Source organism: Streptomyces sp. NPDC005070 (assembly GCF_053600395.1).
In genome coordinates, this window is record NZ_JBSFZS010000044.1 from 1 (window position 1) to 56,271 (window position 56,271).

50 protein-coding genes (1 of these 50 only partly in view) are annotated in these 56,271 nt (G+C 71.2%); 17 read left to right on the forward strand and 33 right to left on the reverse strand.

Going from position 1 to position 56,271, the window contains the following annotated elements; translation table 11 throughout:
- A partial coding sequence (locus ACWEBX_RS17160; protein ID WP_451885664.1) for an HNH endonuclease occupies window positions 1–501 on the forward strand: 501 nt, incomplete at its 5' end.
- Here ACWEBX_RS17160 and ACWEBX_RS17165 read toward each other — a convergent pair.
- From ACWEBX_RS17165 to ACWEBX_RS17200, 8 genes are all read right to left on the reverse strand, one after another.
- The gene (locus ACWEBX_RS17165) at window positions 498–965 is read right to left on the reverse strand and encodes a hypothetical protein (RefSeq protein WP_451885665.1); all 468 of its coding nucleotides are present in this window, start codon (window positions 963–965) and stop codon (window positions 498–500) included. The two genes, ACWEBX_RS17160 and ACWEBX_RS17165, sit on opposite strands and share 4 nt — an antisense overlap.
- Before the next feature lie 203 nt (window positions 966–1,168).
- Window positions 1,169–3,286, reverse strand: a complete 2,118-nt coding sequence (locus ACWEBX_RS17170) for an FtsK/SpoIIIE domain-containing protein (protein ID WP_451885666.1) — start codon at window positions 3,284–3,286, stop codon at window positions 1,169–1,171.
- Window positions 3,287–3,369: 83 nt separating this feature from the next.
- The gene (locus ACWEBX_RS17175) at window positions 3,370–3,687 is read right to left on the reverse strand and encodes a hypothetical protein (protein WP_451885667.1); all 318 of its coding nucleotides are present in this window, start codon (window positions 3,685–3,687) and stop codon (window positions 3,370–3,372) included.
- A gap of 2 nt (window positions 3,688–3,689) precedes the next feature.
- Window positions 3,690–3,920 (reverse strand): hypothetical protein, encoded by a 231-nt coding sequence (locus ACWEBX_RS17180; protein ID WP_451885668.1) that lies wholly within the window; start codon window positions 3,918–3,920, stop codon window positions 3,690–3,692.
- 29 nt (window positions 3,921–3,949) lie between these two features.
- Complete coding sequence (locus tag ACWEBX_RS17185; RefSeq protein WP_451885710.1) at window positions 3,950–4,288, reverse strand: RRQRL motif-containing zinc-binding protein; 339 nt, start codon at window positions 4,286–4,288, stop codon at window positions 3,950–3,952.
- On the reverse strand, window positions 4,288–5,142 hold the full coding sequence (locus tag ACWEBX_RS17190) for a protein spdB (protein WP_451885669.1): 855 nt from the start codon (window positions 5,140–5,142) through the stop codon (window positions 4,288–4,290). Before ACWEBX_RS17190 ends, ACWEBX_RS17185 begins: the two co-directional genes overlap by 1 nt.
- A complete protein-coding gene (locus ACWEBX_RS17195) occupies window positions 5,142–5,408 on the reverse strand; it encodes a DUF6284 family protein (protein WP_451885670.1) in 267 nt (88 codons plus the stop codon). The genes ACWEBX_RS17190 and ACWEBX_RS17195 overlap by 1 nt, the downstream gene beginning before the upstream one ends.
- Window positions 5,409–5,867: 459 nt before the next feature.
- Window positions 5,868–6,584 carry a GntR family transcriptional regulator gene (locus ACWEBX_RS17200; protein ID WP_451885671.1) on the reverse strand — a complete coding sequence of 239 codons (717 nt, stop codon included), beginning with the start codon at window positions 6,582–6,584 and terminating at the stop codon, window positions 5,868–5,870.
- 56 nt (window positions 6,585–6,640) lie between these two features.
- Between ACWEBX_RS17200 and ACWEBX_RS17205 the strand changes: the two genes are divergently transcribed.
- Window positions 6,641–7,462: a class I SAM-dependent methyltransferase gene (locus ACWEBX_RS17205; protein WP_451885672.1), complete on the forward strand. Its 822-nt coding sequence runs from the start codon at window positions 6,641–6,643 to the stop codon at window positions 7,460–7,462.
- A 164-nt stretch (window positions 7,463–7,626) separates the two neighbouring features.
- Here the strand turns inward: ACWEBX_RS17205 and ACWEBX_RS17210 are convergent, their stop codons facing one another.
- Window positions 7,627–9,123 (reverse strand): PIN domain-containing protein, encoded by a 1,497-nt coding sequence (locus ACWEBX_RS17210; RefSeq protein ID WP_451885673.1) that lies wholly within the window; start codon window positions 9,121–9,123, stop codon window positions 7,627–7,629.
- Between the two features lie 514 nt (window positions 9,124–9,637).
- On the opposite strand from ACWEBX_RS17210, the gene ACWEBX_RS17215 reads away from it, so the two are divergent.
- Complete coding sequence (locus ACWEBX_RS17215; protein WP_451885674.1) at window positions 9,638–10,006, forward strand: DUF6009 family protein; 369 nt, start codon at window positions 9,638–9,640, stop codon at window positions 10,004–10,006.
- Window positions 10,007–10,837: 831 nt separating this feature from the next.
- On the opposite strand, the gene ACWEBX_RS17220 is transcribed toward ACWEBX_RS17215, so the two are convergent.
- On the reverse strand, window positions 10,838–11,764 hold the full coding sequence (locus tag ACWEBX_RS17220; protein WP_451885675.1) for a hypothetical protein: 927 nt from the start codon (window positions 11,762–11,764) through the stop codon (window positions 10,838–10,840).
- 1,259 nt (window positions 11,765–13,023) lie between these two features.
- Window positions 13,024–14,613, reverse strand: a complete 1,590-nt coding sequence (locus tag ACWEBX_RS17225) for a hypothetical protein (RefSeq protein WP_451885676.1) — start codon at window positions 14,611–14,613, stop codon at window positions 13,024–13,026.
- A 196-nt stretch (window positions 14,614–14,809) separates the two neighbouring features.
- On the opposite strand from ACWEBX_RS17225, the gene ACWEBX_RS17230 reads away from it, so the two are divergent.
- The gene (locus tag ACWEBX_RS17230) at window positions 14,810–17,932 is read left to right on the forward strand and encodes an AfsR/SARP family transcriptional regulator (protein ID WP_451885677.1); all 3,123 of its coding nucleotides are present in this window, start codon (window positions 14,810–14,812) and stop codon (window positions 17,930–17,932) included.
- Between the two features lie 105 nt (window positions 17,933–18,037).
- Here the strand turns inward: ACWEBX_RS17230 and ACWEBX_RS17235 are convergent, their stop codons facing one another.
- The 3 genes from ACWEBX_RS17235 to ACWEBX_RS17245 form a co-directional block, all read right to left on the reverse strand.
- Entirely contained in the window at window positions 18,038–19,225 is a 1,188-nt protein-coding gene (locus ACWEBX_RS17235) for a hypothetical protein (protein ID WP_451885678.1), read from the reverse strand.
- Window positions 19,226–19,227: 2 nt separating this feature from the next.
- Entirely contained in the window at window positions 19,228–19,422 is a 195-nt protein-coding gene (locus ACWEBX_RS17240; protein ID WP_451885679.1) for a hypothetical protein, read from the reverse strand.
- 157 nt (window positions 19,423–19,579) lie between these two features.
- Window positions 19,580–21,292: a hypothetical protein gene (locus ACWEBX_RS17245; RefSeq protein WP_451885680.1), complete on the reverse strand. Its 1,713-nt coding sequence runs from the start codon at window positions 21,290–21,292 to the stop codon at window positions 19,580–19,582.
- 294 nt (window positions 21,293–21,586) lie between these two features.
- Here ACWEBX_RS17245 and ACWEBX_RS17250 point away from each other — a divergent pair, with 294 nt between their 5' ends.
- Window positions 21,587–22,030: a DUF4913 domain-containing protein gene (locus ACWEBX_RS17250; protein WP_451885681.1), complete on the forward strand. Its 444-nt coding sequence runs from the start codon at window positions 21,587–21,589 to the stop codon at window positions 22,028–22,030.
- A 184-nt stretch (window positions 22,031–22,214) separates the two neighbouring features.
- Here ACWEBX_RS17250 and ACWEBX_RS17255 read toward each other — a convergent pair whose 3' ends face one another.
- A complete protein-coding gene (locus ACWEBX_RS17255) occupies window positions 22,215–23,258 on the reverse strand; it encodes an NlpC/P60 family protein (RefSeq protein ID WP_451885682.1) in 1,044 nt (347 codons plus the stop codon).
- A gap of 161 nt (window positions 23,259–23,419) precedes the next feature.
- On the opposite strand from ACWEBX_RS17255, the gene ACWEBX_RS17260 reads away from it, so the two are divergent.
- Together ACWEBX_RS17260 and ACWEBX_RS17265 are read left to right on the forward strand one after the other, a co-directional pair.
- The gene (locus ACWEBX_RS17260; protein ID WP_355763326.1) at window positions 23,420–23,812 is read left to right on the forward strand and encodes a hypothetical protein; all 393 of its coding nucleotides are present in this window, start codon (window positions 23,420–23,422) and stop codon (window positions 23,810–23,812) included.
- On the forward strand, window positions 23,809–25,098 hold the full coding sequence (locus ACWEBX_RS17265; protein ID WP_451885683.1) for a DUF418 domain-containing protein: 1,290 nt from the start codon (window positions 23,809–23,811) through the stop codon (window positions 25,096–25,098). Before ACWEBX_RS17260 ends, ACWEBX_RS17265 begins: the two co-directional genes overlap by 4 nt.
- On the opposite strand, the gene ACWEBX_RS17270 is transcribed toward ACWEBX_RS17265, so the two are convergent.
- The 8 genes from ACWEBX_RS17270 to ACWEBX_RS17305 all read right to left on the reverse strand — a co-directional run bounded on the left by ACWEBX_RS17270 (window position 25,016) and on the right by ACWEBX_RS17305 (window position 33,723).
- Window positions 25,016–26,812: a type IV secretory system conjugative DNA transfer family protein gene (locus tag ACWEBX_RS17270; RefSeq protein WP_451885684.1), complete on the reverse strand. Its 1,797-nt coding sequence runs from the start codon at window positions 26,810–26,812 to the stop codon at window positions 25,016–25,018. The two genes, ACWEBX_RS17265 and ACWEBX_RS17270, sit on opposite strands and share 83 nt — an antisense overlap.
- Window positions 26,809–28,590 carry an ATP/GTP-binding protein gene (locus ACWEBX_RS17275; RefSeq protein ID WP_451885685.1) on the reverse strand — a complete coding sequence of 594 codons (1,782 nt, stop codon included), beginning with the start codon at window positions 28,588–28,590 and terminating at the stop codon, window positions 26,809–26,811. The genes ACWEBX_RS17270 and ACWEBX_RS17275 overlap by 4 nt, the downstream gene beginning before the upstream one ends.
- Complete coding sequence (locus tag ACWEBX_RS17280) at window positions 28,587–30,080, reverse strand: SCO6880 family protein (RefSeq protein ID WP_451885686.1); 1,494 nt, start codon at window positions 30,078–30,080, stop codon at window positions 28,587–28,589. Before ACWEBX_RS17280 ends, ACWEBX_RS17275 begins: the two co-directional genes overlap by 4 nt.
- Before the next feature lie 147 nt (window positions 30,081–30,227).
- Window positions 30,228–31,451: a hypothetical protein gene (locus ACWEBX_RS17285; RefSeq protein ID WP_451885687.1), complete on the reverse strand. Its 1,224-nt coding sequence runs from the start codon at window positions 31,449–31,451 to the stop codon at window positions 30,228–30,230.
- A 1-nt stretch (window position 31,452) separates the two neighbouring features.
- A complete protein-coding gene (locus tag ACWEBX_RS17290) occupies window positions 31,453–32,202 on the reverse strand; it encodes a hypothetical protein (RefSeq protein ID WP_451885688.1) in 750 nt (249 codons plus the stop codon).
- 18 nt (window positions 32,203–32,220) lie between these two features.
- A complete protein-coding gene (locus ACWEBX_RS17295) occupies window positions 32,221–32,508 on the reverse strand; it encodes a hypothetical protein (protein ID WP_355763305.1) in 288 nt (95 codons plus the stop codon).
- Between the two features lie 79 nt (window positions 32,509–32,587).
- Window positions 32,588–32,887: a hypothetical protein gene (locus ACWEBX_RS17300; protein ID WP_355763302.1), complete on the reverse strand. Its 300-nt coding sequence runs from the start codon at window positions 32,885–32,887 to the stop codon at window positions 32,588–32,590.
- Window positions 32,884–33,723 carry a hypothetical protein gene (locus tag ACWEBX_RS17305; RefSeq protein WP_451885689.1) on the reverse strand — a complete coding sequence of 280 codons (840 nt, stop codon included), beginning with the start codon at window positions 33,721–33,723 and terminating at the stop codon, window positions 32,884–32,886. Before ACWEBX_RS17305 ends, ACWEBX_RS17300 begins: the two co-directional genes overlap by 4 nt.
- 171 nt (window positions 33,724–33,894) lie before the next feature.
- On the opposite strand from ACWEBX_RS17305, the gene ACWEBX_RS17310 reads away from it, so the two are divergent.
- From ACWEBX_RS17310 to ACWEBX_RS17320, 3 genes are all read left to right on the forward strand, one after another.
- Entirely contained in the window at window positions 33,895–34,722 is an 828-nt protein-coding gene (locus ACWEBX_RS17310) for a lytic transglycosylase domain-containing protein (protein ID WP_451885690.1), read from the forward strand.
- A 17-nt stretch (window positions 34,723–34,739) separates the two neighbouring features.
- A complete protein-coding gene (locus ACWEBX_RS17315) occupies window positions 34,740–35,663 on the forward strand; it encodes a hypothetical protein (protein ID WP_451885691.1) in 924 nt (307 codons plus the stop codon).
- A gap of 184 nt (window positions 35,664–35,847) precedes the next feature.
- The gene (locus ACWEBX_RS17320) at window positions 35,848–36,570 is read left to right on the forward strand and encodes a sigma-70 family RNA polymerase sigma factor (protein WP_451885692.1); all 723 of its coding nucleotides are present in this window, start codon (window positions 35,848–35,850) and stop codon (window positions 36,568–36,570) included.
- A gap of 121 nt (window positions 36,571–36,691) precedes the next feature.
- Here ACWEBX_RS17320 and ACWEBX_RS17325 read toward each other — a convergent pair whose 3' ends face one another.
- Window positions 36,692–39,658: an AfsR/SARP family transcriptional regulator gene (locus tag ACWEBX_RS17325; RefSeq protein WP_451885693.1), complete on the reverse strand. Its 2,967-nt coding sequence runs from the start codon at window positions 39,656–39,658 to the stop codon at window positions 36,692–36,694.
- A gap of 177 nt (window positions 39,659–39,835) precedes the next feature.
- Here ACWEBX_RS17325 and ACWEBX_RS17330 point away from each other — a divergent pair, with 177 nt between their 5' ends.
- Window positions 39,836–40,489, forward strand: a complete 654-nt coding sequence (locus ACWEBX_RS17330) for a rhomboid-like protein (protein WP_451885711.1) — start codon at window positions 39,836–39,838, stop codon at window positions 40,487–40,489.
- Window positions 40,490–40,498: 9 nt separating this feature from the next.
- Window positions 40,499–41,905, forward strand: coding sequence for an NAD(P)/FAD-dependent oxidoreductase (locus ACWEBX_RS17335; protein WP_451885694.1), 1,407 nt, complete (start codon window positions 40,499–40,501; stop codon window positions 41,903–41,905).
- A gap of 10 nt (window positions 41,906–41,915) precedes the next feature.
- Here the strand turns inward: ACWEBX_RS17335 and ACWEBX_RS17340 are convergent, their stop codons facing one another.
- The 3 genes from ACWEBX_RS17340 to ACWEBX_RS17350 form a co-directional block, all read right to left on the reverse strand.
- Window positions 41,916–43,415 carry an MFS transporter gene (locus ACWEBX_RS17340; RefSeq protein ID WP_451885695.1) on the reverse strand — a complete coding sequence of 500 codons (1,500 nt, stop codon included), beginning with the start codon at window positions 43,413–43,415 and terminating at the stop codon, window positions 41,916–41,918.
- An 80-nt stretch (window positions 43,416–43,495) separates the two neighbouring features.
- Window positions 43,496–44,476, reverse strand: coding sequence for a zinc-binding dehydrogenase (locus ACWEBX_RS17345; RefSeq protein WP_451885696.1), 981 nt, complete (start codon window positions 44,474–44,476; stop codon window positions 43,496–43,498).
- Window positions 44,477–44,654: 178 nt separating this feature from the next.
- A complete protein-coding gene (locus ACWEBX_RS17350) occupies window positions 44,655–45,821 on the reverse strand; it encodes an NAD(P)-binding protein (protein ID WP_451885697.1) in 1,167 nt (388 codons plus the stop codon).
- Between the two features lie 192 nt (window positions 45,822–46,013).
- Between ACWEBX_RS17350 and ACWEBX_RS17355 the strand changes: the two genes are divergently transcribed.
- Entirely contained in the window at window positions 46,014–46,721 is a 708-nt protein-coding gene (locus ACWEBX_RS17355) for a pentapeptide repeat-containing protein (RefSeq protein ID WP_451885698.1), read from the forward strand.
- A gap of 20 nt (window positions 46,722–46,741) precedes the next feature.
- On the opposite strand, the gene ACWEBX_RS17360 is transcribed toward ACWEBX_RS17355, so the two are convergent.
- From ACWEBX_RS17360 to ACWEBX_RS17370, 3 genes are all read right to left on the reverse strand, one after another.
- Window positions 46,742–47,239, reverse strand: a complete 498-nt coding sequence (locus ACWEBX_RS17360) for a DUF4913 domain-containing protein (RefSeq protein WP_451885699.1) — start codon at window positions 47,237–47,239, stop codon at window positions 46,742–46,744.
- A 123-nt stretch (window positions 47,240–47,362) separates the two neighbouring features.
- Window positions 47,363–48,304 carry a hypothetical protein gene (locus ACWEBX_RS17365; protein WP_451885700.1) on the reverse strand — a complete coding sequence of 314 codons (942 nt, stop codon included), beginning with the start codon at window positions 48,302–48,304 and terminating at the stop codon, window positions 47,363–47,365.
- Window positions 48,305–48,397: 93 nt separating this feature from the next.
- Complete coding sequence (locus ACWEBX_RS17370; protein ID WP_451885701.1) at window positions 48,398–48,898, reverse strand: hypothetical protein; 501 nt, start codon at window positions 48,896–48,898, stop codon at window positions 48,398–48,400.
- A gap of 306 nt (window positions 48,899–49,204) precedes the next feature.
- Between ACWEBX_RS17370 and ACWEBX_RS17375 the strand changes: the two genes are divergently transcribed.
- Window positions 49,205–50,614 (forward strand): M1 family metallopeptidase, encoded by a 1,410-nt coding sequence (locus tag ACWEBX_RS17375; RefSeq protein WP_451885702.1) that lies wholly within the window; start codon window positions 49,205–49,207, stop codon window positions 50,612–50,614.
- Between the two features lie 71 nt (window positions 50,615–50,685).
- Here the strand turns inward: ACWEBX_RS17375 and ACWEBX_RS17380 are convergent, their stop codons facing one another.
- Window positions 50,686–51,261: a TerD family protein gene (locus ACWEBX_RS17380; protein WP_266399397.1), complete on the reverse strand. Its 576-nt coding sequence runs from the start codon at window positions 51,259–51,261 to the stop codon at window positions 50,686–50,688.
- Window positions 51,262–51,475: 214 nt separating this feature from the next.
- Here ACWEBX_RS17380 and arfB point away from each other — a divergent pair, with 214 nt between their 5' ends.
- Window positions 51,476–51,904: an alternative ribosome rescue aminoacyl-tRNA hydrolase ArfB gene (gene arfB, locus ACWEBX_RS17385; protein ID WP_451885703.1), complete on the forward strand. Its 429-nt coding sequence runs from the start codon at window positions 51,476–51,478 to the stop codon at window positions 51,902–51,904.
- Between the two features lie 90 nt (window positions 51,905–51,994).
- On the opposite strand, the gene ACWEBX_RS17390 is transcribed toward arfB, so the two are convergent.
- Window positions 51,995–52,477, reverse strand: coding sequence for a flavin reductase family protein (locus ACWEBX_RS17390; protein ID WP_339135563.1), 483 nt, complete (start codon window positions 52,475–52,477; stop codon window positions 51,995–51,997).
- Between the two features lie 509 nt (window positions 52,478–52,986).
- Between ACWEBX_RS17390 and cdgB the strand changes: the two genes are divergently transcribed.
- Complete coding sequence (gene cdgB, locus ACWEBX_RS17395) at window positions 52,987–54,726, forward strand: diguanylate cyclase CdgB (RefSeq protein WP_451885704.1); 1,740 nt, start codon at window positions 52,987–52,989, stop codon at window positions 54,724–54,726.
- A gap of 117 nt (window positions 54,727–54,843) precedes the next feature.
- Window positions 54,844–55,815, forward strand: a complete 972-nt coding sequence (locus tag ACWEBX_RS17400) for a carbohydrate-binding protein (protein ID WP_451885705.1) — start codon at window positions 54,844–54,846, stop codon at window positions 55,813–55,815.
- Window positions 55,816–55,955: 140 nt separating this feature from the next.
- Here ACWEBX_RS17400 and ACWEBX_RS17405 read toward each other — a convergent pair whose 3' ends face one another.
- Window positions 55,956–56,271, reverse strand: the end of a protein-coding gene (locus ACWEBX_RS17405; RefSeq protein ID WP_451885706.1) for a 1-phosphofructokinase family hexose kinase. Its footprint extends 614 nt past the window's final position; the window shows 316 of its 930 coding nt (coding positions 615–930); its start codon lies off the right edge, out of view; it ends in the stop codon at window positions 55,956–55,958.

Genomic DNA, 56,271 nt, shown 5'->3' on the forward strand with positions numbered 1-56,271 from the left:
CTGAGCATGCGGCCGTTCCGGTGGGAGAAGCTGCGCGATGCACTCTTCGAGATCGCGGGCGAGGAACTGCCCATAGAGCTCGAAGACGAAGACCATGCCCCGATTCCCGGGGGCCACAACGTCGCCACGGTGCGCGTCCGGGTGGGACAGAGCGCGTTCCGAAGCCGCCTCCTGCGCGAACAGGGCGAGCATTGCGCGATGACCGGAGCGGCCCCCGAAGCCGTCCTGGAAGCAGCCCACCTCTACAGCTACGCCGAGTCCGGCGAGCACCACGACTACGGCGGCCTGCTGCTGAGGCGGGACATCCACCGGCTGTTCGACCTGGGCCAGATCGCGGTGAATCCCGCATCCGGCCTGATCGACATAGCCCCGGGCCTGCGCGGATTCCCGCTCTACGGCCAGTTGCACGGCCAGGGCCTGGCCGTGCCGCTGAGGCCGGAGCACCGCATCTGGCTGGAGGCCCACTGGCTCAGCAAGCGCACCGCCAGCCAGCAGGGCTAGCTGTAGAAGCGGTTGCGCTTGATCACGGCCCTGCGGATGTGGACCGTGGTCCCGCCCTTGGAGCCGCCGGCTGCGCCGAAGACCTGCACAGCGATCCAGCCGCCGAAGATGACGGCGGCGAGGGTGATCAGTTGGGTGATGAGCGCGGTGAGTGCGGCGATGAACGTTGCGAGCAGCAGCAGGCCGCCGCACACCGCGAGGAACCCGACGCCTCCCAGCGCGACGTTCACCGCCGTGCGGGAGACGGGCGGCTTGGCCGCGAGGTGTTCGGGCTGGACGGGGTTGATGGCGTAGCCGGTGACGACCCGTCCGTCGGGCAGGACCACGCTCGCCACCGCCGGAACGGCGCCCGGCTGGACGGGCACGAGCAGGGCCGGCGTCGCGACGACGGGCGCCATCGGCGGGGGCTGGTGGACTTCCACGGCGGTCACGGGGCGGTGGTGGGTGTTGTGTTCGGGGTACATGCGGAATCCCTTCCGGTGCACAGCGGGGGAGGCTGAGGCACCCCCTTGGGGGTGACCTGTGGAGGGGGGTTCGGCAGTTGACCTGGGGTGCCTCCCCGCCTCCCTGAAACAGTGTTTTCCCTGATCAAGATGAGGGAAGCGGCTCGGGGAGGGGGTTGGGGAGTACTCCCCGCCTCCCCAAGCCGGGAGGGCCTGCCTCCCCGCTATCGGGAGGCGGAAGCGGAACCGTCCGCGTCGCGGTTGGCGAGAGCGCGCAGGACGTGATCGCGGTGGACGACCATGACCCCGTGCGACTTCTTCGGCTCCACGCCGTGCGCTTCCAGCAGGGCCTTGAGGCGGTCGTTGGTCCACTGGTCGCCGTAGGTGTCCGGCGCCAGGGTGTGCAGGTGCTTGAGGACCTCGTTGGTCCGCAGGCGCGGGGCGTCACCGATCGCGGTGGCGACGTCGGCGAGAGCGTCCCGCTCCTCGCCCTGGTCGACGGCGCGCAGGGTGGTCATGCCGTCGCGCAGGGCCTTGGCCCGTGCGGCAATCTCGACGGCGGGTTCGTCGTCGATGAAGTGGGTTCGGACCGTGATGGATGACTGTCCCGCCGGCATCTTGATGCCGTCCGTGGCGACCACGAGGGTTCCCTTGTCGAGCCCTTGGCGGAGCATGTGGGGGGCGGCGCCGTCCTCGACTGCCTTGTCGCCGAGGGCCATGCGGGCCTGGGATTCGGTGCCCAGTACGAGGGAGGCGCGGGTGTGGGCTCCCTCGCGGACCAGCTTGGGCAGGTTCTGGTCGGTCGGGTCCTGGGTGCCCTGCCACATCAGCACGTCGACCGCGCGGCCCTGGTTGTGAATCTTGCGCACGGCCATGAAGTAGCGGGAGGTGGCCTTGGAGCCGCCGTAGGGGCGCTTGTCGTCGCCGACGACCGGGCACATGAACGCCAACTGCGCCTCATCGACCGTCACGATCAGCGGCTCGAACACGGTGCCCGGGTCGCGGCGCTGCTCCTCGATCCGCCGGTTCATCTCCTCGACCGCGTCTTCGACCATCTCGGTCGCCCGGATGACGTGGTCGTCGGAGGGGCCCTCGATCAGCACTTCGGCGATGCCCTCGAACATGGCCCAGTCCCCGATGCCCTTGAGATCGGCGATCCAGAACCGGCAGGTCCGGTCCTGGGCAAGCCACAGAGCGAGCGAGCGCAGGCTTGCCGTCTTGCCCTGGTTCGAGCGGCCGGTGATCAGGAGGTGGCGCTGGTAGAGGCTCAGTTCCGCCAGGTCACCGCGCAGATCCTGACCCCACGGCGCCTTGCCGGTCTTGTAGTTCGCGGTGATGGTCGGGTCGGTGACCAGCGGGGACGGGCCGATCGGCTCGTCCAGCGCCCCGGAGTCCGCGATCCACAGGCGGACCGTGCGGGCCGCCTCGGGGATGACGATGAACACCTCGTGCTCGTGCCGGGTCAGGTTCTCCGCGAGCTTCCGGCGTCGGGTCTGCACCTCGTTCGTCGCCACCCCGGACGGGAGGGTGACGTCGACTTCCACGCCGCATCCGGCGATCCGGATCGGGCCGAGCATCGACGCGCCGGCGTCGCCCATGTCCTTGATCGCGTTGCGCAGTGCGGGGATGCCGAGGTCGCGCAGGGCCTTGACCACGATCGACGGGGTGATCGGTTCGCCCTCGTTCGATCGGACGCTGTCGGGCAGGGCCCAGGCGGGTGCGGCCTGCTGCTTGCTGCCCACAGCCCATAAGGCGAGCAGGGCCAGGAACGGGCCGATGGCGAGCGCCGGGCCCCAGACCACCTGAACGATGGTGATGATCAGGTTGATGAACTCGATCGTGGCCATCAGCGGGGTGACGACCTGCGTGACGTCCTTCGTCGCGACGGCCATCACGACCCCGAGCGCGACCAGCGAACCGACACCCATGCCCGCAGTGACCGCGACGCCCTTGGCCGCGTCGAGCGGGGAATGGAGCAGGTCCATCCGGCGGCGGTGACGGGCCTCGCGGAAGTGCTGCCCCCGCTCCTCCCACTCCGTGGCCATCTCATGGTTCCCCGCGGCTTCGGCCGCGCGGAACATCCGCTCGTAGCGGGAGGCAGTCCGCCCGTCCCACGTCCGCTTCGCCGCGATACGGGCGCCGCCGGCGACGTAGAGGGTGTGCCGGGCGACGGCTCGGGCGGTCGTCCTGGTCGTCTCGTGCGTGACCGCCGTGCGGATGGCACGGCCGGAGCGGACCCACAGCGGGACCGGTGCGGCGGGGGCCGGATCGGGGACCACGGTCAACGTGGTCACGTTGGTGGGGGTGGTGTTTTTGTGCAGGTGAACGACGTTGTCACTCATGGTTGGTGGCGCTCCTGACTGCCCCGAGTCCGGGGTGAGAGGGAAGGGGAGAAAGTGCAGTGCAGGCAGGCGGGCGGTGCGGGTCACCACCAGCCGGAGGACTTTTTCGCGGCCTTGGCGCGGGCGGCCTCGGTGACGACGCGCTGACGCTCGATCTGCAACGCGGTCGTCTCCGCGATCAGCCGCGTCTCCGCCGACGTCGAGACGGACTCGATCCGGTTGTCGGCGCGTCCGGTGCTCTTGCCGCGCATGACCCGGTAGGAGCCGCCGGCGAGCGCGGCGAGCATCTGGCGCCGCTCGGAACCGGTGAGCGGCCACAGCTCGCCGCGCCGGACGGCTTCGAGCTTGCGGTTCGTCTCGCGGATCGCCCGGTCCAGGCGACGGGTGTCGGGCTTGCCCATGGTCAGACCGCCTTTCCGGCGCGCGGGGCGAGGATCAGGTGAATGTCGGCGGGCTGGACCGTCGAGCCCTGGGCGCGCAGCCATGCGGCGACTTCGCGGGTGACGCGGCCGGAGCAGAAGGTGATCGGGGCCGTGACGGTTCCGTGGGCGAACGCGCGGCCCTCGCCCGGCATGGTCACGTGCGCGTGCCAGGCGTATTCGATGCTGCTCGGAGCAGCGTTGATGCTGGTCACAGCGGAACTCCAAGATGTGGTGGGAGGGTTCAGGCGGCGCGCTGGGCTTCCGGGTAGGAGCAGGGCACGCAGGTCCCGAGCGAGGCCGGGATGACGTAGCCCGCATCGCGGCGGCAGGACGGGCAGGTGCGGCGGGCGGTGTTGGCCTTGGCCAGCGCCGCCCACTTCGCGGCCGTCATCGGCCGCACCGGCCGGGCGAGGTCGACCCGGTAGAGGTAGGCGACCAGCGGGCCCCGACGGCGGCGCGGCCGTTCGAGCTGCGCTGCCACGGCTTGTCCGCCAGGCCGCAGGCCGCGGGCGCGGAGTTGGCGGCGGGTGGCGTAGCCGTCCGGGGCCAGGCGCCACCGGAACACCGGCAGCGCTGACATCACGCCACGCGCTTCCACGCCGCCCGCAGCCGGACTTCGGACGCGGAGTGGCCGGCCGCCCGGAAGCGGGTCGCCATCTCCCGGTAGGACAGGGCGGGAACGCGGCTCGTGCGGATGTCCTCAACGGCCGCGTCAAGTTCCGTGTCGGTCAGCGCGGGCCCTGATTCGAGCGCGGTCAGGGGCTCGCTCGGTCCCCATACGGGGAGATCCCAGTGGGGTGCGACGTCGGGCGTGACGCGGTGCGTCACGCTGGTCAGTGCCCTGTTCGTGTCGTCGCCGGTCCGGGCCGCTTCGAGCGTTGACCATGCGTCGGAGAGGCGTTTGGCGGTGCTGGCCTGGACGCGGGCGACGCGGGCTCCGGCCTGTGTCACGGCTGTCAGCCGGGTTTCCTCGGTGCTGGCTTCGGCCCGCAGTCGGGCGCGGGCCACGGCTGCTTCGTCGCGGGCTTCCTGCTGGATTCCGGTGATGGCATTCAGCGCGGCCGGGGTGAGCGCGGTCCGCTCCCACAGCCCGTGGACCAGCCACAGTGCCTTCGCCGCGAGCGGCAGCCACGCCACCGCTAACCAGGCGCCCGTGTCCGCTTCCGCCGTGAGGGCGTGGGCGATCAGGACGCCGGTGGCGAGCAGACCGAACGACCAGCCCACGGCGGTTACGGCGGAGGAGTGGTCGCCCTGTGCGGCGAGGCGCCGTTCGTAGGCGAGGGTGGCGAGCCATCCCCCGTCGATGCCCAGACCGACCACCAGCGCGACCGGCCATGGCATCGCTGAACCCAGCCACATCACGACAACGGCCAGGGTGAGGACCAAGGAGACCGCCGTCACGGCGACGGCGGGCAGCGCGGTTGGGCGGGCCATCACGCCACCCCCGCCGGGATCGTGCCGGCGGTGCGGTTGGTCAGCTTGGCCCGCTCGGCGAGCACCCGGGCCAGCGCCCGGCGCACCCGGCGGGTGTCGACCTCGTTGGGGACGTGGTCCATGGCGGTGATCTGCGCGTCGATCAGGTCGACGTCCGCGAGGATCACGGGCATCTCCAGCTCGATCGCGTCCAGCTCCGCGCCCGTCGGCTCCATGAAGTCGGCGAACGCGGTATCAGCTTCCTGAACAGTGACGATGGGGTTCATTGGGTCGTGTTCCTCTCACACAGGAACGGCCCGAACAGCGGCCCCGGTGTTCGAGCACCGGGGCCGCGCGCCGTTGAAGTCGGTAGATCCGGCTCCCCTCGACGCTGCTCGTACGAGACGAGCAGCGGAGGCAACCGGCCGCAGCGATGGGCCGCGAGGGTTGATGCGCGGAACAGCCGCGCGGCCGTCTTTTCGACTCGGGGAGACGGGGCCCGCTTATGCAGTTCTCAAGCAACTACCAGCGCGGGGCCCCTAGTTGTGGCGAGCCATCCCGATCCGGAACCGCTCCTCGCCGGGGAGGAGCGGTGTCGCATCAACAGACTGGACCGGTGGACCGGTCCAGTCAAGCGTTGAAAATGGAGTTGCTTGGCGCTGGACAGAATTAGTGCAGGTCAGGTGGTGTGACGAGGCGTCAAAAAAGCTGGACCGGCGGACCGGTCCAGCGTGGTTTGGGGGTGCCTACATGGCGTAGGTGTCCACCTGCTCGAAGAGCGAGGAGGGGGTAACGCCCTCCTCGCAGACCAACGGACGACCTTCCTCGTCGTGCGCCGTGTGGAGGAGCACGGCGACCGGGGTGGCCGTCGCTACGTCCAAGCGCTCTGCCTCCGTGTCCGTAGCGAGGCGCACGGTGGTGATGTCCACTCCTTCGACCGGGAACCGTCCGGTCTGCCGACGGACGTAGCGTGTCGTGCCCTCGGCGATGGGGGCAGTGTCGGCGAGGCGAGGCGCCGCCTCCGCGATCTCCGGAGGGAACCACGCCTCCACGCAACTGTTCGGGGTTCCGTCCGGGAGCTGGAGGACGCGGATGCGTCGGAGTGCCAGCACACCGGGAGCGATCCCGAGTGCGACGGCGACGCGGGCGGGAGGCTCCGCCCAGTCGGGCGTACCGACGCGCAAGAACGGCATCCCACCCAAGATGCGCGCCGACCCAGCTCGGCGGGCGCCGGCGGCGCGAGCCACGGGCGTCTCCGTGACGACGAAACCGGTGCCTTGCTTGGCCACCACTACGCCGTCGTTGCGGAGCACGTCCACGGCCTTGATGGCGGTGGCTCGTGACACGTCCCACTGTTCGGCCAGGTCGCGGCCGGAGGGGATGGTGGCACCAGGGGCGAACTCACCAGCGGCGATGCGGGTGCGTAGAGACTCGGCGATCTCTTCGTACTTCAGGACGGCCATGGCTTCCTCTACTCCGCATGCTGGACTGGTCCACCGGTACACACGATACTGCGACCATGTCGAATCTCGAATTGGCACCCTCTGTGATGCGGTTCTACGGCGAGACAGTGAACGAGGACAGCCGCCTGCGTAGCTCGGCAGACGGACGCATGGAGTTGGTCAGAACTCAAGAGCTTCTCCGACGCTTCTTGCCCCCCGCACCGGCGCGCGTACTCGACGTGGGAGGGGGAACCGGGGTTCACGCTGAATGGCTTGTGAAGGACGGCTACGACGTCACGCTCGTGGACCCGGTGCCCCGTCATGTCGAGAGCGCGTCGGCCGTGTGCTCGGCGATCGTGGGAGATGCTCGCGATCTGCGTGAGCCGGACGACAGTTTCGACGTCGTGCAGCTACTCGGGCCGCTGTACCACCTGCCCGACCCCGATGATCGGCGTACAGCGCTGGCGGAAGCCGGCCGAGTGGTGAAGCCGGGCGGATTGGTTGTGGCGGCTGCAATCAATCGTTACGCGTCGCTCTTTGAGCACGTCACATACGCCCACCTGCACACCGAACGGATTCGTGAGTCCGTCTCCAAGATCCTTGAGACGTCCGTCTACGACGGTGTCCGAGGGTTCACCCTGTCCTACTTCCACCGCGCTGAAGAGCTTGAGGCGGAGTTGGCGGCATCCGGGTTGACGGAAGTGCAGGTCTTCGGGATCGAGGGACCCGCATGGTCGCTCGTTAAAGCGGCCGAGCAACAGCCGGGTGAGGGGCCGACGGACGAGCTGATTGCCTCGGCAATGGAGGCGGCACGCATGGCAGAGCCCTACCCGGAACTCCTTGCGGCCAGTTCGCACCTGCTGGCCGTGGGCAAAGCTCCGGCCGACAGCAGCGGCTGAGATACGGGCTGTCGACCTGAACTGCCCCGCGTCCACCAGCCGCTCGCCCTCCGGTCAGGCTCGAACCCAGACCAGGCAGGTAACCGACCAAACTGCGCTCAAGGCCGTGTCCCATGTGGTGAGGCGGACGAGTTTATTTGCGGGGGTTGTGTTGAAGCGCACCATCAGCGGCGAGCCCGAGCGGTATAAGTCAGGCCGTTTGCGGTGAGCAAGTGAATGTCCACATCGAAGGATTTCGCAACCCTCCTGACAGCTTCGGTGTCCACGGTCGAAATGTCATCGACGCGGTAAGATACTGAATCGGGTGAAATAGATCTGACGGCCAAGTTATCAGTGTAGGGGGCAAGTGCGGCTTCGAGTCGCCTGGCCCAGATCGTGCCTCCCTTTTCGGTAGAGGATTCCATGATCTCGACGTCGGTTGTCGATCCGAAATTAACCACTCCCATCAAGTGTTCGATCATGGCTGCCGTTGTTTTGCTCGTCGTCGCAACTTCGACAATCCCTCCCAACGAATGGAAAGTGCGGCAACCGCGAAATGCGTCAAGGTCTGCCGCATATTGGGCGACCGTCTGTGTTCTCTGCTGAATCAAGCGAGTCTTGATCGCGTGATCAATAGTGTGAGGCTTTCCAACGGTCTCTGATTCTGCGACTTGGAGTTCCTGCATTGCGTGGTCGACATGCGCCGTCAGGTAGCCAAGAATTTCCTCGTAGAGGCGATCTTCTATCGTGAAATAGTAAGCCTCGCTATTTTTCCTTGCCGACTCCAATGCTACATTCTTGGCGGCCTCGTAGGTTGCCTCACTGACCTGGGCTCCCAAGGATTCTTTGGCTGCTCTCAGGAAGTTGCTCAGTTGCAGCATGAGGAAGTCTGAGTCCGCGCGGTCGCGCATCTCGGAGATAAGTTCTGGTCGTGCTCCTACGGTGATTCCTGCTGCCTTGTGAAACCAGTCGTCCTTGACGTCGCTGGTGATGAAGAGGGTGGGCTTCTTCGTCTCAATGCAGTTCCGAATCATCTGTTCCCAGATGAAGTAGTCACCGTGAGCGTTCTCTGACTTTCCGGAGTCCCTGTAACCGGGTGGGATTTTGGCGGCGGCTCGCTCGGAGTATGTCTGTAGGAGGGTCTTCTCTTCGTCTGAAGTGAAGGGTCCTCCTGTGCGCTCGTCGAGGATGGCCGCAAGGGATTCGAGGATTGGGTCTTCTGACGCCACCTTTTCAAGCGTTAGATCGAGGGATGCTCGGTGTCGGTTGATTTCATCCACGACGCTAGCAAGAGCCTGCTGCAAAGGCGCTATCAGTGCATTCTTGTCCTCCCCGGAAAGGGAGCAGCGGCGTGCAAAGGTGTTAACCTGCGAGATGGCTTTATCGTGCAGCACCTTGAGTTCCCGTGGGACTGAATCAAATAGGTCGAGCTGGTCTTTTAGTGCATCAACGCGCCGGGAGAAATATTCTTTAGATACTTGATGTGGGACCCAGAGCCTTTCCCGCACTTTCTTCAGGACATCCAATAGTTCCTGTCGGGCAACGGGTGTGAAGCGGTAAAGGTCGAGAAGTACATTTGTGTCGATGACGATTGTATAAGTCTGAATGGCACTCTTGTAGTCGTTCAGTGGGCGACGCCAGAGGCCTTCGAATCCGTTTACAAAGGTGGAGCTAATTTCCATTTGGTGACCGGGCTTCTGATCAGGCGATTTTAGGTAGTCAGCATAGGGGCTGAGTGCACGGCGAGGCAGAGGTTTGCAAGCATTGGTCCTTCGTGCGGCAGCTCTCCTGGGTTGCGCGTGGGCGACGAGTGGATGCGTGGCCCTTGCGACTCGCCTCGACTCGCCAAAGCGTCGGGTCAAGGAACATGCAGAGAAATGATCATGGGTGGACTGCAAGCTGCCCCTAGCCTGACCTTCGGCGGTTCAACCGGCAGCGCTCGTACCTGGCAAGCGTCATCGATATCGGTGGGCCCTCCTGGGCCGCGCCTGGGCGGCCAACTACCGCCGTGGGGGCGCAGTCTAGAGCCGCGCCCCCACGGTGGGTCCGCCCAGCTAGACACAGTTATCCGGCCACATCCGCGACCGCAACTGGTTGATGGAGCCGCCGTCCCTGTCTATAGGGGCTGGAAGTTGATGGTCCCCCAGGTTGGTGGCGCCACACTGTGACTACGACTCCAACACTGTGGGAGGGACGATGGGCGAGAACCTCAGAGCTCTTGAGCATGAGGACGGCATCGTGTGGACGGAGAATGTCGAGCGGTTCGACTACGTCAGACAGTCGGTCGAATTGTCAGTCTCAACGCGCCGGCGGCCGGTCCCGTGGCGTGGTAGCGGTCGCCGCGTCGGTTACGCAGTCCTTCGCTCTGGCGCCCCGGCTGGAGACGTGCCAGGCGAGTTCATCCGGCGCGTCTTTTGGGTCAAGGACTACGACAGGTCCGAGCAGCCGGACGGGACGTACGAGCACTCAGCACCCAGCGAAGCGGTCGACCCTCGAACGGTCGCCCCGGGTGTTTGGGGTGAACTCACCGAGCGGGCATGGGGAGCGCCTCTGCCCGGGGCGTAGAACTCTGGCAGCGCCCGAGCGCGCTCTGTGGACGAGGCGTGGACGGCTGGAGGGCGGTTCGATGTGGCCGCCTGTAACTGTGCAGGTCAGTGCAGCTTTCGAAGTGCGTTCATGCGGGGACTGTAAATCTGCCGGCTTAGCCTTCCCAGGCTCGAATCGTGGCGCCGCCACGCGGAGGGAAACCCCCTCCGACCCGCTGAAAGGCAGAACGGAGCATGGCGGCGAAGCGCGGCGGGATAGGGACGTGCCGGATCTCCCGCCGCGGTCGCCACTTCAGGCCGCGACGTCATGGGGCGCGCCGGAGTCTGTCCAGCTGCGGCCTAGGCGCGGACGTGAGCCATCCAGGTGAACGACGCGTTCCCACAGTCCGTGGACGAGCCTCCGTCGACCAAGGCCGTGACGGCAACGTGGTGAAGCCTGACAATGTGGGGCTCGAACCGCTCCACACCCTGGGGGACGCCCGTACCGGTTCCCGCTACGGGCGGATGCTGCGGGTCGAATCCCCCTGGTTGCCGGCCAGTATGCGGTAGTAGCTCATGTCATGAACCTGATTTGGGTGCTCACCGGAGCAGAGCATCGACCGCCTGAAGCGCTGGCAGTGCAAGTGATCGAGCGCATGACTCATCGTCGAATGATCGACTGTCGGCTCCGCGAACATGCACATTACGGCTCAAAGCTCGTTACGGTCTCCGTCGACAGGAGGGGTTGCCTGAGGCGCCCGTGGCAGTCGAAACATGATCCGCCTGGCGGCCCAGTGCCCGGTGGAAATCACCAGCGCTGCCGCTAGGCTGCCAAGAAACTCGGGGAGGGCCGCCGCAAGGAGGTCCATGATCATGCCCCTGCCCCGCCCGCTGGGGCGTGACGCATCGTGTGCTGCGTTCCGAGACGCTTGAGCTTCCGCCGTACCCTTTCACCGAATTCGGGTGCCCTGTCATGGGTAGCGGCTGCCTGCGCCCATGTGCCACCAGTGCATGCCCACTCTGCTGCCAGCGCTTCCTCGTCGTTACGCAACCCGCGAAGAACGGCGGCTAGTCGGCTGTCGTCATATTCGGCTGCAAGGACTGCAGCATCCGGGCCTCTGTGATCCACCAGGAGGTCTTGGAGGGTTAGATCAACACCAACCGGCTGGCTCAGGAGGCAAACTCTTCGACCTCGTGCCCGTCGCTCCCACAGTGGCTGCAAGTAAGTGTGCTCTGCTTCGGTGTGCCGTCGCAGCAGATCAAGCACAAAGCGATCATGTGCCATGCCGCGGCCAAGCGTGGTCACCCAGTCGCCAAGCAGCGCGGCTTCCACTGCTGCACGCCACCGCCCGGGGTGTCGGAGCCCCAGCCAATCCTTGGCGAAGGCGTCTACCGTCTGCGTGTCCCCCTCAATGGCTGCGTTCCGCGCTTCGAGGGCCGCCAGGAGGGCCTGCCGCGCTGGCAACGGAGGTAGATCGCGGATGGCCTCGGCGAGCTGGAGCAGAGCGTGGCCGATGAGGCGCTTCATGAGTATGAGTTGGATTCGTGCAATTGCCCTTCGCTCGGTGGCGTCGGTGGCTGCCTCAATTTGCTCTCTGGTGCTGCGTGCCACGATCTCGTTGCCGATAAGCATTCCGATGGCGCGATTGCACACGAGGACGTACTCGTAGCCGCGGCGCTGGCTCCAGTACTCCCAGAGCGCCTCCGCTCGCGGCGTTGGTTCCGAGTGAACGCTTAGAGGTTCTAGATGGGGCGCGATGCAGGTCAGGCACGAGGTGGCAGCCACTGTCTCAGTCATGCGTCTTCCTTGCCTGGGTCGTGTAAGCCTTTCTCCTCCTAGGCACGGGGAAGGCGCCTACCGGCAAAAAATCTTGAGGTGCGACATGTGATGTGGCTCACTCATAAGAGGATTGGGTGCTGCCACGCGTGGGGGCGATGAGCCCCTCGTGGGGCATCTGTGGGCCGCCAGGGTGGCGCGGTGCGGACACAGCAGGTCGGGTGGCTGGGGTCGCGCGGACTGTAAGTCTGCCGTGCTCAGGGCTGGGTAGTCCTCGGCCCGAGCGAGGGCGGCTCGCGAGAACCGCCAGGGACGACCACGTGGGCGTGGCGCTTGCCGTGCTCATGTGGTCGCATTCGTACAGCTACACCCACGTACGCAGGCACATCCGGGCCATCAGGCGACTAAGAGGCCTCAGTCGCTGTGCGCGCTCGCTCGACGAATCGCGCTTGGCATTGCCGGTAGGCGGCCTCTGCAACGTCAAAGCGATCGCGCGCGTCTGCGTCCCCGCGGGTGACGTGCCACAGGCATTGGTTCACTTTCAGCGCAGCGTCTTGAACGGCCTGAGCCGCATCGGCAGTGGCGGCTGGCCCTTCTAGGACGACGATCCGGACGCTTTGCATGAGTGGTGCGTAGGCTTCGCGTAGTTCAACGCGCAACTCCTCTAGTCGCGCCAACTGCTGTTGGGGGTCGGGTATCTGGAAGAAGGCGTCCGAGACCTTCCAGTACAACTCTGCAGTGTCGTGAGAGCGTTGCATCAGCTCAAGGTAGGCCGCGCGTCGTAGTTCCCGAACTCGTCCTCGATGCTGGGCTTGTATCGATGCCTCGGCCTGGACCCGGGCAGCCCGTACGTTCCCCAGGTTGGTCACCCAGCTCGCTAAGACGGCCGTACCGCCGGTGAAAGCTGCGACCCACATTGCGCTGTCCCCCATGGCGATCAGTCTCGGTGAGGCGCAGCGCACTGTCGAGGGCGCCTTGCGAGCCGCTCCATGGACCTGGCAGCCAGTCTCAGTTTCAGTCTCGATTGCTCCTCGGTCCGGCATAGTCCGAGCTTGTCCACGCGCATCCGACAGGTCACCTGACCAGCGAGGTTGGTCCTTTGATGGACGGCTCTGGACCGCCCTGGAACGAGTCCGGACAGCTTGTAATGCGTAGGTCGTCGGTTCGAATCCGACAGGGGGCTCCCTTGCAAGCCCAGCTCAGACGTGGTCTGAGCTGGGCTTTTGCGTTCAAGGGGGGCAAGGGGGTGTGGGTCCCAGGTGGGTGTGGGGGGCGGGGTCTCAGAGGGTGAACTTGACCGCCTCCAGCCAGCGGTCGTTCTCCAGGGCGCCGCCGAAGACGTAGCCGGGGCGGGCGTCGGCGCAGCCCTGGGTGCCCCAGTCGAAGCCGTGGACCTTGGCTGTCTGGCAGATGCGGCCGCTGCCGATGTTGATGGCGAAGCCCGACATCACGGGCGCGCTCTTCTTCGTGCTGCCGATGTAGTTGTTCCTGCCGTCGGCGATCACCGCTGTCCAGTGCGGTTCCCACTTGCCCCGGCCGTCGGACGAGTCGGGGTCGTGGACGAAGGCGTTCGCGGCCGAGCCGCCACTGCCGGACACCGCGATGTTCAGCGCCTTGATCGGGTTGTTCCGGCCCGAGGTGCCCGCCATCGTGCCGTCGCACACGGGCTTCTGCCAGCCCTGCCCGGAGACGTAGGCGCGGTAGCAGATGTGCCGTCCCGAGGGATCGTTGCGGGCGAGTCGGTTCACGGCGGTGGCGGCGGTGTCCTGCGCGGGCTTCGCGGTCACCGTGGCCCGCGGTGGCTCGGCGGTCACCGTGACGACGGCCCCGGCGCCGTTCCCCTTGTCCTTCGTGCCACCGGCCCCCTTTGATCCCTTCTTCGCGCCCTTCGACTCCTTCGGTCCGGCCGACGGCGACGTCGAGGGGCCGGACGGCGGGACGCTCACCGTCGAGGTGGAGACCGGCCCCGACCTCTCCGCCTGCGGGCTCGTGCTCGTCTCGCTGGTCGACCGGGCGGCTTCCGCGCGGCGCCCGCCGTCGTCCGATCCGCCGCTGCCCAGCATCACCAGCGGAACAATGACGAGAGCGGCCGCCACGAGGGCCACCGGCCCGACGACCAGCGGCCTGTGCAGCAGGCCCGGGCCTTCGTACTCGTCGTCCGACTGGCGTGACCCCGCTCGGCGGGTGAGGTGGGGGGCGGGTCGGGTGGTGGGGGGACGGCCGGTGAGCGGACGGCCCGTGGCGGGCCCGGAGTTCGCGGGTGTGTCGAATCCCGCCGCCGGGCTTGAGGCCGCGCCGAATTCAGGATCCTTGCCGTCCAGGTCGGGGTCCGTGTCCGCGTCCCCGTTCGAGGCGGCGGGTGGGGGCGGGGGCGGTGTCCGGGACTCCCGTCGGCGCTGCTGCTCCAGCGTGTACGCCTCCATGTCGAAGTCGTCGTCGTCCTCGTCCTCGTCGGACGTGACGTCGTTCTCCTCGTCCCCGTCCTCGTCGTACCAGAGGCCGTTCTGCTCAGCCCCCTCCCCGTTCCCGGCGGCGGACTGCTCATCGAGGGCCGGCGGGAGTGGCGGTTCCTCTCGCTGGTCCACGAGCGTGCTCGAACCGTCCGGGGCCACCTCGACATACGCCACGTACCCCGCGGACGGGTCCGAGATCGTGGCGGTCACGGTGGTGCCGCGGTCCCGCGCGTACCCGTGCAGGGCGTCGAGGATCGCGGCGTCGACCGTCACCCCGTCCGCCGACGGTACGGGCTCACCGTCGATGACGGCCGAACCGTCACCGGAGATGACCACCGTGAAGCGGGGGTCCGGCTCGCCGGGCACGGCGGGGACGTCCTCCGTGGTCGGTCCGGGTGTCTGTTCGCCCCGGCTCATGGCGCTTCCTTCCTGGCGTGCCCGACCGCGTCCGTGCCGGCCGGGCCCGTCGCGTCGGGTCCTCGTAGCGCAACGGGCGCCACCCTGGATCGGTTCAAATCCCGGGCGGCGCGGTGCGGAAACGGGAGGGGTGTGTGGCCCCTTGCACACTCCCAACACCCCTAAGCGGAAAGGGGTGTTCAGTAGAGTGCGGAGAGTGAACGCCTATGAGGAATCCGTGCGTTTCGCCGTGCTGGGGCCGGTCCGGGCATGGCGCGGGGAGCGAGAGGTGGACGTCGGTGCCCCGCAGCAGCGGGCGGTGCTGGCGGCACTGCTCCTGCGCCGGGGGCGTCCCGTCATGCTCGGCGAACTCCTGGACGCGGTCTGGGGCGAGGGGCCGCCGACGGCCGCCGTGTCGGTCGTACGGACCTATGTGTCACGTCTGCGCAAGGGGCTCGAACCGGAACGTGACGCCACCGCCGCCCCTCGCGTGATCGTCTCCGTCGGCGACGGCTACGCGCTCCGGGTCCCCGAAGGTGCCCTGGATCTGGGGGTGTTCGAGCGACGGGTCGCCGGGGCCAGGAAGCTGCGCGCCGCCGGTGATCCGTCCGCGGCGGCCGAACTGCTGCGCGCCGCGCTCGGCGGCTGGCAGGGGTCGGCGCTGGCGGGAGTGCCGGGACCGCTCGCCGAGTCCGAGAGTTCCCGGCTGGACGAGCAGCGGCTGACCGCGCTGGAGCTGCGGCTGGACGTCGACGTCGAACTCGGACGCCACGGCGAGGTGATCGCCGAACTGGTCTCGCTGGCCGGGAAGTTCCCCCTGCGGGAAGGGCTGTGCCGGCTGCTCATGCTGGCGTTGTACCGGTCCGGGCGGCAGGCCGAGGCGCTGGCCGCCTACCGGGGGACGCGCGGCACCCTGGTGTCCGAGCTGGGCATCGAACCCGGCGCGGCGCTGAAGGACCTGCACGAACGCATCCTGGCCGCCGACCCGTCCCTGGACATCGGTCCGCCTCCGGGCGTCGGTCCGCCTTCGGGCCTCCGGTCGTCCCCGAGCATCGGTCCGACTTCGGGTATCGGTCCGCATTCGGCGGGCGGGTCGCATTCGGCCGGTGGTCCGCACTCGGTCGGTGGGTCGGACGTGGGCCTCGGGCCGTCCGAGGGCGGCGGTCCTCCGCCGGACCCGGGTCCCTCCTCCGCGTCGCGGACACCCGAACCCGAGCCGCCCCGACCGGAGCCGTCCGCGCGGCCGACCCCGCCGAGCGGCACGCAGGCGGCGATTCCGGCCCAACTGCCCTCGGACCTGCCGACGTTCGCGGGCCGGGAGGCGGAACTCGAGCGCGTACGAGCCCTGTTGCCAGGGGTGGGTGAGGCTCCGCCCGCCGTGGTGATCAGCGCGATCGGCGGCATGGCCGGTATCGGCAAGACCACCCTGGCCGTGCACTGGGCCCACGAGATGGCCGGCCGCTTCCCCGACGGACAGCTCTACGTCAACCTGCGCGGCTTCGACCCGACCGGCGTGGTGATGGCGCCGGACGACGCCATCCGCACCTTCCTCGACGCCCTCGGCGTCCCCCCGATGCGGATCCCCGCCGGTCTCGACGCCCAGGCGGCGCTCTACCGCAGCATGCTGGCCCAGCGCCGGATCCTCGTCCTGCTCGACAACGCCCGTGACACCGAGCAGGTCCGCCCGCTGCTGCCCGGCTCTCCGGGCTGCCTGGTCATCGTCACCAGCCGCAACCAGCTCACCGGTCTGGTCGCCGCGGAAGGCGCGTACCCGCTGACCCTGGACCAGCTCACCCCCGCCGAGTCGTACGACCTGTTGGCGCGCCGCCTCGGCACCGGCCGTCCGGCGGCCGAACCGCGGGCGGTCGACGAGATCATCACGCGGTGCGCCCGGCTGCCGCTGGCGCTGTCCATCGTCGCCGCCCATGCCGCCGCGCACCCCGGCTTCCCGCTCAGCGCCATCGTCGACGAGCTGCGCGAGAGCCACGGCAGCCTGGACGCCTTCGCCGGAGGCGACGACATCACCACGGACGTACGGGCCGTCTTCTCCTGGTCGTACAAGGCGCTGTCCGGCCCGGCCGCGCGTCTGTTCCACCTGCTGAGCCTGCACTCCGGGCCCGACATCTCCGCGCCCGCCGCGGCCGCGCTCGCCGGGCTGCCGGCGCGGGAGGCCCGCGGTCTGCTGGTCGAGCTGACCCGGGCGCATCTGCTCACCGAGCACTTCCCGGGCCGCTACACCCTGCACGACCTGCTGCGTGTGTACGCCGCCGAACGCGTCCAGGCCGACGAGACACCGCGCGAGCGGGACCTGGCCCGGGAACGGCTGCTCTCCTGGTACCTGCACACCGCGGACGCCGCCTACCCGCACATCACCCCGCGCCGGCGCCCGATCCCCCTCGACCCGCCGCCTCCGCTGTGCCGGCCGCTGGAGTTCACGACGTACGACGAGGCGCTCGGCTGGTGCGAGAAGGAGCGGGGCAACCTGGTCAGCACGGTGCACACGGCCGCCGCGTCGGGACATCCCGGCATCGCCTGGCGGCTGCCCGCCGTCCTGTGGGGGTTCTTCTACCTCCGCAGCCATATGCACGACTGGCTCGACACCGCCCGGGTGGGGCTCGCCGCCGCCCGCGCCGCCGGCGACCGCTGGGGCGAGGCCCAGGGACTCGCGGACGTCGGGGCGGCCCTGCGCAGCTCGGGCCGGCTCGACGAGACGATCGACCATCTGCGTCAGGCGATGGTCGCCTACCGCGATCTGGGGGACCACGACGGCAGAGGCGCGGCCGTGTCCAACCTGGGCGACGCCTATCTGCAGTCCGGGCGGCTCGCCGAGGCCGTCGAGTACACCCGCCGGGGGCTGGTCATCGAGCGGGCCATCGGCGGTGCCTGGGGCGAGGGGATCTCCCTGTGCAACCTGGGTGACGCCTATCAGCGGCAGGGCCGGTTCGAGGAGGCCGTCGACTGCCTGGAGCGAGCCCTGGCCGTCCTGCGCGCGGGCGGCAACCGGTGGGTCGAGGGGGTCACCCTCGACATCCTGGGCACCGCCCACCGCCGTCTGGGGCGTCACGGCGCCGCCGTCGAGTACCACCTCCAGGCGCTCAAGACCCACCAGGACATCGGCAACCGCTGGGGAGAGGGCCACACCCTGGGCAACCTCGGGGACGTCCATCTCGACGCCGACGAGCCGGAGGCCGCGCGCGAGGCCTGGCGGCAGGCTCTGTCGATCTTCGTGGAGTTCGACCATCCGGACGCCGAGAAGGTACGCGAACGGCTCGGCCGCCTGGGCGACACCCCGTCCGACGCCCACGCGCAGGGGCCCGCCGAGCCGGAGCGGACCGCCTGACATACGTCTCCTTCGGTGCCTTCGGGTTCCCCTCCGCACAACGGGGCGCGGGGGAGGACGGTTCAACCGGGGGGCCGGGTCGGACGGTTCCCCGGGGTGCGGATGTCAGACGCGTCGTGGTGTGGGCGGGGCGGACGTGTTCTGTGTGGCGGGCGGCGGTCTGAAGGTCCCGGGCCGTGAAGAGGAGCCGGGGCTTCTCGGTGCCGAGGACCGGGAGAGGGCGTCGAGCGAATCGCTCAGGACCCGGTGACCGTCACCGCTGATCGGGGACGCCACGGCGGCGGAACCGAGCGGCGGGGACACCGGGGCGGCCTGTTCGAGCAGCGGGGACACCGGGGTCGTCTGGCTCAGCAGAGGTGACACGGGGGCCGTCTGGCTCAGCAGCGGGGAGACCGGGCTCGCCAGGTACGGCAGCGGGGAGACCGGGCTCGCCAGGTACGGCAGCGGAGAGAGGCCGTCCGCCGGGTCCGTCAGCAAGGACGCCTGGCTCGTGAGCGGGGACTCCGGGAGCATCAGCGGGGACTCCGGAGTCGTGAGCGGGAACTCCGGGATCGAGAGGAACGGTGAGGCCGCTCGGCTCGGCAGGTCGAGGACCGAGGGAGCGATCGCCGGCACCGCCCGGTCCCGCGCGGGGCGCTCCCCCTCCGACCGCGCGGGCTCGTCCGGCCGTCGGCCGGCCGGGTCCTGCCCCGAGGGGACGGACGCCGGGGGTGCCTCACGCGCCAGCTCCCTCTCGTACGCGTTGGCGGCCCAGCGCGCGACGAGCGGCATGCTCTCGGGAGACTGCTCGAACGCCTCCCGGTACTTCCTGTTGTTCCTGACCAGGTCCAGGACCGCGTCCTCGAAGGCCTCGCGCTCGTGCGTCGGCAGCCGGAGGACGCGTTGTTCGAGGAGCGCGAGTCCCGAGGGTCCCGCGTGTACGGGACCCTCCGGGCCGGGTCGCCGCCCGCCGCCCTGTCCGGTCTCCTGTCCGCCGTCGCGTCCGACTCCTGGGCCGGTCTCCTGTCCGTCGTCCTGTCCGCCGCCGGACACGGGGCCTCCTCCGCCCGACGCGGGGCCGCTCCCGCCCCCACCCGGCGCCGAGCGCGACCCGCCCGTGAAGGTCCGCAACAGGCGCCGCAGTTCGGCGACCAGCCGCTCCCAGATGCCGTCCGCGTCGGCCGGACCCGTCCAGCCGCGCTCCCGGTTCCGTCTGCCGTACTCGGTTCTGAGCAGGTCACGCGCCAGCCTGGACGGGGAACCACCTCTGGTCAGCCGGGCCCGGTTCCGGGGGGCCACGTCGTCGATCGCCATCGTCAGGCCCCGCGCAGTTCGAACCCGCTCGGCAGCGGCAGCAGGCCCGGAGGCAGCGGGGCGTCGGGGAACCAGCGGGCGCCGTCGGTCGGACGCGGCGGGTCCGTACGGTGGTAGCACCCGTTCGCGGGAGGCGTGGACCCGCGGCGCTTCAGCAGGCCCTGCGCCGCGAACCGCCGTGCGTGGGCAGCGGACATGCGCGTACCTCCGGACTTCTCGGTCGTACGGCGTCGGCCCGGTGCCGACACGGGTTCGGGAAGCACAACGGGCCCGGGGTGCCGGTCAGTTCAACGGGGATGGCGGCCGTCGGCCCGAGTGCCCTCCGGCCGACGGCCGCCACCCGCCCCGAGCGGCCTACTTCTTGCTGGGGCCGCCGGGCTTCTTCCGGTACTGGTCGCCCCTCACCCACCCCGCGAAGCCGCCCCCCGTCTTCGGCTCCTTCGCCTTCTTCCCCGACGAACTCTTCTGCGCCGGGGCGTTGGACGGCGGGCTGGGGTTCCTGGGAGCACGGGCCAGGGGCTCTCCGAACTCCGAGGAGGCCGAGCCCGTGCTCGGGGTGTTCCGCTGCGTGTTCGTGTACGAGGGGTGGTACATCTCGGTGTTCCCGACCGGCGGCGGCGGATACGCGAACGCCTCTTCCTGGACGGGCGACTCGGACTGCGGGAAGGAGTAGCCCTGTCCCGTGCCCACCGGCTGGAGAGCGTAGGTGTAATGCGGCTGCCCGGCCGCCAGGCTGCCTTCCTGGAAGCCGCCCGGCGCGAAGTGGTCCCCGGTCGTGGGCATCTCCGCCGTCGGCGAATAGTCGGCTGTCGGGGAGTAGTCCGCCGTCGGCGAGTAGTGCGCGGCGGACGACCCGAGGTCCATGCCGGCCATGCCCTGCGACAACTGGGCGCCGTAGTCCGGTGTGCCGGGCCAGGCCGACGTGCTCGCCCTGCGCTGCTGCTCCTCCCGGAAGGCCGCGAGCTTCCCGTCCAGCGAGTGCGCCGCCGCCTCCTGGGCCTGAAGCTCGGCCTGCACCGCCGCCACGGTCGCGGCCCTGCCCGCCCCTTGCAGCGAGGCGTTGGTGTCCACCCGGGTGAGCTGGCGGCTCACCACCTGGGACAGGTCGTTCGGGCTCTCCGTGCCCGCCACCCGTCCCGTCGCGGGGTCCGACAGGACGACCACCGCGTTGGGGTCGTCGAACGCCTTGTGGAAGGTCTTCAGCGAATGGCCGCTCGCCGCGCTGTCCTGGGAACTCGACGAACTGGCCGAGGACTTGCTCGCGTTGCGCGCCTTCTCCTGGTTGCGCCAGCGGTTCTGCTTGTCCGCGAACTGCGGGTCGTCCGGCGAGGGGATCTGGTCGAACGAGTTCTGCGAGTGGACGTTGTACGTCGCCCTCGTCTCCAGTGACCACGCCCCCGACTCCTGCGAGTCGTTCCTGATGCCCATCACCTTGACGTGCAGGTTGGAGACGAGACCGGCCTCGATCCGTTCCTTCAGGTGGGGCCACTCGTACTTCGTCAGGACGCTGTTCTCCACCTTGCCGCCGAGCATCACCGCCTCGACCGGGCCCCGCGTGCCGTCCACGTAGTGGTTCGACATGTGCGTCCAGAGGTCGGCCTGAACCTGCGCGTCCGACCAGTTCTCGAACCCGCAGTTCCTCCCGTTGAAGATCTTTCCCGGGGGTGAGGTCTCGAGGATGAGGCCGCCGGCCTTCGCCGCCTGACGGGCCGGGTAGTACGGCTCCGTCTTGCTCCAGAGGTACTTCTTGTCGAAGGTCTCCTGCGCCTTCGCGTCCCGCATCCTGTCGAAGTTCTTGTCCCTCCGGTTCGCCCGCCACCAGTCCGCCGGGACGTGCAGGGCGTTGAGCCGGTCGAACTGGGCGATCAGGTTGTTGGCCGCGTCGCCCGACCACTGCGGGTTGGGCTTGTGCCCCTCGTTGAGCCACGTACCGTTCAGGTGGAGCTGGTTCATGTAGCCGTCGAAGGCCTGCATGAACGCTCGGTCCTTGTGCAGGCCGTACTTCGTCAGGTCCGCTCTCATGTCCGTTTCGTCGGACCTGAATTTCGCCTCGTCGAAACGCGCCATCGTGAGGTCCTCCTCGCCGGAGCGGCAAGTGATGTGCCACTCGCCCGCGTTGGGGCACTGCCGTGCCGAACGCTCGTCTTCCGTTGCGACTTCCGCGGCCGTTTCCGCGGCCGCGGAAGACGCAACGGACGTCACCTCCGCGCGGTTCAACCCGGCGCCGGCGCGCGGATCCACCGGACGCGTGAACCCCCTACCGCACGCATGCGTTGTGGTGCCGGGATCCGGGTGTCACGCTCCCCGGCTTCCGCGACCACTGTCCGACGCGGCTTCGGCCGCGCATCAGGAAGGAGCGCCATGACGGTCCAGACGCATGACGCCGAGCAGGCGGCGCCCCCCGCCCCGAAGTTCATCCTCTACCTGGAGGCGCCCGAGTACGGCCGGGCGCTGCGACAGCTCACCCTGTGGGTCCACCACGTGCTGCTCCCGGTCTACGGCAGGGAGGTCACCGCCCTGTCTCCCTGGTGTTCGCGCTGGTGGGAGCACCCGGAGGCGGTCGCCCAGTTGCACGGGCTGTGGCTCGCCTGGGGGGAGCTGAGCGACACCGGCTCCGAGTCCGGTCCGAGCGGTCCGGCCGGCTGGCACCGGGACTATCTGGCCCCGATCATGCAGAACCTGCGCGACCCGTCCGGGGTGTTCGCCGGCTGCAAGCCCGGCTCGCACCGCCCGAAGGAGGTTCCCGTCGTCGACGCCGTCGACCCGTTCGGGCCGCCCCCGGGACCGCCGTCGGCCAAGGGCTGAGGGAGGCGTTCGGGGCGGACGGGCGTGTCCAGGACCGGGGGACCCCGGGCCCGGCGGCGACGAGGGGCGGACCACCGCGGTCCGCCCCTCGCCCGCGTCCGCCCCTCGCCCGCGTTCGCCTTTCTTCCGCGTCGCGGCCTCGGACGTCCAGGCTTCAAGCCTCCGGGCCTCAGCCGTCCGAGTCTCAGCCGTCCGGCCGGACCACCCCCAGGATCTCCATCGACGCGGCCGGGGAGACGTACACCCAGCGGCCCGGGCGCGGGGCCTGGATGATCTTGCCGTCGCCGATGTAGAGGGCGACGTGGCTGGCGTCGGCGAAGTAGATGATGAGGTCGCCGGGGCGCATGTCCTCGACGGGGACGCGCTTCAGCCGCCGCCACTGTTCCTCGGAGGTACGGGGGATGAGGCGGCCCGCGTACAGCCAGGCCTGTGAGGTCAGCCCCGAGCAGTCGTAGGAGTCGGGGCCCTCCGCTCCCCACACGTAGGGCTTGCCGAGCTGACGGGTGGCGAACTCGATCGCCTTCTTCCCGGCCGGGGTCGCCTCGGTGCCGACCTTGTCGAGGATGCCCGAGCCCACCCACTTCGCCTGGGCGGCGTCGGCCTCCTTCTTCTCCAGCGCGGCGATCCGCTCGATCTCCTTCTTCTCCAGCCGCGACTCCAGCTTCTTCGCGTCGTCGATGTGCTTCTCGATCGCCCGGCGCTCGGTGTCCTTGGCGGCGCGGCTCTCCCGCAGGCTCTTCAGGACGCCGGTGGCGTCGTGGGTCCGGGTCTCCAGGTCCTCGCGGGTCGCGGTCAGGGCAGTCAGGACTCCCTGGGTCGCCTGTTGCGCCTGCCGGGCCAAGGAGGCGTTGTCGAGGGCGTGTTCGGGGTTGTCCGAGAGGGCGAACTGCATCTCGGCGGGCAGGCTGTCGCCCCGGTACTGGGCGCGGGCCGCCGCCCCCGCCAGGGAGGTGAGGCGGCCCAGCCGCGTCTCGGCCGCCTCGATCCGGGTCCGGAGCGTGTGCACGCGCTTCGCCTGCTCGGTCACCTTCTCGTCGGCCGCGTCGTACTTGTTCGTGGCGACCTCCGCGTCGTGGTAGAGGCGCTTGAGCTCGGTACGTACCTCGGCGAGGGTGCCGGGCTCGGCCGGATCGGCACCGGCCGGTGGCGGTGTCGTCGCCGCCAGGGCGAGGGCCAGGGTGACGGTCACCGCCGTCCGGTGGCCGTGTGCGCGCAGAGTCCGTCTCATCTGTGCCGAAGCTCCTTCCAAGGGCGTCACGTGCGGGGTGCGGGGCGGGGTCGCCCCCACAACGGGGCGGTGGCGTCCGGTGGTTCAAACCGCGGGTATGAACCGGTGGGACGCGCGCCCCGTTGTGCGTCCAGGTGCGGTTCGCGGACGAAGGGAGCGGTATGGGCGCGGAGTTGGTGCTGCTGGCGCTGTGCACGGGGTCCGGCCTCGGGTTCCTGACGCTGGCGACACGGTCGGCGCTGGCGGCCGTACGGCTGTCCCTGCGCGGACTGCGCGTCATGGGTCAGGTGAGACCCCGGGAGGCGTCGGACCGCCGGTGGGGCGGGCTCGTGGTGTTCTCGGACCATCTGGGGCGGGGGCTCGTCCTCGACCCGGGGTGGCGGGGGCCGCTGTGCGGGCTGCCGCCGGTCGGCGGCCGCGTGCCCGTGGTCTACACGCGGAACCGGCCCGCCACGGCCCGGCTGTGGACCCTGCGGTACCTGCTGGCGCCGTCGTTCGGATGGTTCCTGTCCTCGACCCTGGCGTTCGGTACGGGCGTCGTGGTCTCGTCGTGAGCGGACGGGAGGGCGAGGCGGGCGGCGGGGAGAGTGAGGCGGGCGCTGGTGGCGCGGGGGCTGGCCGGGTAGGCGAGGCGGGCGGCGGCGCGAGGGGCGGCCGGGTCGGGGAGGTCGATGTGCTGCGCGGAGCCGCCCTGTTCGGCATCCTGCTCGTCAACGCGCAGCTCATGGCGGACCCCTACACCTCCTTCGGCGGCGGGCCCGGAGCCTCGGCCGTGGACCGGGCGGCGGCGTGGGGCGTGACCGCGACGACCACCGCCTACCAGCTCTTCTCCTTCCTCCTCGGCTACAGCTTCGTCCTCGACCGGCGCGCGGCCCGGCCGTCGGACTCCGCCGCCGGACTCCGTCATCTGCGGCGCACGGCGGGCCTGTTCGGTCTCGGGCTGGCGCACGCCGTGCTGCTGTACCCCGGCGACATCCTGATGACGTACGCCGCTCTCGGGCTGATCCTGTACGGGCTGCGCGACCTCACGCCCCGGGCCGCCCTGCGCCTCGCGGTCGCTCTGGTGGCGGGCCTGGCCGTCCTGCTGCTCGGGTACGGGCTGCTCACCGTCGCCCTCACCGAACCGGTCACGCCGGCTCAGTACGCGCCCCGGGTCGCGGACACCGTGGCCGCCTACCGCGGTGGTCCCCTGTCGGTGATCGGGGCGCATCTGCGCGAGCTGCCCTCGGCACTCGGCGCGAACCTGATGTACGCCCCGGACATGCTGGCCGCATTCCTCGCGGGGCTCGCGGCGGCCAAGGCAGGACTGGTGGAGCGGCGCGGCCGGGACCTGGTGTGGCTGCGGCGGACCGCCGTACGGTGGCTGCCGGTGGGCCTGGCGGGCGGTGCCGTCACCGCCTGCTGCGCGAACGGGCCCCTGGACAGCCGGTGGTTCCTGGTCGGGCACGCGGTGTCGCTGCTGACCGCGCCGGCCCTCACGGCGTCGTACGCGTGCGGCGTGCTCCTGCTGGCCGGTGCGTCGCGTCCGGCGGCGGCTGTGCTCGCCGCCTCCGGACGCATGGCGCTCAGCCACTACCTCACCCAGTCGCTCGTCCTCGCCTGCGTGTTCACCGGGTACGGGTTCGGGCTGTACGACCGTGTCGGCACGGCCGTCGTCCTCGCGGGCTGCGTGCTCCTGTACGGCGCCCAACTGGCGCTCGGCGCCCTGTTGATGAGCCGGGTCCGCTACGGGCCCGCCGAACTGGTGCTGCGCACGGTCACGCTGGCGCGACGTCCCGGCCGGGCTCCGGCTTGCTCAGGGTCACACCCGGCAGGGCGCGACCGGCTGCCCGTTCCGTGATCGCCGCCGTCTCCGCCTTGGCCGCCGCCGAGATGGCCCCGGCCCCGGGCTCCTTGTACCAGGGGCGCAGCCGGATCAGGGCGGGCCTGACACCGGTCGCGAGGAGCAGCGCGGTGCCCTTCGGCAGGGCGCGGATCCGGTCGGGCGGCAGGACGGCCTCCTGACGGTAGGAGTACGAGCGTGACGTGCCGTCCTTGCTCCGCGAGACGCTCGGGGTGCGCACGTCGTGCTGGCCGACGAGGGTGGAGATCTTCTGGACGAAGTCGGCGTCGTCCAGACCCGCGCCGAGGAGCTTGATGGTCGCCGCGCTCCACAGCGCGTCCATGCCGACCTCCCCCCACACCCGGGCCCCCTGGCGGTAACTCTGCAGCAGCGTGACGACGTTGATGCCACGGGAGCCGAAGTGCGAGTACAGATCGGGGAGATCGGAGATGCGGCACACGTTCGCCGCCTCGTCGAGCACCGCGGTCAGCGGCGGGTCCAGGCGGCCGCCCATGCGTTCGGCGGCCACGACACCGGCCCGCATCGTCGCGTCCGCGAGGCCCGCGATGACGCCGGCCGCCGAACCGCCGCCGTCCTTGGACAGGAGGTAGAGCGTGTCGTGGCCGAGGACGTGCTCGTCCGGGCGGAACTCGGGAAGGCCGGGGTCGGGGGTGACCCAGGCGAGGATCTCGGGGTCGAGGAGGCAGGAGACGGTCTGCCGGGCCGTCTCGTAGATGCCGTCGCGTGTCTCCACCGCGCCCCGCACCGTGCCCTGCAACTGCTCGGCCATCGCCCCGAGCCCGACCTGGCGGAGCAGGTCGATCGGGGCGCGGTCGGCGGGGTCGGCGAGCCAGGCGAGGAGTTCGGTCAGCGGGGTCCTGCCGCGTGCGGCGGCGAGGAAGAGCGCGGTGAGCGTGTTCTGGGCGGCCGAGATCCAGAAGTCCTTCTTCGCGCTGTCGTCGTTGACGGACGCGACGAAGTGGCCGGCCATCCGGCGGGCGCCCTCGATGGTGTGGCACTCGCCGAGGATGTTCCACCACATCGCGCGCGGGGTGTGGGCGATGCCCTGCGGGTCGAACGTCCAGACCGTGCCCGCCTTCGCGCGTTCGGCGCGGGTCACGGCGTACACGTCGGCCTTGTTGGACGTGAGCAGGACGGCACCCTGGGCGCGCAGCACCCGGGGGACGGCGATGCCGGTCGACTTGCCGGCGCGGGGCGCCATGAGGTCGAGTTCCACGTCCTCGTAACTGCTGCGCAGCTCGGGGCCCTTGGGCTCCAGGTCGCCGAGGAGGTTGCCGGTCTCGTCCGGGTGCACCTGATCGCGGCCCGTGAGGCCGGGGCGCAGGTCGCGGGCGCGGGCCTCGATGCCCTTCGGGCACATCGCGGCGAGTTCCCGCCGCCCGGCCAGGCCCTTGGGGCGGGCCGAACGGTCCATGAGGAGGCGTACGACGACGGCGACGGGCAGCGTCACCAGCGTGAGCAGCCCGGCCATGCCTCCGTAGACGGCGGCGGCCGGCGCCTCGGGCCACAGGGCGCCCGGCCCGTCGGAGGCGAGGCGGGTGACGGTGGACAGGGCGAACGGCGGGGCGGCCCAGCCGCTGCCGGAGAGTCCGGATCCGAGGGTGCCGCCGGACCAGACGATCGTGAACACCAGCAGGCCGGTGCCGGCGAGGGCGACGACGGCCCACGGCAGCAGGTCGTGCGGGTCGGTCCCGCCGCGAGGGGCGCTCACGCGGTCCACCGCCCGGCCGCCGCCTCGGCTCCGGGGGTGCCGGAAGCGCCGGGAGCTCCGGAGGTACCGGGGGTGCCGGGGAATCCGTGGACACCCTCCCGCGCGGCCCGTGCCACCTGCTCGGCGGCGCGGGCGGCGGCCTTCTCGACGGCGTCCTCGTTCGGCGTCCAGCGGGTGTTGGTGTTGTGCAGCCGACGCTCCGCTTCGGTGATGGCGACCTTGATGGGGATGCCGGGGCGGCCGCCGACCTTGATGAGGAAACGGCCGCGGCCCGGCGGTTCCTCGTTGTCGCCGTTGACGCCCCAGCCCGGCGGCGAGGACCACGAGGACACGAGTTCGATCTCGCGCCGCGACAGGCCGACCACCCTGCCCAGGTCCTCCATCTCCGTCTTCGGCAGCCCCGCGCACACCACCATCCCGGCCCGTTCGACGAAGCCGCGGGCCTTGGCGCGGTCGGCGTCCGTGCCGAGGGCCTCGGCGTCCTTGAGCGTGTGGGTGATCTTCGCGTCGCCGAGTCCGAGCGAGCGGTTCAGCCGGGTCAGCGCGTCGATGCGGTCGACGATGCCGGAGGCGGCGCGGAGCGGGCGCCACAGCTCGTCGAGGACGGTGAAGAACCAGCGCCTGGGCGCGAGTCCGGCGTCCGCGAGGGCGTGCGAGGCGGCCACCGTGCCGAGCCCGTCCGACCAGGCCGCCAGCATCGCCGCGGCCGTGAGCTGGGTGTCCGCCTCGCCGATGCCGGAGATGTCGATGCACACGGCGGGCGCGTTCGGGTCGATCCGGGTGGAGGTCTCGGAGGCGAAGGTGTCGCCGAGCGGGCCGTCGAGGATGCCGAGCAGGGAGCGGTGCAGCGGGTCGACGGCGTCCCGGTAGCGGGCGTCGTCGCCCCGGTCGAGCGTGACCGCGCGTACCCGGGGCGGGCCCTCGGTCAGCACCCGCAGCACGTCGGGCAGCAGCAACGCCCTGCCCTCGGTGGTTCGTTCGCGCAGATGGTGCAGGACGGCGGAGAGCACGGACTGTTCGTGGTCGTCCATGGGCCGCCCTCGGACGATGGTGATGAGGGCGGCGACCATGTTCAGCACGCGGCCGTGCGCCTCGGCCTTCAGAACCTCTCCCGCCTCGCCGCCGATCTTCACGGCGGCCTCGCCCATGGCACCGGGGTCGAGGACGTTGATGCCGCCCCGGCCGCGGCCGATGGAGATCACCTGGCCGCCCAGCGCGCGGACGGTGTCGGCGTAGTCGGGCTTGAGGTCGCCGAGGACGAGCGGGACGACCCCGGTCGCGGCGAGCCCGATCAGCATGCGGTTGACCAGGGTGGACTTGCCGAGGCCCGGCATGCCGAGCATGAACAGGGAGGGGTTGGAGATGTAGCGGGCCCGGGTGAACCAGTTCAGCGGGTCGCCGCAGACGGTGGCACCGGTGAACAGGTGCTGCCCGAGCGGGACCCCGGTCATCGGCGATCCGGAACCGGCGGCGAAGGGCCACATGCCGCACGCCTGCACGGTAGTGGCCCGCCACATGGTGGGCGGATCCATGTAACCGACGCGCCCGCCGCCCACGCCGTACCAGCCGCGATGCGGAACGAACAGCTCCTTGGGCTTCACCGGAGCCTTGGACGCTCTCCTCGCATCACGCTTCGACGTTTCCTTCGCCAGGGCGTTCGCCGTGCCGCTCTCTCCGTCCGCGGCTCCGCCCGCGCCCCCGTCCACGGCGGTGAGCGTCTGCCGCTCCTCGGCCAGCCGGTCGGCCCGCTCGGCCTGCTTCTGCTCGCGCCGGCTCACAGCGCCTCCTGGAGTTCGTGCGGGACGAGGGTCTGCTCCCAGGGGAGGATTCCCGCGGGCAGCGTGCAGGTGAACGCCGCCGCCTGCATCCGGTCCGCGGGCCGCATCAGCACCCGGGACGCGGCGGTCAGGTTGCGGATGGTGACGCTCGCGTCCGCCAGCTCCTCCAGGCTGTCGACGGTGACCGTCAGCATCAGCGAGAACTCCACGAGCCCGGCGCCCGAGGCCTCCTCGGCGGCGGTCTGCTCCGCCGCCCTCACCTCGGAGGCCGCGCGGGCCTGCACCATGCCCTTGCCGGACGAGGCCATGAACTGGGCGGTGCGCCGGTCCGCCTCGACGATGCGGGCCGAGGTGGCCGGGTCGATGGGCCGGTAGACCAGGGCGACCCGCTTGCGGCGGGTTCCGGGGGCCGCCTCCAGCATGCCCCGGAGCACCGAGGAGCGGACGGTGCCGCGCGGCGCCAGGGTCAGCAGCCAGGTGCGGGAGACGCCGGAGTCGTGCTGGTAGCTGTTCACGGTCTCGACGGCGGCGGCGGGGCCCGCGTCGTCCCACTCCAGGCCCGTTCCGCCCTGCTGGGCACGGGCGGTGAGGACGTCGGCGGCGACGGCGGGGTCGTAGGCGACCCGGACGACCTCGGCGATCCGCTCGGCCGACAGCGGGTAGGCGGCACCGCCGCCGGCCGCGACGAGCCCGCTGAGCAGGCCCGGGATACGGACGGCGAGATCGGCGATCACGTCGGCCTTCTTGCGCCGCTGGGCCGGCGGGACGCCGTAGGTCAGCGTGACGTAGGTGTGCATCTCGGACGACGCGCTCGGATACCGCTCCACGACCTCCTCCATGACCGCGCGGGCGGCCGGCGGAGCGTCGGGGTGGATGCGGGGCAGTACCTCGTGGGCGAGCCGGGTGCCCGGGTCGGGGGCGGTCTCGACGATCACGGTGGCGCCCTTCAGACCGGGTTCGTGGGCCAGCCGGGCCAGCCACTCGCCCCACAGCGCCACCCATACGTCGACCTGGTCCGGGTCGATGAGCGAGCCGCCGTCGGGGTCGCAGCCCAGGACGATCGTGTACAGGTTGCGGACCGGGTGGTGCAGCACGCCGAACGGGCGGTCGTAGGCGTCCCGGCCCTCGGTCGCGGTGACCTTGTTGAGCAGGCCCGGCGGGCGGAACCGGCCGCCGGGGCGGGCGGACAGCGGGCCGGAGACGTAGAGGTGCGCGCCCTTGGCCCTGCGGCGCCACCACCCGACGCGCAGGGTGATCAACTGGTAGACGTTGCGCCCGTCCTGGGTGCGGATGGCGAGCGGCACCAGGAACACGACGACCGGGACGAGCACGACCAGCGCCGCGTACAGCGAGATCAGTGACGCGAGCAGGGTGACGATGAGCCCGCCGAAGACCCCGAAGGTGCCGACGAGTCCGAGCGGTCCGAGCCCCGGCCGTCGTGGCCTGCGCCAGTTTCCGTAGGTCGGATGGATGACGGCTTCCGTGGACATGATGAGTCCGGTTTCCCTTCGTGAGGTGACGGGGGTTGGGCGCGGCGCGGTGAGACCGCCGGGTTCCCGCGGGGGGAGCGGGAACCCGGCGGCCGTTCACGGGGGGCGGGAGAGAGGAACAGAAGGGGGCGGGTCAGGCGACGGGGGTCACTTGTTGTGGCCCAGTTCGCCGTCGGCGCCCTCGACGGCACCGGTCACGGTGGAACCGGCCACCTGCGCCGCGGCGACCGCCGCGAGAACGGCGACCCCCGCGGGTCCGGCGGCCGCGGCCGCGCCGCCCGCCGCTGAGGCACCCGAGGCACCGGCCCGGCCCGCCGCGGCCGCGCCGTTCGCGCCACCCGCGCCCGCCTCTCCGCCCGCCCCGGTGGCTCCGGACGAGCCGCCCGCTCCGGACGAGCCGCCCGAGCCGCCGGATCCGGTCGCCCCGCTCGGCCCCATCTGCCCGCCGCCGCCGGAGGCGCCGCGGCTGCCGCCGAGCTGCACCGCGCCGCTGGCCAGGCTGGAACCCGCCTGTCCCATGGCGGACATCGGGTTGCCGGTGCCCATGGCGGCGGTCGCGGGCACGATGAGCTTGAGCAGCGCGGGCAGGGCGACGGCGGACAGCAGCATGACGCCGATACCGGCGATCCGGGTGTTGATGGTGCTGACGTCCCCGGTTCCGCTGTTCCTGCCCGAGTTGATCATCGCCATGCCGGCGTTGAGCACGAGGGCGACGGCGGGTTTGTAGAGCAGCCAGGCGATCATCCAGCCGATGTGCTTGCGCCACCAGCCGGCGCCCCAGTCGGTCATCGAGGCGGCGGCGGCCAGCGGGAGGGTGCCAAGCAGCAGCATCATCACGCCGAGCCGGATGTACATCAGGACCGTGTGGACGATCCCGGCGATCAGCAGCAGGAACGCGAGGACCAGCAGCAGGAAGGACTGGATCCCGCTGCCGTCCGAGCAGGCCCCGACGTTGTTCAGCGAATCGCGTACGGCGTTGTTGAACAGGTAGTTGGAGTAGCTGTCCCCGACGGCCGCGGCGGCCACGACGACGGTGGTGGCGGCGCCCGAGACGAGCACCACCCGCATGATGCCCTTCAGCGCCGTGCGGCCCGCGTCGCCCTTGCGCTCGATGGCCATGCGGCAGGCGGCGAACAGCAGCGAGCCGACGGCGAGGTAGACCACGATCCACTGCGTGTCGCTGCTGATGTCCTTCGACGTCTGGGTCTGCTCCAGCGTCGGGACGTTGGTGGTCAGCGCCGCGAACACCGCGACCGCGCCCGCGAGGATCGTCTTCGCGATGAGGTCGACGATGGTCCCGATGGGATCGCCGAGAAAGCTGAAGAACCCCTTCACCAGGTCGATGACCGGGTTCCCGGAGGTGCAGTTCACGTCAAACCCCCCACAGGACGAAGCCGTTGGTGCTCTGGACGGCCGACACCGGCGAGTGCAGCGAACCGTTGTCGTCGGCCTTGACCTTCCAGTCGCCGCCGCTCCAGGCCAGGGAGATGTCGGTCGCCGCGTATCCCTGGGCGCTCTTGAGGAGCAGGCGGACCGTCGCGGCCTTCTCCGTGTACGAGCTCACGGAGAAGCCCACGTACGACGCGACGGCCGTGCCGCTGTTCTGGCTGTCGGTGCTCTGGACGGTGGCCCGCTGGAACGCGAACATGTCGCGTCCCCGGCCGGGGACGACCTGCTGCTCGGTGACGGTGTGCCAGTCCGAGCCGCTCATCTGCGAGGGGATGATGTGGGCGGCCAGCGCGGCCCCGGTGGGCGTGTGCGCGTAGCACCACCACAGGGGTCCCTGGATCCGGGTCGGCCCCGCGGAGACGGAGACGGGCACCCGCGCGACACCGAGCGTGCGCCAGCCGACGTCCTCCGGCGCCTTCTCGGGCAGGACCGTGCCCGCGCTGTCGTCGGTACGGCAGCCCCGCGGCCGGCCGTCCTTCGCGGACGGGCCGGCCAGGGGGCCCTCGGTGGCCGCGGCGTTCGCGTGGGCCGCTGTCGTGTCCGGGCCGGACAGCAGGGTGACGACGCCGCCCACCACAACCACGACGGCCAGGAATCCGGCCGAAAGCTGCCAACTGCGCTGTTTGTAGTACGGCCCGGATTCCGCGAGCCGGCGTTCCCTGCGCTTGAACATCACGACCGTCCGCCGGGCCTACGCGAAGACGAAGCTGACGAGCGGGCCCGCGGTGGCCACGAGGACACAGCCGCCGAGCACCATGCCGAGCCGGCTCATGTGCTCCGAGCTCTCGCCCCGCTTCACGGACATGGCCATCATCGCGCCGGTGATCAGCACTCCGGCGACGCCGGCGGCGGTGCCGGCCCAGGCGGCTATGCCGAGGACCGTGTTGACCTTGGAGGTGAGCTCTCCGGGGGCGTTGGCCGCGGGCTGCGGGACGCCGGCGGCGAGGATGTTGGTGGCTTCGTACAGCAGAGAGGACATGAGGATCTCCGAAGGGTTCGGCGCCCGGCACGAGCGGTGGGCGGGAGGGTGACTTGCTGTGCGCGAAGGTGCGTCGGGGTCAGGGACCGAGGAGCTGGAGGCTGCCGAGGGCCGCGACGAGCGGACCGGCCGACGTGGCGACCAGGCAGCTCAGGGTCACGAAGAAGACGCCGCGGAAGTGCTCGCCGCCCTCGCCGGGATCACCGCGGCGGAGCTGGAGCGCCATCTGGATGCCGACGATGATCAGTCCGCCGACTCCGCAGGCCGAGGCACACCAGGCGAGCAGGCCGAGGATCGTGTCGGCCTCCACGGGCGGGGTGTACGCGGCCAGGTACCGCGCGCCGGCCAGGAACCGCGCGTCGAGGAGGGGCTGGGTCACGACGCGGCTCCCTCGCCGTGGTGCCCGGCGCCCACCAGCGCGGCGAGCGCGGCGAGTTGCCGGGGGACGGACTTGGGGCGGCCGCCCGTACGCCACGCCGGTATCCACGGCACGCGGTGCACCCGGGCGACGGAGCGGAGTACGCGGACGCGGCGCAGCAGACCGAGCGGGAGCCGTCCCGGGGCGTCGGCCACGAGGACCACGCCCAGCAGTTCGAGCCCCTGGGGGGCGTCGCCGTCGTTGAGCGCGCCGAGCGCCTGGGAGACGGACCGCAGCCCGCGCGCGCTGGTCCGGCCGACCAGGACGACCCGGCGTGGCTCGCCGCGGGCGGGGTCCGGCCAGCGGGCCCCCACCTCCACTCCGCCGAACAGTTCGGCGAGCGAGGTCGCGCCGGAGCCGCCGTGTGCCTTGACCCATCCGACCTCGTCACGTGACGTGCCGCGGGCCGCCCTGGGCGCCTTCGGCCGGCCCCAGGCCGGCTCCGCACCGGAGGCCGAAGCCGCCCGCCGCCCGGCCCCGGCCCGCGCCGGAACGGCCTTGGGCCGCGGAGCGGGGTGCACGACGGGCTGAGCCACGGCTTGAGCCACGGCCTGCGGTGCGGGCTGCGGCGCGGGCCGCGTTCCGGCGTGCGCCACGGCCTGGGCCACGGCCGGCGGTGCGGCCTGCGTCCCGGCGTGCGCGGCGGGCTGCGGTTCGGCCTGCGCGGCGGGCTGCTGTGCGAGTGCCGTCGGGGGGTCGGCGGGGGTGGGTTGTGGCTGCGGTGGTGCCGGTTGCGGGTTCTTCGGTCCCCGTACCCATGACCCCGGGCCCGACGGCATCGCCGAAGGAGTGCCCATGTGTGCCCCGCCCCCCTCTTCACTCGTAGATCGGCTGCTCTGGCTCATCTGGTTTCCACTGGTTTGAACTTATTTGCCCCGGGGCCCGTTTGGATCTGTCGAGCCCGTCGGACAGCACAACGGGCCGTGTGGCCACAGCGGTTCAAGGCGAGGGGAAGAAGGCGGGCGCTCATGAGCCAAGAGAGCGGGGAAGGCGGTTCGTCGACCGCCGTGCGGAACGGGATCATCGCGGGCACCGGCTGCGGCTGCCTGCTGTCACCGCTCGCCCTGGCCGGAACGCTGGTCGTCGTGGTGATCATGGGCGGATTCGGCGTCCTGCTGGCCCCGCTCATCGCGCTGTACCTGCTGTTTCACGGAGGCGGGGGCGATCCCCCCAGCCAGGACACCGCGGACCAGACCCTCGGCATCTTCCAGGGCGACGGCAAGGGCGAGCTGGACACCTCCACCGTCCCCGCGGACCTGGTGGACCCCATTCAGAAGGCCGGCGAACTGTGCGGGGCCATCGGCCCGATCGTCATCGCGTCCCAGATCGAGAAGGAGTCCGGCTTCAACAGCGCCCTGGTCGGCCCGAACGGCGAACTGGGCCTCTCGCAACTGCCGCCCGACATCTTCAGCCAGTACGGCAAGGACGACGACGACAACGGCAAGACCTCCGCCCTGGACGCGAAGGACTCGATCATGGCGCAGGGCCGGTACCTGTGCGAACTCGCCAAGCAGGGCCAGCAGATGATCGACGCCGGCCAGGTGAACCAGAGCGACGGGAACGGGACCACCAACACCGTCCTGGACCTCGCGCTGGCCGGCTACGACGTCGGGATGGACGCCGTCCGCGCGGCCAAGGGGGTGCCGCAGACGAACGAGGCCCAGGGCTATGTCCTCGCCGTCCGCGCCCAGTTCGCCAAGTACCAGGGCATCGGCGCCCCTCCCTCGGGTGCCACTCCGGGGGTCACGCCCGACCCGGACGCGACCACGACCGGCCCCGCGCCGACCACCACATGAGCATGAGGAGGACAGCCATGACCCGCTTCGATGTGTACATCTCCGGCGACGGGCTCGCCGAGATCGACGGACACACCCTGGTCCCCGAGCCCGGCCAGTCCGTGCACGAGGCCGTCCTCGACCGCCTTCAGGGGTACGCGGAGGAGCGGGACGGCGCCGTCGTGGCGACGGTGTACGACGGCCCCGGCGCCGCCCGGTTCCTGCTGGAGGTGTTTCCGGACGGGTCGAGCGGCGTCCTGGAACCGGAGGAGGAGACGCCCGGCGAGCCCGCCGAAGTCGACGTTCCCCTCGTCCCCGTCCCCGCTCACGCCACCGTCCCCGCCCCCGCTGACGCCCCCTCCGGTGCCGACGCTCCCGCCACCGTCGTCGTTCCCCCACCCGCCGCGGCCACCGCCTCCGCCGTCGCCACCGCGGTCGCCCGGGCCCGCGCCACGGCCGCCGCCCGTGCCGAGGTGCCGGACCCGGCCGCCGTCACGGCCCCCGCCGTCACCGCCGCGCTCCCCGCCGACCTCACCGAACACATCGGCCGCATCAACGCGTTGGCCTCCGGCGGGCGGCTCGACGAGGCGTTCGGCGACGCGACCGCGCTGCGCGAGAGCCTGACGGGCTCGATGGGCGCCGAGCACCCGTACGCGGTGGAGGCGCGGGCCGTCGAGGCGTATCTCGCACACCTGCGCGGCGACCACCGGGAGGCCATCGTGCTGGCGCTGGCCGTGGCGCGGATCCGCTGCGCGGCCAGGGACGACCGGGCGCCCGCGGAGGTGGCGCGGGCGGCGGCGGCCTGGCAGCAGCTCGACGACGACCGGGCCGTCGTCGCCCACGGGCGTGAACTTCTGCACATGTGGGCCATGTTGGACCGGCACGGCCTGCTGCCCCCCGGCTACGCGGCACTCGTCGGACAGGTCCGCGGACAGGTCGACGCCCTGGAGGCGTACGTCTGAGCCCGGTCGCCACGCGCACCCCGCGGCTACCCACGGTCACACCGGCCGTGACCGGCTCGTCCATCGCTTCGTACATCCGACGTCAAACGAACGTGGAACGCCCCTCGCGACACTCCGTTCCCCCGGAGGCCCCGGCTCCGGTCCCCTGACCGGGGCCGGTCCTCCCAAGGAACAGGAGCACCCCATGAACGTCACCGTCATCGGATCGGCGAGCGCGGTCTCGTCCGAGGAGCGGGCGCTGCGCGACCTCTACGTGGAACACGGCCCGGCGCTCTACACGTACGTGCTGCGCATGCTGGGCGGGGACACGCACCGTACCGAGGACGTCATCCAGGAGACGCTGCTGCGCTGCTGGAACAAGCGGAACCTGGTCGACGACGAGGGGATGGCCGTACGGCCCTGGATGTTCCGGGTCGCCCGCAACCTCGTCATCGACGCCCACCGGACGCGGATGGCGCGGCCGTTGGAGATAGGCGGCGCCACCTGGCTGAGCGAACTGGGCGCCGAGGTGGACGACATCGAGCGGATGCTGTCGTCCATCGTGGTGCAGGAGGCGCTGCGGGCACTCACCCCCGCCCACCGTGACGTGATCCGGGCGACGTTCCTGGAGGACCGCACCACGCAGGAGGCGGCGGAGGCCCTGGGCATCCCGCAGGGCACGGTCAAGTCCCGGGTGTACTACGCGCTGCGCGGCTTACGGCTGGCGCTGCGCGAGCACGGAGTCGTGACGGACGAGGACGGCCGCCTGCGCCACCCGGACCCCGACCCGAACCCGAACCCGACACCGGTACGGACACCGACACCGACACCGACACCGACACCGACGCCGGTACCGGTACCGACACCGAAGCCGGACCCGCTGTCGAAGCCGACGCAGACATCGACCCCGGCCCGAACCGCGGCCTGAAGCCCGTCCGTGCCCGCCCCGCCCGGGTGACGTCGGGCCGCCCGCCTCGCCCGACCACCTCCGCCATGCCCGCCGCGCCCGGGCCCCCGTCCAGACCCTCGGCACGTCCGGTCGCGTCCGTTCACGTTCCGACGGGACCCGTTCCCGTTCCTGCCCCTCGGGCCGGCTCGTTCTCCCCCTCGTTCTCTCCGGGACCGGAGGTCTCCAGGCCGCGCAGGGTCTCGCGGAGGTCCGCGGCCTCCGGGTGGGAGTTCTCCTCCAGGAGGGCCAGCGCCGCGCGGAAGGCGCCGACCGCCGCCTCCCGGTCACCGGCGGCGAGCCTGGATTCGGCGATGTGCCGCAGGGTGTCCGCCTCCAGATAGTGGTCGCCGACCTCCCGGTACAACGCCAGCGCGCGCTCGAAGCGTTCGACGGCGTCGCCGTACTGGCCGAGGTGGTGGAGGGCGTAGCCGACGCTGTCCTGCGCCGCGGCCTCGCCGAGGGGGTCGCCGGTCTCCTGGTGCAGCGCGACGGCCTTCTCGCAGTACTCCATCGCCCTGTCGTGGTCACCGAGCAGGATGTACGTCCAGCCGACCTCGTTGAGGACGAGGGCCTCGTTGCCGACGTTGCCCTCGGCCCGATACAGCTCGCGGGCGTGCGTGTAGTGGTCCAGCGAGACGGTGAACCGGCCCTCCCCGTTGGCCTGGTAGGCGAGGCAGCGCCGGGTCCGGGCCTGGCCGGGCCCGTCGCCCGCGGCCCGGAACAGCTCCAGCGCGCGCCCGAGGTCCCGTCGTGCCTCGGCGGAGTGCGCGAACCGGGTGTGGAAGAAGCCCAGGCCGCGCAGGGCGTGCGCCTCGCCGACCCGGTCGCCGACGGCTCGGGCGGCCCGCAGCGCGGCGCTGTTGATCTCCATCAGGTCGTGCCAGAAGCCGAGCCGGTCGAAGTAGAGGTCGAGGCCGACGGCGGTGCGCCACGCGCGGTCCTCGTAACCGTGGGCGGCGGCGTGCTGGACGACCGCCCGCAGGACGTGCCGCTCGGTGCGAAACCACTGCGTGGCCTGTCTGCGTCCGGTGAACCGGAGCGGGCCGCTGTCCGTTGTGCTCGGCGGCAGGGGCAGGGTCTCGCGGCGCGGGCTGATGATCGCGGAGGCGTGGTGGGTGGTGTGGAGATAGTGGTCGTGCATGCGGAGCAGCGCGGCGCCGCGCCGCTCCTCGGTGTCCTCGGTGTCGGCCAGTTCGCAGGCGTAGGCGCGCAGCAGGTCGTGGAAGGCGTACCGGCCGGGCGCGTGTTCGCCCAGCAGGCTGGCCCCGGTGAGTTCGGCGAGCAGCGCGCGTACCGGGCGGGCGGGTGCCGCGGCCAGGGCGGCGGCGGAGGCCGTGCTGATGTCGGGTCCCGGGTGGAGGGACAACCGGCGGAACAGTTCCGCCGCGGCGGGCGGCAGCGCGCGGTACGACCAGGAGAAGACGGCGCGGGCGTCGGTGTGGGCGTCGCCGCCGGTGAACGCGTCCAGGCTTCCGTGGGTCTCGCGGAGTTCGCCCGCGATGTCGGCGAGCCGGAAACCGGGGTGGTGGGCGGCGCGTGCCGCGACGATGGCGAGGGCCAGCGGCAGCCGGGCGCACAGGCCGACGATGGCCTCGACGGCTTCCGGTTCGGCGTCCACGCGCGCGGTGCCGATGCGCCGGGTGAGCATGGCGCGGGCCTCGCCGCCGGTGAGCGGGCCCAGGGTGAGCGGGTGGGCGCCGTGTCCGGCGACCAGTCCGGTGAGCCGGCTGCGGCTGGTGACGACGACGAGGCAGCCCGGTGTGCCGGGCAGCAGCGGTCGTACCTGTCCGCTGTCGCGGGCGTTGTCCAGCACGATCAGGACGCGTCGGCGGGCGAGGACGCTGCGGTAGAGGGCGGCCTGGGCGTCGAGCCCTTCGGGGACGGCCTGCGGGGCCACGCCGAGGGCGACGAGGAAGGTCTCCAGCGCTTCGGAGGGGTCCATGACGGAGCCGCCCTGGTCGTATCCGCGCAGGTTCACATAGAGGCTGCCGTCGGGGAAGCGATGGGCGACCCGGTGCGCCCAGTGCACGGCCAGGGTGGTCTTGCCGGCTCCGGCCATGCCGTTGATGAGGCCGATGACGGCCGTGTCCGGATGGCCGTCGGCGGGCAACAGTGCGTCCACCTTGCCGAGTTCGCTGTCGCGTCCGGTGAACAACGGGAGGTCCGCCGGGAGTTGGGAGGGGTGTACGTCCCCTGTGGCCCGGGGCGGATCGTCCCGGCCGGGGGCGTCCGCCGAGCCGGTGTCCGGGCCGTCGCCGGTGTCCGCGGCGCCGGTGTCCCCGGCCGGTACCGGTACCGGCGGGGGCGACAGGTCCGGGTCCCCGGCCAGCAGCCGTGCGTGGGCGGCCCGCAGGGACGGGCCGGGTTCGATGCCGAGTTCGTCCACGAGCGTGCGTCGGGTGCTCGCGTAGACCTCCAGGGCCTCGGCCTGCCGGCCGCAGCGGTACAGGGCCACGAGCAGCAGTTCGCACACGGCCTCGCGCAGCGGCTGCGCCGCGTGCAGCGCCACGAGTTCGGGCAGCACCGCTTCGTGGCGCCCGAGTTCGAGCTCCACGCGGAGCCGGTACTCCAGGGCGGCCAGCCGCCGTTCGGCCAGGCGGGCCCGCTCGGTCTCCGCGAACGGCCCCGGAACGCCGGCCAGGGGGGTGCCGTGCCAGACGGCGAGCGCGGTGTCCAGCAGCCGGGCGGCCCCGCGGCTGTCGCCCCGGGCGCGGTGGCGTTCGGCCAGCACGAGGTGGTCCTCGAACTCGCCGAGATCGCTGGTGATCTCCTCGGTCCGCAGCGCGTAGCCGTCGCCGATGGACACCAGGAGCCGGGGCGGGGCGCCCGGGGTCCGTCCGGGCTCCAGCAGCTTGCGCAGCCGGGACACGTAGGTGCGCAGCACGGGGACGGCGCCGGCCGGCGGGTCGTGCCCCCAGATGCCGTCGACGAGTTCGCCGACGCCGACCGCGCGCCCGCGGCGCAGGAGCAGCGCCACGAGAACGGCCTTCTGCTGCGGCGGTCCCAGCGCCAGTTCCGTTCCGCTCCGCCAGGCACGCAGCGGGCCCAGCAGGGAAAGACGCAGCACTTCCGCACCATCGGTAACTCTCACGCCACCAGAGAGTAGCGAGGGCCGTTACGAACACCCGGTCGATTCGGCCATTTCACAGGTTCGTGTCGTGTACGCGAAGAGTTCTGCGGCCCGGGTGGCTCGTCCGGAATGTCGATCACACAAGGGACACTCGTGGCATGGGTGAATCAGGCCATGCGGGGTGAACGGTTCTTCCACAGGGTGTGGATGTACGTGCGCGGTGCGCCGGGCACGTACATCTGGCTGACGATTCTCTTCATCACCACCGTGGCCCTGCACCACATGTCTCCGGATTTCGAAGAGGACTTCCTGCGGCAGCGCTCGACGAACATCCACGAGCTGTCGAGCAATCCGGTCCGGGTGCTGTTCGCGAGCGCGATGTGGATCGACGGCGGCCACTGGCTGCCGTACGCCGTGCTCTACACCCTCTTCCAGGCGCCCGCCGAACGCTGGCTGGGAACCGCCCGCTGGCTCGCGGTCAACGCGGCCGCGCATGTCCTGTCGACGCTGGTCAGCGAGGGTGCCCTGCTCTGGGCGATCGAACACGGCGTGGCACCGCACACGGCGGTCGACACCCTCGACGTCGGGGTGAGCTACGCCCTGGCGGGGGTGGTCGGCGTGCTCACCTACCGGATCGCGGCCCCCTGGCGGTACGCGTATCTCCTGGCCGTCCTGGCGGCGTACGGGATTCCCTTCCTGATCGCCCGGACCTTCACCGATCTCGGGCATTTCACCTCCGTCCTCATCGGGCTCGCCTGTTTTCCGCTGACCAGAGGGCGCGGAAAAGCATGGAATCCGAAGGAGACAGCCGGCACCCGACGGAGTTAGCGTCCCGTCATGAGCAGCTCGGCGAGCAAGGTCGTGAACGGTGGCGTCTCCTTCTGGTACGCGGACGACGGTCTGCCCGCGCCGCGGGAGCCGCTGCCCGGCGACGCGACCGCCGACGTCGTCGTGGTCGGCGGCGGCTACACGGGACTGTGGACCGCCTACTACCTGAAGCAGGCGGCCCCCTCCCTCCGCGTCACACTCCTGGAGCAGAAGTTCTGCGGCTACGGCGCCTCGGGGCGCAACGGCGGCTGGCTCTACAACGGCATCGCGGGCCGCGACCGGTACGCGAAGCTGCACGGCCAGGAGGCGGCCGTACGGCTCCAGCAGGCCATGAACGACACGGTGGACGAGGTCGTCCGGGTGGCCGCGGACGAGGGCATCGAGGCCGACGTCCACCAGGGCGGCGTCCTGGAGGTGGCGTACACGCCCGCCCAGCTCGCGCGGCTCAAGGCCTTCCACGCGCACGAGCTGTCGTTCGGCGAGAAGGACCGCGAGCTGTACGGCGCGAAGGAGACCGCCGAACGGATCCGCGTCGCGGACGCGGTGGGCTCGACCTGGACCCCGCACGGGGCCCGGCTGCACCCGGTGAAGCTGCTCAAGGGCCTCGCCGCGGCCGTCGAGGCGCTCGGCGTCACCATCCACGAGCAGACCCCGGTGACCGAGATCCGCCCGAAGCACGCGGTGACCCCGTACGGCACCGTCCGCGCCCCCTACGTCCTGCGCTGCACCGAGGGCTTCACCGCGAACCTCAAGGGCCAGAAGCGGACCTGGCTGCCGATGAACTCGTCCATGATCGCGACGGAACCGCTGACGGACGGCCAGTGGGCGGAGATCGGCTGGGAGGGCCGCGAGACGCTCGGCGACATGGCCCACGCGTACATGTACGCCCAGCGCACCGCCGACGGCCGTATCGCGCTCGGCGGCCGCGGTGTCCCGTACCGCTTCGGCTCGCGCACCGACAACGACGGCCGCACCCAGCAGTCCACCATCGACGCCCTGTACGAGATCCTCGTCCGCCTCTTCCCGTCACTGACCGGCGTCCAGGTCTCCCACGCCTGGTCGGGCGTTCTGGGCGTCCCGCGCGACTGGTGCGCCACCGTCACCCTGGACCGCTCCACGGGTCTCGGCTGGGCCGGCGGCTACGTCGGCTCCGGTGTCGCCACCACCAACCTCGCCGCCCGCACCCTGCGCGACCTCGTGCGGCAGGACTCGGGCCAGGCGGGCGCGACCGAGCTGACCGAGCTGCCGTGGGTCGGCCACAAGGTCCGCAAGTGGGAGCCGGAGCCCTTCCGCTGGATCGGCGTCCACGGCATGTACGCGACCTACCGCGCGGCCGACCGCCGCGAACGGACCACCCACAGCCCGGAGTCGTCCCGGCTGGCCCGGATCGCGGACCGGGTGGCGGGCCGCCACTGACCGGGCGGAATCAGCCCACCGACTCCGGGACCGCCGCGTCCGACGTCGCGTGCTTGGGGGCCCCGGCCGTGACCATGAGCCCCGCGACCAGTCCGGCCAGCAGCATGATGCCGACGGCCCACCAGATGGCCACGGTGTACCCGTGGACGACACCCTCCTTGGTGATCAGCGCCTTCTGCGCGGGATCGCGGAGATGGGCGGTGATGTAGGCCGCGCTGGTCGTGGTGGCGATGGTGTTCAGCAGCGCCGTGCCGATCGAACCGCCCACCTGCTGCGAGGTGTTGACCGTCGCCGAGGTCACGCCCGCGTCCTGCGGGGCGACTCCGGCCGTGGCCGTGGCGAAGATCGGCATGAAGGTCAGGCCCATGCCGAGACCCAGCAGGAGCAGCCCCGGCAGCAGTTCGGTGGCGTAGTCGGAATGGACGGTGAGCTGGGTGAAGAACAGCATGCCGCCGGCCGCGAGGACCATGCCCGGGACCATCAGCCTGCGCGGTGCCACATGGGGCAGCAGGCGCGCCGATATCTGCGTCGAACCGATGATGATGGCGACGGTCAGCGGCAGGAACGCGAGACCTGTCTTGACCGGTGAGTATCCGAGGATGACCTGGAGGTAGTAGGTCATGAAGAGGAACACGCCGAACATGCCGATGACGGCGAGCCCCATCGTCAGGAAGCAGCCGGCGCGGTTGCGGTCCTTGACGATGTGCAGCGGCAGCAGCGGGCTCGGCGCCCTGTTCTGCCACCACACGAACGCGACCAGCAGCGCGGCCCCGCCCGTGATCAGACCCAGCACCAGCGGGGCCGACCAGCCGTGCGACTCCGCTTCGCTGACCCCGTAGACGATCGCGACCAGTCCGCCGCAGCCCAGCACCGCTCCGGGCACGTCCAGCCGGACGTTCTTGTGGCCCGGACGGTCGCGCAGCAGTCCGAACGCGCCGAACACCGTGATGACCGCGATGGGGATGTTGACGTACAGACACCAGCGCCAGTTCAGATACTCCGTCAGCAGGCCGCCCACGATGAACCCGATGGCCGCACCGGAGCCCGCCAGTGCCCCGTAGACACCGAAGGCCTTTCCGCGCTCCTTCGGATCGGTGAAGGTCGTGGTCAGCAGGGACAGGGCGGAGGGCGCGAGCAGGGCGGCGAAGGCGCCTTGGAGGGCACGGGCCCCGAACAGCATGCCGGACGTGGTGGCCGCGCCGCCGAGACCCGACGCCAGCGCGAAGCCGATCAGCCCGATGACGAACGTGCGTTTGCGGCCGACTAGGTCGGCGATCCGGCCGCCGAGCAGCAGCAGCCCGCCGAAGGCCAGCGTGTAGGCCGTGATGACCCACTGGCGGTTGCCGTCGGACATACCGAGATCGCGCTGGGCGGAGGGAAGCGCGATGTTCACGATTGTCGCGTCCAGCACGACCATGAGCTGGGCGAGCGCGATGACCACCAGCGCCCACCAGCGATGGGGGTCGGGACCCACGGGCGCTTCCGGTTCACCTGTCCGGGTGACACTCATTCGCTCAGAAGACCATGAAACGGAATGAGTCGCATCTTTGGGCGATTTCGCTTCGTGGGACGCGTCGTGCCGGCTCGTGGTCATGGTTCCAGCACCACCTTTCCGGTCGTGGCCCTGTTCTCCAGGGCCCGGTGCGCCGCGGCGGCCTCCGCGAGGGGGAACCGGGTGACGGCCGGGACGAGCCGTCCGGCGGCGGCCGCGGCCAGGGCCCGCAGTTCCAGGGTCCGCACGGGGTCGGGTCCGCCCGCCCTGCGCATCATCAGGGGGCCGAGCACCTGCTCGGACACCCCTTCCACGAGGTACGGGGAACCGCCGCCGAGGCCCGCGCCGGACCAGCCGAAGACGAGATGCCGGCCGCCGGGGCCGAGCAGCCCGACGGCCTCCCGGGCCACGTCGCCGCCGACCCCGTCGAGCACGACCGTCGCCGCCCGGCCGCCGAGGTGCGCGCGGACCTTCCCCGGCCAGCCGGGATCGGTGTAGTCGACGGCCGGATCGGCGCCGTTCGCGCGGGCCAGCGCCACCTTCGCGGGGCCGCCCGCGAGACCCACCACCGTCGCGCCCGCGTGGTGCGCGTACTGCACCAAAAGCGTGCCGATGCCGCCCGCCGCCGCGGGCACGACGACCACGGAGGAGGGGCCGAACTCGGCGAACTGCACGATCCCCATGGCCGTACGGCCCGTCCCGATCATGGCGACGGCCTCGGCGAAGTCGAGATTCCCGGGAATGTCGTGAAGGCGCTCGACGTCCGTGACCGCCAGCTCGGCGTAGCCTCCCGGGGCGAAACCGAGATGGGCGACGACGCGCCTGCCGAGCCAGAGCCCGGCGACGCCCTCACCGAGGGACTCGACGGTCCCGGCGACCTCGCGGCCCGGGACGGTCGGCAGGACGGGCTGGGGGGCCGGGCCGCCCCGCGTGCCCGCGCGCAGGGCGGTGTCCAGGAGATGGACGCCCGCGGCGGCCACGGCGATCCGGACCTGGCCGGGCCCCGGCTCGGGGTCCTCGGCCGGTTCGAGGACGAGGTTCTCGGCGGGACCGAAGGCGTGCAGTCGGATCGCGTGCATCGGAGGCTCCTCGGGCTGCGGGATCCACGGGATCCACGGGATCCACGGGATCCACGGGATCCACGGGATCCACGGGATCCACGGGATTCACTGGATCTGTGGGATTCACTGGATCTGTGGGATCCGCGGGATCTGTTGGATCCGCGGGATCTGCGGATCGAGCTACCAGGGTTCAACCTCAAGCTCGCTTGAGGTCAAGGCGCTCCCGGATGCCCAGGGCCAACGACACGGCCTCCATCGCGCTGTTGAAGGACACCTCCGAGAGCACCCCGGGAGCCGCGACCTGGTCGCCCACGAGATAGACGCCGTCCCCCCGGTCGATGCGCGGGCGGTCCCGCCAGGTCGTACCGGGCAGGTCGACCGCGCCCGTACGGCCGTTCGCCACGCTCGTACGCCGCCAGGTGACCCGCTCGCGCCAGCCCTCGAAGGCGAGGTCGAGCAACCGCTCGGCGCGGGCGGCGCCGTGCGCCCCGGATTCCCCCGGGGCGATCGGGATCTGCCCCTGGAGGAGCTGCTCACCGGCCGGGGCGAGGGTGCGGTCCCGGGCGGTGAAACGCTCGATCCAGCCCGGCGCGTCCAGGTCGGAGACGGCGAACGCGTCCCCACGGCGGGTGCGCAGCGCGAGGTCGACGAGGGCCGTACGGCCGCTCGTCCAGGTCAGCGAGTCGTCCCTCAGCAGCCGGCGGGCCGAGTCGAGCGAGGTGGCGACGACGACCGGGCCCCGGCCGGCGGGGACGGTGTCCACCCGGGCCAGCGTCTCCATCCGCACGCCGAGGTTCCACGCCCGTCCCGCCATCCGGTCGATGACGTTGGCCCAGCCGCCCCGGGGGCAGTGCACCTCCGTCGGCACCTTCATGGCCCGGCGCAGCCGCTCCTGCACGAACGCCGCCGACAGCGAACCGGGATCGTGGTGGAAGAGGGCGACGGCCGAGTAGTGGGCCGCGGCCCGCGCGCCCTCCTCCCCGGCCTGTCCGGTCGCCCAGGTCAGGAAGTCGACGTCCGCCGGGGCCTGCTGGCAGGAGCGCCGCAGCAGCTTCAGCATCGCGAAGGGCGGGGTGCGGCGCAGCACGCCCTTGTGGCGCAGCCGCAGCCGGGCGGCCTCCAGGGGCGGGATCGGGGCGAGCGCCCCGATCAGGTCCCGCTGTGCGAGCCAGGTCCAGTGCGGGCCCGCGCTGTAGAGGGCGTGCGGTCCCTCGTTCGTCCGGTACGGCCCCTCGGCGGTCCTGGCCCGTCCGCCGAGGGTGTGGTGAGCCTCGTACACGGTGACCTCGGCGCCCGCCTCGGCGGCGGTGATGGCGGCGGTGAGTCCGGCGAAGCCGCCGCCGATGACGGTGATGCGGTGCATGGCTGGAGGTCTCCTCTGCTCGGTGTCGGCTGTCCTGCGCCCGGGGGTGCGGCGGTGCTGTGACGGCAGGCCTTTCCGTGAGTACGACGGGACGCGGGCCGGGAATGTGACATGCGGGGCGTTCTCGCAGGCCACGGCACCCGGTGTCGCGGTCCGGCGCCCGATGTCAGTGGGGGCGGGCAGGATGGGGGCATGGCGAGGAGAGTGGCGGGCGGACGCGGCGGGACGGGCGCGAAGGCGCCGGGGAGCGGGGTGAAGGCGGCACGGCGGCCGGAGCTGCGGCTGCCTCCGCTGGAGCCGTACGACGGCGCGGAGCTGGAGCCGGACGGCGACTACGACGGGCTGGAGTTCCGGGACGTGGACTTCGCCGGGCAGGACGGCGGGGGAGCCCGCTTCATGGACTGCGCGCTGACGGGCTGCGCGCTGGACGAGACCCGGCTGCATCACGCGCGCGTGCTGGACTCGGTCCTCACGGGCATCCGGGGGGTCGGCACCGATCTCGCCGAGTCGACGCTGCGCGACGTCGAGCTGATCGACGCCCGCCTCGGCGGGGTGCAGCTCCACGGCTCCGTCCTGGAGCGGGTGGTCGTGCGCGGCGGGAAGATCGACTATCTGAATCTGCGCAAGGCGAGACTCAAGGACGTCGTCTTCGAGGGCTGTGTCCTGGTCGAGCCGGACTTCGGCGGCGCCCGCATGGAGCGGGTGGAGTTCGTGGACTGCGTCCTGAAGGGAGCGGACCTCACCGAGGCCACCCTGGTGGACGTGGACCTGCGCGCGGCGGCGGAGCTCGACATCGCGCGCGGAGTGGACCGCCTCGCGGGCGCGGTCATCAACACCCACCAGCTTCTGGACCTGGCACCGGTGCTGGCGGCGGCGCTCGGAGTCAGAGTGGAGGGCTGAGACCGGCTCTCAGGGCAGGGTCATCCCGGGTAGGGGTCCATGGAGGGAGTCTCCTTGTCCCGGTGGGCCCCCTTGCAGCCCGCGAAGGGGCCGGCGGGGTCGCGCAGCGAGGCCATGACATGGGTGAGGTGGTCGCGGTGCCACAGCGCGGGTCCGCTCAGCCCGGCCGCGTGCACGGTCAGCTCCTGCCAGGTCATCCACAGGCCGTAGAGCTGGGCCACCGCTTCGGGGTGCCGCCACCAGCTCGCGCACCAGGGCGCGGTCGAGGTGACCTCGCGGCCGTACACCGGAAGCAGGAGGTGCCGCACCCACAGGGTCAACCGGAAGAGGGCGTCGTCCTGTTCCGGTCCTTCCAGATACAGGATGAACGGCGGCTTCCGGGACGGCGGCTCCGGGTGCGGGGCGCTGTCGGCGGCCGGGACGTCGTCCGCGGCGACGGCGGTCTCCTCCGGGTGCCGGAGTTCCCGGCCGGGCCCGGGGCTCTCAGGGGCGCCGGGCAGCGTGGTGTTCTCGTGCATACGGGGATGTCCTCGGGCCGGAGCGGAACGGGGAGCGGCGGCGGAGCGGCGGCGGAGGGGCGTCCGGCTCCCGGGACGCCCGTGCGAGGACGTCCCGGGGACCGGCTGCCAGGTACTTCGCGGCTACGGGGCCAGATTCGTGCGCTGGGTGACGGCCTTCGGCGGCGGCGACGGGACGGCCGAGGACGTCCCCGCGGGCGTTTCGGAGGTCCCGGCACCCGGCGACCGCAGTGAGGCCACGCTCTGTGCCGACGCCAGGGCCGACGAGCCCGGCGCCACCCGGTTCATGGCGTAGGTGCCGACGGGCAGGCTCGGGTTGCTGCCGAGGCTCGCCGTCTGCTCCGGGGACTCCGTGACCGGCAGGAAACCGCCCTGGGTGGCGCGCTGCTGGTAGCTGGTCAGGGAACCGCCGAGGGTGAGCGACGTTCCCCAGGTCGTGAGCTGCTGCAACTGCTCGCGCGTCCGGTCGGGATCGGCGGCCTGCGCGCTCATCACGGTTCCGCCGATGGTGGCGGCGCTGCCCAGCACGCTGAACGCGGCCCGCGCCCGGTTCACGTCGGGGTCGTGGTACGCCTTGTAGGCGGTGATCCCCAGGTTGCCGAGCGCCTCGGCCCCGGCCAGATAGGGCGCCGCCTGTTGCAGCCGCTTTCCCGCCTCGCCCTGGGCGTAGACCGCGGCGATCTGGGCGGCGACGGGGAGGGCCTTCGTCGCGAACGAGATGATCGGCTCCGCGTTCGCCACGGCCCAGTTCTTCGTGGCCGTGGTGTACTGCCAGATCTTTCCGGACGCGCCCTGCGCCAGGAAGGACGGGGGCCTGCCGACGCCCTCCTGGTAGTAGATGCCGTGTTCATGCCGGGGGTGCGGGCGCTCGGGGAGTTCGCTCATGTCCCGCGGTGCGCTGACCGGGACGGGAACAGGGGTGTGATCGGTGCCCGGGGTGACGGCGGGGACGCCGACGAAGGGCATCTCGCGGACGCTCTCGACCGACGAGGTCGAACCTTCGCTGTCCGAACCCGAGGCGCCCTGTCCCGCCTCCAGATCGGACCGTCTCTTTTGGGGTGGCATCCGAGAATTCCTTCCGTGTGCCGGGAGTCGCTCTACGCGCAGCACAACGGACCCGCGGTCCGGTCGGTTCAGGAGACCCGTGGTCCCGTCGGATCAGGAGACGCGGGGGAAGCGGGCCTGGAGCGTCCAGATCGCGGGATTCTCGGCGAGGTCCTCGTGCAGGTCGGTCAGGTCCGCGAGCAGGTCGTGCAGGAAGTCGCGGGCCTCGCGGCGGAGCTCGGTGTGGGAGAAGGTCAGCGGCTTCTCGTCGCCCGGCATCCAGTCGGCCTCGATGTCCACCCAGCCGAAGCGGCGCTCGAAGAGCATGCGGTCGGTGGACTCCGTGAAGTCCAGCTCCGCCTGCTGGGGGCGGGACGCCCGGCTGCCCAGCGGGTCGCGGTCGAGCTGCTCCACGATGTCGCACAGCGCCCACGCGAAGTCGAGCACCGGCACCCAGCCCCAGCCCGTGGACACCTCCCGGTCCGTCTTGGTGTCGGCGAGGTACACGTCCCCGCAGAACAGGTCGTGCCGCAGCGCGTGGACGTCCGCGCGGCGGTAGTCGGTCTGCGGGGGGTCGGGGAAGCGGTTGGAGAGGGCGTAGCCGATGTCGAGCACGAGGTGATGGTGTCACGCCGGGGTCGTGCGTTTCCCGTCCGTCCGGGGTCGCCTGTTTCCCGTCCCTCCGGGGTCGTCCGCTTCCCGCCTGTCCCAGGAGCGTCCGCTTCCGGTCGTCCGAGGGCCGGCCGCTTGCCGGCCGTCCGACGGCTGTCCCCGTCCCGGTCGGCGGGAGGGCCGGAGGGCGGTGGTTTCCGGCCGACCGGGACGCACCGGCGGCTGATTCCGGCTGGACCGGGGGCGTAGGGGCCGCGGGGCCGCCTCGCGCACCCGCGTGGGGCGGACCGGCGGCCTAGGATCGCGGATGTGCCCCGATCTTCCGTCACCGTCCCCTTTGTCATGGCTCTCGCGCTCGTCGCCGGACTCACCGCCTGCGGCGGGGACGGCGTGCACGGGAAACCCGGCGCGGCCGGTGTCGGCGACCCGTACTTCCCGAAGATGGGCAACGGCGGGTACGACGTCACGCACTACGGACTCACCCTGTCCTACGACCCCCGGGACAAGCGGCTGACGGGGACGGCCGAGATCACCGCGCGAGCCCTGGACGACCTCAGCGCCTTCCATCTCGACCTGCTGGGGCTGCACGTCTCCGACGTCACCGTCGAGGGCCGCGGCGCCGGCTGGAGCCGGGCGGGCCAGGAGCTGACCGTGCGCCCGCGGGACGACCTCGACAAGGGCGAGACGTTCAGTACGACCGTCCGCTACTCCGGGACCCCCCGGACGATCACCGACGCAGACGCCTCCAAGGAGGGCTGGCTGCGCACGGCCGACGGCGCCCTCGGCCTCGGCGAGCCCACGGGGTCGATGGCCTGGTTCCCCGGCGACCACCACCCCTCCGACAAGGCGGCGTACGACGTCAGGATCACCGTCCCGAAGGGCGTCCAGGCCGTCTCCAACGGCGAGTTGACGAGCGAGTCGACCAAGGACGGCAGGACGACCTACGCCTGGCACACCGCTGAACCGATGGCGAGCTATGTGGCGACACTCGCGATCGGCCGGTACGACATCACCCGCTCGACGGCGAAGAACGGGCTGCCGGTCTACGTGGCGGTGGACCCGACCCAGAAGCAGGCGAGCGCGAAGGTGCTGGGGCAGATCCCCGAGATCATGGACTGGGAGGAGTACAACTTCGGCCCGTACCCCTTCTCCTCCACCGGCGCGATCGTGGACCGCCCCGACGACGTGGGCTACGCCCTGGAGACCCAGACGCGCCCGGTCTTCCCCGGCGCCCCCGACACCGCGACCCTGGTCCACGAACTGGCCCACCAGTGGTTCGGCGACTCGGTCACCCCGAAGTCCTGGCGGGACATGTGGCTCAACGAGGGCTTCGCCACCTACGCGGAGTGGCTGTGGCAGGAGGACCACGGCGGCGACTCGGCCGAGAAGATCTTCAACTCCCTCTACCGGGGCGACTACTACGAACCGGTCGACAGCAGCGAGGTCTGGGCCTTCCCGCCCGCGGACCCGCCCGATGCCGCGCGGATCTCCGACCCGCCCGTCTACTACCGCGGCGCGATGGTCCTGCACAAGATCCGCCAACTCGTGGGCGACGACACCTTCTACGACATCGTCCAGGGCTGGGCCGCCACCCGTCGGCACGCGAACGCGGACACGGCCGGGTTCACCGCGTACGTCGAGAAGGCCGCTCCGGACAAGGACTTCAGCGGGATCTGGAAGAACTGGCTGTACGGGGAGGGGAAACCCGCCCACCCCTGAGCGCACGAGAGGAGCCCCCGGCGAACCGCGGTCCGGGGGCTCCTCTCGAAGTGCGCCTGTGCGCCCGGCCGTCAGACGCTGACGCCGAAGTCCTGCGCGATCCCCACGAGGCCCGAGGCGTAGCCCTGGCCGACCGCGCGGAACTTCCACTCCGCGCCGTTGCGGTAGAGCTCGCCGAAGACCATGGCGGTCTCGGTGGCCGCGTCCTCGGAGAGGTCGTAGCGGGCGATCTCGGCGCCGCCGGCCTGGTTCACGATGCGGATGTAGGCGTTACGGACCTGGCCGAAGTTCTGCGAGCGGTTCTCCGCGTCGTAGATCGAGACCGGGAAGACGATCTTCTCGACGTCGGCGGGCAGGCCCGCCAGGTTGACGTTGATCGCCTCGTCGTCGCCGGCGCCCTCACCCGTGCGGTTGTCGCCGGTGTGGACGATGGTCTGGTCCGGGGTCTGCTTGTTGTTGAAGAACACGAAGTGGGCGTCCGAGTAGACCTTGCCCTGGGGGTTGACCGCGATGGCCGAGGCGTCGAGGTCGAAGTCGGTGCCCGTGGTGGTGCGGACGTCCCAGCCGAGGCCCACGGTGACGGCGGTCAGGCCCGGAGCCTCCTTGGTGAGCGAGACGTTGCCACCCTTGGACAGGCTTACAGCCATTGTTGGGAGTCCCTTCCCTCGTGACGTACGGGCTTCGTACTGGGGACGAAGCTACCGTCACCCCTATGAACGCCAAGGGGGGTACCCGAGGTTCCGTCTGTCTTTACCTTTTTTACCGAGACTCCCCTCTTCACCCCGACACAGGCCGATGTTCACCCCGACGGGCGCCGAAAACCGGGTGACGCGGACCGACCGGGCGGGCGACCATGGACACATGTCCGGTCCTTATGTCATCCGCGGCTCCGTCTCCCTGCCCGAGGCCGAGCTCATGTGGCGTTTCTCGCGCTCCGGCGGGCCGGGCGGGCAGCACGTGAACACCAGCGACTCGCAGGTCGAGCTCCGCTTCGACCTCGCGAACACCGAGGCGTTGCCGCCCGTGTGGAAGGACCGTGCCCTCGCGAAGCTGGAGGGACGTCTCGTCGACGGGGTCGTCAGCGTCCGGTCCTCCGAGCACCGCTCCCAGTGGCGCAACCGCGAGACGGCGGCCGTGCGCCTCGCCTCCCTTCTCGCCGAGGCGACCGCGCCGCCGCCCAAGCCGCGCCGCGCCACCCGTATCCCCCGGGGCATCAACGAACGCCGGCTGCGCGAGAAGAAGGCCCGCTCCGACACCAAGCGCGGCCGCACGGGCCGCGACTGGGGCTAGACACCCCGCTGTCCCCCTGCCGGCCCGCTGTGCCGGCCCGCCGTGACCGGCTGACGGCCGTCGTGGGCCGCCGAGCCCGTTCCGGCCGCCTCAGCCGAGCTGCCGGTAGCGGCCCTTGAAGTAGGTCAGGGGACCGCCGTCCGCGCTCGGCACCCGGGCCGTCAGGACCCGGCCGATGACGAGGGTGTGGTCGCCCGCGGCGATCCGCTGCTCGGTGCTGCACTCCAGGGTGGCCAGGGCGCCGCCCACCAGGAGGGCGCCGGACGCTTCGCCGCGTACGTACGGGATGTCCTCGAAGAGGAGCCGGTCGCTGATGCGGCCCTTCATGGAGAACCGGCCGGCGATGTGGCGCTGGCTCTCCGCGAGCACGGAGACGCCCCACAGCGGCTGTTCGTCGAGCAGGTCGTCCATCCGGGACCCCTCGCGCAGGCTGACCAGGACGAGCGGCGGGTCCAGGGAGACGGACATGAACGCGGTCGCCGTCATGCCGACGTCCTCGCCGCGCGGCCCGTCCGGGGCCAGCGCGGGCTCGTGGGCGGTCACCAGGACCACACCCGCGGCCAGCCGGGTCATGGCGGCGCGGAACTCGTCGTTGCTCACCCCCTCAGCATGCACGGAGGGGGTGACGGGGAGGGCTGGGGAAGTCGTGAGCACGCCGAAACGCTAGTCTCCGCACCGCGGGCGCCGCATCGGACCTCGGCCCGAACCGGGACCTAGGTCCCGGGACGGAGAGAGAGGCCGTACCCTCGTCCGTACTCCGTCGGTGGACACGGGGAGTGCACAGGTTCTGCACAGTCGTCGAATAATGCATTCGGCAAACGCACACTGAAATACAGAAACTCCACTCAATTGCTCAGGTTCCGCTGTGACTTGAGTCACAGGAGCCATATTTTGTTGACCCTGTGTACCGAGTGGGGAGCGCGCTGTGATTCAGTGGCGGAGGCGTTGAGCGGGGAAGCTACCAAGCAGTACGGCGTGAAGGGGTTCACGGAGAAGCGCCGGGCAGTCAGCACGGAACCGAAAGAGCACCCAGTACGCCGAGGGAACCCTGGAGTTGCTGCGAGGTCTCGAGGGGAGGGCGAATGGAGACCGAGTCGGAGCCCTACGTCCGTCTTGCGACCCTGAGGCAGCTTCATCAGGTGATGGCGGACATGAACACCGCGCGCAGCCTGGCGGACACGCTGCAGACCGTCGCCGACGGCGTCGTCACCGGGCTCGGCTACGAGCTGGCGTGCGTCAATCTCGTACGCCCCGACGGCGACCTCGTCGTCGCCGCCCTCGCCGGGAACCCGGCCGCCGAGGCCCTCATCACCGGCCGTGTCGGCTCCCGCACCTCCTGGGACCGCCGGCTCACCATGGGCGAGGCCTGGGGCGACCTGCGGTTCATACCGCACACCGAGGGCTGGGTCCTGGACGAGGACGACGTGCCGCAGTGGTACACCGACGGTCCCGCGCCCCGCTTCGAGGACGAGTGGCACCCCTCCGACCGCCTCTTCGCGCCGCTGTACACCCCGAGCGTCTCCGGCAGCGGCGGCAACCCGGGCGGCGGCAAAGCCGGCGGTGGCCACGGCGAGCTGATCGGCGTGCTGTCGGTGGACCGGCCGCGCAACGGCCGCAAGCCGGGCGCCTGGGGCCGCGAAGCTCTCCAGATGTACGCCTTCCAGGCCGCCATCGCGATCAGCAATGCTCGTCTACGCGCGAATATGCAGCGCGCCCTGGTCCGCCTGGAACGCGAGCAGCAGGCTCTGCGCGCCAGCGAGGAGTCCTTCCGGCAGGCCTTCGAGTACGCCCCCTCCGGCATGGCCATCGCCGAGATGGGCGGCGACCAGCACGGCCGCATCCTGCGCACCAACGACGCCCTGTGCCGGCTCCTCGGCCGGCCCGCCTCCGCGATGCGCCGCTACTCCTTCTCCGACCTCGTGCACCCCGAGGACATCGGCACCCTGCTGCGGACCTCCGCCGAGGGCGGCCGGGCCGAGCTGCGGCTCGGGCGCCGCGACGGCACCTACGTCTGGGTCCACCTGCGCAACTCGGTCGTCGCGGACGCCGCCGACGGCCCGCGCTTCCTGCTCACCCACGTCGAGGACATAGAGGACCGCAAGCGCCGGGAGCTCCAGCTCGCACACCGCGCCTCGCACGACGCGCTCACCGGGCTGCCGAACTCGGCCGAGCTGCGCTCCCGGCTCGGCGCCCGGCTGTGCCGGCGCCCGGCGTCCCTGCCGCCCGGCGTGGTCGCCTCGCTGGACGCCGCGTACGGCCACGGGGACTTCGCGGACCCGATGTCCGGCGAGTACGACGACACCGGCCACCCCGCCTACGACGGGAACGGCCACGGCTTCGACTTCCGGGCCGGTGCCGAGGCGTTCGAGGCCTTCGACCACCATGTGCACACCGTCGCCCCCGAGGGCGAGACCGACGACGGCACCAAGGGGCTCGCGGTGCTGTTCTGCGACCTCGACGGTTTCAAGTCGATCAACGACCGGTTCGGGCACAACGCGGGTGACGAGGTTCTCATCGAGGTCGCCCGCCGCCTCACCCACGGGGTCCGGGACGGCGACACGGTGGCCCGGCTCGGCGGAGACGAGTTCGTGGTGCTCGCCGACGGTCTCGGCCGGGCGGACGCGCAGGACCTCGCCGTACGCCTGAGGAACGCGATCATTCCTCCCATCAGGGTCGATGGACGGGCCGTCCGTGTGGGCGCCAGCTTCGGCATCGGGTGGGCCCACTGCGGAATGACGGCGGACGAGGTGTTGAAATCCGCTGACGAACGGATGTATGTCGAGAAACGTTCTCGTCCCAAACAACACAGGCGTGCGGGATAACACGCAGGTCAGTGCGTCGATGCGGTGAAGGACCCCCGTTCGGCCCAGCGAAACCGGGTAGGCTCGCCATTCATTCGTGTACCGAGTCAGAACCGCACCCGCTGAGGAGACCAAGGGATGACGCCCGGCAACAACGGCGCGAGCACGCCCGAGGACGACGACCCGTTCGGCTATCTCTACGCCGACGGTCAGGCCAACGGAGCCACGCCGCCCTCTGGAGGCGGTGGCTACGGCTACCCGGGCTCGGTCAACCGGGTGCGGGCGGTCGGCGAGCGCAAGTACGGCCAGCAGACCGCTCAGGGCCCCTACGGTCAGCAGGCCCCCACCGCCCCGTACGGCCAGGTGCCGCAGCAGGGCGGCTACGGCCAGCCGAACGCGCACCACGGAGCTCCCGAGACCGTTCCCGGCGGCGCGCAGACCGCGCGGACGCCGATGCCCGGTCACGGTGACGGCGGCGGGCGCGGGAGTGGCCCGAACACCAAGGGTCTCCTCATCGGCGCGGTCGCCGTGGTCGCCGCGGTGGTGATCGGTATCGCCATCGCCATGACGGGCGGCGGTGACGACGACAAGGGCGGCGACCAGGCGGGCACGACCCCGACGGCCTCCCAGAGCGCGGCGCCGACCCAGGAGGAGACGAAGTCGTCCGACACGCCCGCGGAGCTCCCCAAGATCGACGCGAAGGCGGTGAAGCTGGGCGACGGCGTGACGACGGCGTCCGACATCCAGGGCGCCCAGTCCGACGGCGGGGTCTACGTGTCCGGCCTGAACAGTCCGGGTGCCTCGGTGACCTGGACGTTCAACGGCATCCCCGAGGACGGCACCTACACCGTGTTCGCGCGCTACAGCGTGCCCGGCCAGGACGCCTCGATGACGCTCACCGTCAACGGCAAGGTCTTCGGCTCCAAGCTGAGCCTGGAGAACTACGCGCACGCCGCCGAGGGCGACTTCGCCAAGGGCTGGACGACGACCTACGCCTGGCCCACCCTCAACAAGGGCACCAACACGATCACCCTCTCCTGCGGCGACGGCGACAGCTGCAACGTACTGCTCGACCAGCTCTCCCTGAAGAAGGGGCAGGTCAAGAGGTAGTCCCGCAAACGCTCCCGTGGGCCGTGCGGGGTCCTGCGGGACCACGGGTGATCAGGGGCGGTCCCAGGGCCACCGAGGCGGTGACCAGGCGCGCGGAGGCGCTCCGGGCGCCGCCTCTTCGCCGTTCCGGGACCATGCCGCTACGCGGCCACGGACTCCGCCGTCACCGTGACCCGGTCCAGCAGGCTCTCGTACAGCGCCCGGTCGAACTCGCCGGCCACGGGCGCCGCCACGGTCGCCGTCGACAGGGCGACGGAGCGGGCGAGGCGGGCCGGCCAGTCGAGCTTCTCGACCAGGCCCGACAGCAGGCCCGCCACGGCCGAGTCGCCCGCGCCGGTCGGGTTGCCGTGGGCCCGGACGGGCGGGGCGGCGCGCCAGTGGCCCTCGGCCGTGTGGGCGAGCAGCCCGTCCGCGCCGAGGGAGGCGACCACCGCGTGCGCGCCGCGCCGCCGGGCG

Bases quoted from the DNA above. Each gene is read 5' to 3' on its own strand.
- ACWEBX_RS17210 (WP_451885673.1), bottom strand. From the start codon at position 9,123: ATGGAAATTAGCTCCACCTTTGTAAACGGATTCGAAGGCCTCTGGCGT.
- ACWEBX_RS17350 (WP_451885697.1), bottom strand. From the start codon at position 45,821: ATGCACCGCATCACCGTCATCGGCGGCGGCTTCGCCGGACTCACCGCC.
- ACWEBX_RS17340 (WP_451885695.1), bottom strand. From the start codon at position 43,415: ATGAGTGTCACCCGGACAGGTGAACCGGAAGCGCCCGTGGGTCCCGAC.
- ACWEBX_RS17225 (WP_451885676.1), bottom strand. From the start codon at position 14,613: ATGAGCCGGGGCGAACAGACACCCGGACCGACCACGGAGGACGTCCCC.
- ACWEBX_RS17215 (WP_451885674.1), top strand. From the start codon at position 9,638: ATGGGCGAGAACCTCAGAGCTCTTGAGCATGAGGACGGCATCGTGTGG.
- ACWEBX_RS17290 (WP_451885688.1), bottom strand. From the start codon at position 32,202: ATGTTCAAGCGCAGGGAACGCCGGCTCGCGGAATCCGGGCCGTACTAC.
- ACWEBX_RS17165 (WP_451885665.1), bottom strand. From the start codon at position 965: ATGTACCCCGAACACAACACCCACCACCGCCCCGTGACCGCCGTGGAA.
- ACWEBX_RS17315 (WP_451885691.1), top strand. From the start codon at position 34,740: ATGACCCGCTTCGATGTGTACATCTCCGGCGACGGGCTCGCCGAGATC.
- ACWEBX_RS17205 (WP_451885672.1), top strand. From the start codon at position 6,641: ATGTCGAATCTCGAATTGGCACCCTCTGTGATGCGGTTCTACGGCGAG.
- ACWEBX_RS17250 (WP_451885681.1), top strand. From the start codon at position 21,587: ATGACGGTCCAGACGCATGACGCCGAGCAGGCGGCGCCCCCCGCCCCG.
- ACWEBX_RS17190 (WP_451885669.1), bottom strand. From the start codon at position 5,142: ATGGCCCGCCCAACCGCGCTGCCCGCCGTCGCCGTGACGGCGGTCTCC.
- ACWEBX_RS17240 (WP_451885679.1), bottom strand. From the start codon at position 19,422: ATGTCCGCTGCCCACGCACGGCGGTTCGCGGCGCAGGGCCTGCTGAAG.
- ACWEBX_RS17200 (WP_451885671.1), bottom strand. From the start codon at position 6,584: ATGGCCGTCCTGAAGTACGAAGAGATCGCCGAGTCTCTACGCACCCGC.
- ACWEBX_RS17335 (WP_451885694.1), top strand. From the start codon at position 40,499: ATGAGCAGCTCGGCGAGCAAGGTCGTGAACGGTGGCGTCTCCTTCTGG.
- ACWEBX_RS17400 (WP_451885705.1), top strand. From the start codon at position 54,844: ATGACGCCCGGCAACAACGGCGCGAGCACGCCCGAGGACGACGACCCG.
- ACWEBX_RS17390 (WP_339135563.1), bottom strand. From the start codon at position 52,477: ATGACCCGGCTGGCCGCGGGTGTGGTCCTGGTGACCGCCCACGAGCCC.
- ACWEBX_RS17235 (WP_451885678.1), bottom strand. From the start codon at position 19,225: ATGGCGATCGACGACGTGGCCCCCCGGAACCGGGCCCGGCTGACCAGA.
- ACWEBX_RS17295 (WP_355763305.1), bottom strand. From the start codon at position 32,508: ATGTCCTCTCTGCTGTACGAAGCCACCAACATCCTCGCCGCCGGCGTC.
- ACWEBX_RS17175 (WP_451885667.1), bottom strand. From the start codon at position 3,687: ATGGGCAAGCCCGACACCCGTCGCCTGGACCGGGCGATCCGCGAGACG.
- ACWEBX_RS17305 (WP_451885689.1), bottom strand. From the start codon at position 33,723: ATGGGCACTCCTTCGGCGATGCCGTCGGGCCCGGGGTCATGGGTACGG.
- ACWEBX_RS17195 (WP_451885670.1), bottom strand. From the start codon at position 5,408: ATGAACCCCATCGTCACTGTTCAGGAAGCTGATACCGCGTTCGCCGAC.
- cdgB (WP_451885704.1), top strand. From the start codon at position 52,987: ATGGAGACCGAGTCGGAGCCCTACGTCCGTCTTGCGACCCTGAGGCAG.
- ACWEBX_RS17280 (WP_451885686.1), bottom strand. From the start codon at position 30,080: ATGTCCACGGAAGCCGTCATCCATCCGACCTACGGAAACTGGCGCAGG.
- ACWEBX_RS17245 (WP_451885680.1), bottom strand. From the start codon at position 21,292: ATGGCGCGTTTCGACGAGGCGAAATTCAGGTCCGACGAAACGGACATG.
- ACWEBX_RS17360 (WP_451885699.1), bottom strand. From the start codon at position 47,239: ATGCACGAGAACACCACGCTGCCCGGCGCCCCTGAGAGCCCCGGGCCC.
- ACWEBX_RS17355 (WP_451885698.1), top strand. From the start codon at position 46,014: ATGGCGAGGAGAGTGGCGGGCGGACGCGGCGGGACGGGCGCGAAGGCG.
- ACWEBX_RS17310 (WP_451885690.1), top strand. From the start codon at position 33,895: ATGAGCCAAGAGAGCGGGGAAGGCGGTTCGTCGACCGCCGTGCGGAAC.
- ACWEBX_RS17345 (WP_451885696.1), bottom strand. From the start codon at position 44,476: ATGCACGCGATCCGACTGCACGCCTTCGGTCCCGCCGAGAACCTCGTC.
- ACWEBX_RS17330 (WP_451885711.1), top strand. From the start codon at position 39,836: ATGCGGGGTGAACGGTTCTTCCACAGGGTGTGGATGTACGTGCGCGGT.
- ACWEBX_RS17260 (WP_355763326.1), top strand. From the start codon at position 23,420: ATGGGCGCGGAGTTGGTGCTGCTGGCGCTGTGCACGGGGTCCGGCCTC.
- arfB (WP_451885703.1), top strand. From the start codon at position 51,476: ATGTCCGGTCCTTATGTCATCCGCGGCTCCGTCTCCCTGCCCGAGGCC.
- ACWEBX_RS17220 (WP_451885675.1), bottom strand. From the start codon at position 11,764: ATGACTGAGACAGTGGCTGCCACCTCGTGCCTGACCTGCATCGCGCCC.
- ACWEBX_RS17255 (WP_451885682.1), bottom strand. From the start codon at position 23,258: ATGAGACGGACTCTGCGCGCACACGGCCACCGGACGGCGGTGACCGTC.
- ACWEBX_RS17380 (WP_266399397.1), bottom strand. From the start codon at position 51,261: ATGGCTGTAAGCCTGTCCAAGGGTGGCAACGTCTCGCTCACCAAGGAG.
- ACWEBX_RS17320 (WP_451885692.1), top strand. From the start codon at position 35,848: ATGAACGTCACCGTCATCGGATCGGCGAGCGCGGTCTCGTCCGAGGAG.
- ACWEBX_RS17170 (WP_451885666.1), bottom strand. From the start codon at position 3,286: ATGAGTGACAACGTCGTTCACCTGCACAAAAACACCACCCCCACCAAC.
- ACWEBX_RS17365 (WP_451885700.1), bottom strand. From the start codon at position 48,304: ATGCCACCCCAAAAGAGACGGTCCGATCTGGAGGCGGGACAGGGCGCC.
- ACWEBX_RS17185 (WP_451885710.1), bottom strand. From the start codon at position 4,288: ATGTCAGCGCTGCCGGTGTTCCGGTGGCGCCTGGCCCCGGACGGCTAC.